The following is a 57,671-nucleotide window of genomic DNA, read 5'->3' on the forward strand; positions in this document are numbered from 1 at the left end:
ATACGTCCTTCCATCGTCGCACGGATTGCGTCTGGCTGTTCCATGATTTCTTTTTCCATATAAAAAGGATACGCTCCCTTTTCGCTGCTGTTTAACTCCCAGTCTGCCACCTGATATTCCGGTTCTACCGTCTCACCTGTCAGTGTAGACAAGCGCACTCCGTCCTGCAGCAGCTCTAAAATATGATATTCCGGTACCACAAAATAACGGTTCGTAAACCGGCAAAGCGCTGTCACATCTGACGCAAGCATAGCACCTGCCTCACTGTATGTTGCGACGATAGGGCTGACATTTCGAATGGAAAAAATTCTTCCCGGCTGATCTGCAAAAAGCATCACAAGTGCAAAGGTTCCTTTCAAAACTCCAACTAATTTTGTAATTGCTTCATCCGGATTTCCCTTGTAAAAATGATTCAATAACGCTGCTGCAACCTCTGTATCCGTCTCCGATACCAGCTCATTTTCCAACTCATATTCTTTGGTAAGCTCTTTGTAATTCTCAATGATTCCGTTGTGCACCAATGTAACTTTTCCAACCTGATGCGGATGTGCATTCAAATCACATACCCCACCGTGTGTTGCCCATCTGGTATGACCAATCCCGTATGTTGCGTCCTGACCGAGCGAACCGCACTTTTTTCTTAAATCTGCCACTCTGCCCGCGCACTTGCAGACAGACACGGTTCCCTCTTTCTCTCCATACGCAATACCGGCACTGTCATATCCTCGATATTCCAACAGTTCCAGTGCGTCTAAAATTACGTCTCTTACCTTTTCTTTTCCTGTATAACCAATAATTCCACACATAACTTTTCCATCTTTCTATTATTATTTTTTATTCTTCATTCTCAAAATTCTGCCTTTTCTGGTTCTTGGTTCCAAAATCTGGCTCTCTTTTTCAATTCTTGATTTTGACTTTTCATCTTCCTTATACCGTATTTGTTTTGCAGTCACCCGCATATTTGCCGGTATATCTCGCAGGGAAGTCCACGGAAGGGCATCCGCCGAATTTTCGATCACCCTTCTCCTCGTCAACCTGTCAACGCAGGTACATGGCGCTAAATGGAAAAGTATGCATTCTGGTTCACATTCCAGACCAAATTGTGTCAAAAAGTATGATTTAGTTTTCAAGGTACGTCACCTACTATACTATTTATGCGTCAAAAACGCAAGTGTGCATTTGTTCCGGCATGCGCGCTTGTTTTCCCTTGCTACTTATACAAACAAAAATAGCGTAGCAACCAGGGGATTCTCTCAGGAAAGAGATTCTCCTAATTGCTGCGCTATTATCTGCTATACTACCATCGCGCGAGAGGTTTTTGAATTGCACACTCTGATTACTGTATTACAAGTACTCAACCTTTCACATTCTGACTTCAATATGTTTTTCTTATTTTACTTCTGTTGTCCAGCCATATTTGTCTTCCAGACGTCCCCACTGGATTCCTGTTAAGGTATCATATAATTTCTGGGTTAATTCACCAATTTCAAAATTATTGATTGTGACAACATCATCTTTGTAACGAAGTTCTCCGACTGGTGAAATAACAGCTGCAGTACCGGTTCCGAATACTTCTTCCAAAGTACCATCATGTCCTGCTTTCATTAAGTCATCGATTGATAATCTTGTCTCATTTACTTTATAACCCCAGTCTCTTAATAAACGAATCATGGAATCACGTGTAACACCAGGAAGAACAGTTCCTTCGATTGGTGCTGTATAAATCTCGCCGGCAATCTTGAACATGATGTTCATGGTACCAACTTCTTCTACATATTTACGATGTTCTCCGTCTAACCAAAGAACCTGTGCATATCCCATCTTTTCAGCTTTTACCTGTCCTAAAATAGAACCTGCGTAGTTACCACCACATTTTGTGAATCCGGTACCACCTTTTACGGCACGAACAAGTTCATCTTCTACTAAAATCTTAACCGGGTTAAGACCTGCTGCATAATATGCTCCTACTGGGCAGCAGATAATCATGAATTTGTAAGCGCTTGCCATGTGAACACCAAGTGCTGCTTCTGTTGCAAACATAAATGGTCTGATGTAAAGAGAAGTATTTGGCTCTGATGGAACCCAGTCCTCTTCTACTTTTACAAGTGCTTTTACAGCTTCCACGAACATATCAACCGGGAATTCCGGCATGCAAAGTCTTGCGTTGGAGTTAATCATTCTCTTTGCATTCATCTCTGGACGGAATAACTGAATCTTACCTTCTGCTGTACGGTAAGCTTTCATTCCCTCGAATGTCTCCTGTGCATAATGTAATGTCACACAGGCTGGATCCATTGTGATTGGTCCTTCTGGAACGATTCTTGCATCCTTCCATCCTTCTTCTTTTGTCCAATCCATAACGAACATATAATCCGTCATGTATTTACCAAATCCTAAATTCTTCTGGTCTGGTTTTTCTTTTAATACATCTCTTTTTACAAATCTGATATCCATAATCGATGCCTCCAAATTTCAATTCTGAGACTCATTATGATACTTTCTTTTTAGGGTGTCAAGATTATTCCAAACGCTTATAAGCATTATGAATTTTAGTTATAGCATTGTACATTTTCCATAATCACAAATTATCAGTCTCGTTTTTTGATGATTTCGTCCGTTTTCGCCCATTTTAAACCATTCGTGAAACATTTTGCTATAATGAACATAGTTTCTATCTTAGGAAACCTTGTCAAAAAATCCAATGATTTCTTTTTGACAGTGAAATCTTATATACGAAAGAAGGAATTATCATGCATACATTTCAACCTTATCCGATCAATTCCGTAGAATTCAATCCATTTGCCCAGATTGGACAATGTTGGGCAATGATTACCGTCGGAAATAAATTACAGGCCAATTGTACCACCGTAAGCTGGGGTGGTGTCGGTGTAATGTGGAGTAAGAATGTCGCCTTTCTTTTTTTACAGGACTCCCGTTATACCAAGGAGCTCATCGATGAAAATGAATTTCTTTCCATCTCTTTTTTGAGCGAGCAATACAAAAATGCCATGAAATACTGCGGTTCTGCCTCAGGACGGGACGAGGATAAATTTAAAAATGCGGGCTTTACGCTCGCATTCCGCCACAGCATCCCTTATATCGATGAGGGAAACTGCGTTCTCCTATGTAAAAAGCTTTCTGCCACACCTATCTCGCATGAGTCCCTGTTAGACCCGTCTTTAAAAGAAAAATGGTATTCCAACGGGGATTATCATACGATGTATATTGTAGAAATTATCGAAGCAATGGCGCGATAATTCTCTATAAATAGCAGGATGATTATGTACAGATAGCACAATCATTATCTGCAGGAGGTGCTGATAGATTCTATCGCAACGGCGCCTCCTCTTACCACTTCGATGTGTTTAAAGGTCGACTTCAACAGCGCTATCAACTCATTATTTCTGCGCTCTGTCATCATACATTCTAACAAGACGCTGTCATTTCCAATATCCGCAACTGTCACATTCGAAATCTGGGTGTTGAACACCTGTGCAATCCGGAACGCCTCCTCTTTTTCAGACGCATTGATTGACAAAATTTTCACAAACAAAATCTCCTTCATGTGAATCGGAACATCCGTCAAATCGATTACCTTAATAACCTCTACCATACGGTTCAACTGTTTTTTAATCTGCTCAAACGTGATATCATCACTTTTTACGCAGATGGTCATTCGCGACATAGTCTCATCTTCTGTCGTACCAACGGTAAGACTCTGTAAATTATAACTTTTTCCGGAAAAAAGATCTGAAACCTTTGCCAGGACACCAACCTGATTTTCTACATACAATGCAATCCATCTATTCTTCATGATCTCTCCTCCTTTTATTTTAAAATCATCTCACTCAGCGGATTTCCGCCTTTTACCATCGGAAGCACAATCTCATCCGTCGAAATCCGAAACTCAATAATCGTCGGTGCATCCTGATAAGTTTGGGCTTCCTCAAGCGCTGCCTTAATATCCGCTTCCTTTTCTACAAGAATGCCATGTGCACCATAACTTTTTGCAATCTGCATAAAGTCCGGTTCATACGGAGGACAGCCTGGATTTGGTCCTTTACAGTTTGCAGGACAGCTTCTTCGTCTCCGCAGGCAGGTCGCCTCATAACGTTTTCCATAGAAAAGCTGCTGCATCTGACGTACCATTCCAAGGTAATAATTATTCAAAAGACAGATGATAACCGGCGTCTCCTGTACGGCTGCCGTCGCCATCTCCTGGATATTCATCTGGAATCCGCCATCCCCTGTAATGCAGACAACCGGTGTGTTGCGGTTGCCAATTTTTGCCCCGATGGCCGCTGGAAAACCGAATCCCATCGTTCCAAGACCACCAGAGGTAATCATCTGGCGCTTTTCATCGATATCAAGATACTGGGTTGCCCACATCTGGTTCTGCCCAACATCCGTTACAAAAATTGCCTCATCGAAGCTTTCATTAATCTGCTCCATAATCATCTGAGGCGTCATTCCTTTATCGCGTCTCATTTCAAGCGGATTGATTTCATCCCACTCTTTAATCTGTTTTCTCCATGCATCGGTATCTTTTTGTTCCGCCCATTCTAGCAAATGCTCTAAGGCAAGCTTTGCATCCGATACTACTGGAACATCTACCACTACATTTCTGGAAATGGACGCAGTATCCACATCAATATGTACGATTTTTGCCTTTGGCGCAAACTCATTCAAATCCCCCGTGATACGGTCATTGAAACGCGTGCCGATAGAAAATAACACATCGCACTCGCTGACTGCCTTGTTAGACGCATATTTTCCATGCATACCACAGTTTCCAATATACAAAGGATGTGTCGTCGGAATCGCGCCTTTTCCCATAATGGTTGTCACAATCGGGACCTGCATCTTCTCCACAAACTGTCTCATCAGGTCATTTGCTTTTGCAATATTGACACCTCCGCCTGCTAAAATCAACGGTTTTTTCGCTGACTTTAACAATTTGTATGCCTTTTTCAGCTGGCCAATATGTACCGTCTCATTTGGCTTATAACCACGAATCTGAACATGCTGCGGGTACTCGGCTGGTCCAGCCTCAACTTGGATATCCTTTGGTAAGTCCACCAGAACCGGTCCCGGCTTTCCTGTACTTGCAATGTGAAATGCCATTTTAATGATTTTTCCAAGGTCTTCCCGATTCTGCACGGTAACCCCATACTTTGTAACGCTTCTGGTCATACCAACGATATCAACCTCCTGGAACGCATCGTTTCCGATGAGATTCCTGGATACCTGACCGGTAAAACATACGAGCGGAATATTGTCATAATGTGCATCGGCAAGACCGGTAATAATATTCGTTGCACCCGGTCCGCTTGTCACAAGACAAACTCCGACTTTTCCAGTTGATTTTGCATAACCCTCTGCCTCATGAATCAGTCCCTGCTCATGTCTAGGTAGGACAACATCAATACCATCCTGCTTATACAATTCATCAAAAAGATCTGTGACCGTTCCGCCCGGATAACCAAAGACGACATCTACATGCTCTTCCTGTAAAGCTTTTACAAATAATTTTCTACCTGTGATATCCATATTGTCCTCCTTTTAATCTGTTTTTCCGTCCGTTTATGAAAAATAATAGCCTATTTTCCTACCTCATGCAAGACTTTTTTACGCTAAATTCCTAAAGAAAAACAGGACCGTTTAAATCAGTCCTGTTGTCTTTAGAATATAAATCCAGCCGGTCAGCGTGAATGCCGCTAAAAGCGTTGTCATAACGATGATGCTGGCGGTCAGTGTTCCATCATTTTTCATACTTTTTGCCATGATAAAGCAGCTCGGTGTCGTCGGTGAGGCAAGCATGATTAAAATTGCAATCATTTTTTCTCCGGTAAAACCTAACATTGCTGCCACCGGCAAAAGAAGAAGTGGCTGAATCACAAGTTTTATCAAGGATGCTGCGATGGTCGGCTTTAATTTTGCAAGAGCCTTTCTTCCCTCGAATCCTGCACCAATCACGACAAGCGCAAGCGGTGTTGCCATCTGTGCCACGGAATTGATTGTCTTCGTAAGAATGGTCGGCAGTTCAAACGACAGCAACGCCATAACAAGTCCAAGAAAAATTCCAATGATAATTGGATTCTTTAAAATATTGATGCAGGCCTGCTTGATTTTATCTGTATTGCGTTCATTTTTCTCGGCATCCGCTTCAAACGTAAGCACAATCACGGAGTAGATATTGTAAAGCGGCACTGCACTTACAATCATAAGCGGTCCCATCGCAGAACTTCCATAAATATTTTGAATAAAAGCAAGTCCCATTACCGCTGCACTGCTTCGGAAGGATGCCTGCACGAATGCACCGCGCATTGATTTTTCTTTTAAAAATAATTTGGTACCGCCCCAAATCAGCCAGAAACACGCCGTACTCGCGAGTGCACAAAAAAGAACATATTTTAGGTCAAACACTTCCCGGATATCAACACTTGAAATATCCCGAAACAGCATGAACGGAAGCGTGACCTTGAAGTTAAAACGGTTCGCCACCGTCACAAAGTCATCGTTTAACATTCCAATCTGCTTTAAACCCCACCCGATTACCATCACAAGAAAAATCGGGATTGTCACATTCACGCTGAAAATAAAATTTTCCATTTCCTACTTTTGCTCCTTTTTTGTGTACTCTCTTGTCAGCCGCCATTTCACTTTTTTTGTAACGGTTATTTTACTTTTTCATAGCGATAAAAATAGTATTCCAGGCTAAAATAGGTCTGTTCGTCGCTCTCTCCTGTCACTTTCCATTCTGGTTTTTCATCCAGATTCGGGAAGTATGCATCTGCTTCAAATTCGTAATCAATTCTGGTAACGTGAGCCACATCGCACTCATCTAAAAGCTGGCGGTAAACGCCCTCTCCGCCGATGACATAGATATCCTCGCTGTTGTATTTTTTTAGCTCCTCGTGAAGTTCGTCCAAAGAATGAACCATAATGGCTCCGTTTACCGCATAATTTTTATCATGGGTTAACACGATGTTGGTGCGGTTTTTTAACGGCAATCCATTTGGAAAGCTCTCCAATGTTTTTCTTCCCATTACCACAACTTTTCCTGTCGTTGTCTCACGGAAAAATTTCATATCTGCCGGAATGCTGACCAACAATTTGTTTTTCAGGCCGATTGCCCAATTTTTATCTACTGCAACAATTAAATTCATTTTTCTATCTCCTATCCGCCGATATGCCGGCTTCTCCCATCTTTCTTTACAGCTATAGCCACCTAACTATATTTGTAATTAGACTGCAATTGGAATATTTTTTACCTGTGGTCCTGTCACGTAATCTTCTATCTTAATGTCGTCCGTTGTAAACTGGTAAAAATCCTTGATTTCCGGATTTAACCAGAATTTTGGTGCCGGGTGCTGCTCTCTTTCAATCAGCTCCTTAATGATTGGAACATGACGGTCGTAAATATGCGCGTCCGCAATCACATGAACCAGTTCGCCGACTTTCATGTCACATACCTGTGCTAACATATGAAGTAACACGGCATACTGACACACATTCCAGTTATTTGCAGCTAACACGTCCTGGGAACGCTGATTTAAGATTGCATTCAACGTCAGTTTGTCGTCGCCTTTTTTCTGGGTCACATTAAATGTCATGCTGTAAGCACATGGGTATAAATTCATTTCATGAAGATCCTGATGGACATAAATATTTGTCATAATACGGCGGCTGAATGGATTATGCTTCAAATCATAAATGACACGATCCACCTGATCCATCATGCCTTCCTTATACTGGTGTTTCACTCCAAGCTGATAACCATACGCTTTTCCGATAGAACCATCTTCGTCTGCCCATTCATCCCAGACAGTACTCTTTAAATCATGGATGTTGTTGGATTTTCTCTGCCAGATCCATAACATTTCCTCGGTACAGGTCTTGATTGCGGTCTTTCGCAATGTGATTGCCGGAAATTCTTTTGACAAATCATAGCGGTTTACCACACCAAATTTCTTGATGGTGTACGCGCTTGTACCATCCTCCCAATGTGGGCGTACCTTCTCTCCTTCGGTACTGCATCCGTTTTCTAAGATGTCGTGGCACATGTCCACAAAAATTTTATCTGCTAAACTCATGTTTTTTATCCTCACCTTTCCTTTATTCCTATGGATTTAAGTGCCAAAAGGTAGTTCACAAATTCGTTGCTGAAAAATTGCACAAAGGCAAGACTTGTTTTGTGACTTTGGAAGAACATTAGAAAATCTTAGTATGCCCATATGTACTACTTGTAAGCTGCCTTTTGACACTCAAATCCATGGGATGATTTGCCCCATAACAGGGATTTTTCTTTTCACATTCTCTAGTGACCTATTGTACCCAATTTAGCGAAGATAAGCAAGTGCAAACTGCTTGCTTTTTCACCTTGAAAGTAGTATATTATTTTTATATGTTTTCACGTTATTTTCACAAATTACGGTTATGATACCGATAAACGAACTATAAGGAGAATGTCATGAGCCAGGAAAAAGTAGACCGTTATAAAAAAGAAAAAGCAAATCGTAAAAAAATCATGGCAAAGGAGAAATTTCAGCACCGTCTTGCCGTACTGTGTAGCTGTCTTGTTCTCGTTGCAATTTTAGGATGGGCCGGTTATTCCGCATACGGAATTTATGAAAAAAACAAACCAACCGTCACTACCTATGCGAATTTAGATTCCCTCAACAATTATTTAAGTACGTTATCATCTGAAAACTAAGTGCTTTTCTTATGTCTCAGATTTTGTGAGCGAACAAAGATTGCATCCTCGCGGAGCCTTTTACATGATAAGAGGGCAATAATAAAAATGACATGCAGACCGGATTATTCCGTATTTGCATGTCATTTTTTTATGTGGTTGGATTGCTCTCGGTCGATTGTACCTCTCCTGTTGTAGGACTGCTCTCGGTCGATTGTACCTCTCCTGTTGTAGGACTACTCTCGGTCGATTGTACCTCTCCTGTTGTCGGACTGCTTTCGGTTGTCTGCTCCTCCTTCAGCGTCTGAATGCCACCTTCCTCGACAACTGCCTTATCAAGAGCCTCTTTCACTGCATTAACTAAAACCGTAGTTGTATATTGATTTTCTGTTGTATATGTAATGTTTTCGAGTGACTGGTTTGCTAAAATCTGATCTCTTACCTGTTCCATTGTCGTCTCCATCAAAGGATACATCGTTGTTACAGTCTCACTCAAATTTACGAGGGAAATGGAATGAATCTGATTTTCTTCCACTACTACCTGCACATCCATGGTCTGATCCTGAAACGTAATCGTAGAAGTATACACTCCCGGCACATATTTTGCCGTTTCCACCGATGATTCTTCTTCTTTTGGAAGGAACATATAAAGCAGTAAAATGATAAGCAAAATGCCAAGTCCCACAAATATTGCTGTATAAATCAGTTCTTTCATATGAAGAACTACAATTTTCGTCTTTGCGCTCAATTCCAGACCTCCGTTTCTTACTTATTATAATCTATGAAACTTTTTTTCTTTTATTCAAAAAAGTAATCTTAAAATCTACTTTTCCGTTTTAAGCAGAAGCAAATTCTTGCCTCATTCAAAAAAGTTCTTTATATTTTAAAAAAGTTGTTGACAAATTGTTTTGGACATAGTATTATATCAAATGTGTCTGACACAACAGACAACAATATGCGCGAGTGGCTCAGTTGGTGGAGCACGACCTTGCCAAGGTCGGGGTCGCGGGTTCGAGTCCCGTCTCGCGCTCTCACAATTCTATATTTGATAAGTCTGATTTCAGACAACATATGCGCGAGTGGCTCAGTTGGTGGAGCACGACCTTGCCAAGGTCGGGGTCGCGGGTTCGAGTCCCGTCTCGCGCTCTTTTTATTTCCCGGTAGATTTAACAGGTGTTGAATGTGCTGGGATTTTTTTTTACTGTATTTGTTGGATTAGACAGAAAACCCCGGAGCTGCCACTCCGGGGTTTTCAAATTGTGCATCGCTTGGATACCATTTCTTTCTTAGCCTTCTATTTCTTCATTCTTTTCCATAACAACTGTTTTTCGACTCATTTTTTTCTTTAAAACGACCGTTATAACCGCAGCCACAATTCCTACACACCCTATTGCAATTATAATTACACTCCACAATGACAGCGGACAAGTCTGCTTTATTTCTTTCGTCTTTAATACTTCTTTACATACAGTGCATTTTTTTACCTTTTCACCTTTGGAAAATGCCTTTGGCTCTTTTGTTACTTCCCATTTTCCTTCCGTATGCCCTGTTGCCGTTATTACTTCTTCATTGGTATCTCCACAACGAGAACATTCGAAAACATTTTTTCCACCCTTTGTACAAGTTGCTGCAACCGTTGCTGACGAAACGTAGTCATGACCTAATGCAGGAATTTCTTCCTCCTTTGTAGCTCCGCTTAATTTATTTGTGTAGACGGTTTTTCCTGCTTCTGTACAAGTTGCTGCAACGGAGTCTGTTTCTTCCCAACCTGCTTCATAATCTTCCTTCGTCACCAAATTCTTCTGACGAATATATCCTTTTCCATCATGATATGTAATTTCATACATTCCGTTGGAATAAAGCCCGGTTACTTCAACCTCTGTTCCAATGTCATAAGTTTCATTTTCCTTTGAAGCTGAATAAGAGTCATACACGGATGTATCCGTATTCACAACCACATAAGTTCCTGTCACAGATTCATCTTTTGTCGGTTCTGATTTTTGTTTTGTGTCAGTTTTTGAATTTGAGTCGGCTGTGTTTTTCTGTCCGGCAGATTCGTTACCAGAAGAAGCCGATGCATCATTTGTGGAAGGCGTATTACTTGGTGCAGGAGCGCTGCCTGCAGGCAAAAAATCTTGTGGAATATAGCCACCCTGTTTTAACAAATCAACGTAGCCAAGCATATATCCATGATTCAATGCATACTCAATCGCTTCCGTTGTAAATCCCTGCATGGTTGTCATTTGGTATAAAGATGCATCTATCTCGGATGGTGAGATTCCAACTGCAACCGTTCCATAAATTGTATCATCAGCGCTTCCAGGAATGAAATCTCCATCATAACCAGAAGAGTAGCATTTTACCTCACATGGATTTGCCACACACATCGAGCTTACTAAAACAGCGACTGCACAACCGAATCTTATTACTTTCTTCCTTTTTAATTTCACGTTAATATGATGTAACTTTTTCTTGATTTTACTGTTCTTTCCCGTTTGGCAGAAACATTCTACCATTTTTTCCTGACAAGTCACCTTATATTTCATACAAATTTTCATTTTATTTTTTCCACTGTTTTTTCACACCAAATACTTCTCTATCAGCTTCTCAACCACTCCCATATTGAGCACATAATCTGCCATCTCATACGTTACAATCAACTTCTCTCCGATATCATATCCAGCCTCTGTATATGCTTCTATTTTCTTCAACGCCTTTTTGCAATACTCCGCCTGTCCCATCATTCCAAAATGCTCCCATCTTATCTCTTTTCTTGTCCGCACATTCAGGCAGGTGAAGTCAGGATAGACTTTTCCCAGCTTAGGCAGTGCAAGCGGACATTCATATTTATAAGGGATTCCGCACAAAAACAGCTTATCCGCAATTATTTTCTCTGATTTGGAACGGACACGCTCACCCTTTTCTGTGTAAATCTCCTGTGTACCCTCCTCGAAATGCTTTCCCACAAAAGGAACCGACATCCATTCTTTTACATATTCCTCCTCCGTCTGTGTCCATGAGCGAACCCATCGCCTACGATATGGTGTAGTTTTTTCATAACATTCTGCAACCTTTTTCGGCTGATAGTCCTCTAAAAACTTATGAATTGCAGCAATTTCCCGTTCCACTTCTGCTAGCACACTTTTGTCATAGTCGCGTTGTGATATTTTTTTTACAATCTCCTGGTCTGCTCTTTTTACATATTTTCCTCTTGGATATTGCACGGCGTTCTCTGGGGTTTTCACATAATATTGTATCTGATTGCGGTTATGGGCTGCCCGCAGTGTTCCCTCCGGTGCATTTTTCAGGCTCCTTTGCACCTGTTTTCTTAATTCCAAAAGTTCTGCCACTCTTCGTTCTAATTCTTCTGTGACGATGTCTTTCGTGTACCCTTGTTTTTCCTTCCTAACGTCTTTCATGTGTTCTTCTCCTTTTCTTGTGATTTTTTTATGTAAAACCTTATTTCTTTTTTGATTGCATGCCTTCATCACTTTTGGCAGATTTGTCTATTATTCCGCTTACATTGTTTTTTATCTGCTTTTGCTGAAAATTGCATGCCTGATTGACTTTTTATCCATTTAGGCACGCGCATCTGACCTCTTCCTTTCCCGTCTGGGCGTGCCTCATAGCTTATTTCTGGTAAAAAGCATGTATTTTTCAGGAGCTCATCGGCATCCTTTCGGTGCCTAAAGACACTTTCTTGGTTGTAGGCATGCATTTTTCTTATTCACTTTGCATGCCTGATGGCTTATTTCTTCTAATAGGCACAGCGGATTCTCTAAACCCTCTTGGCTGCGCACATGCCTTTTATCCTTTTTCTTGCAATTGGCACAGCGGATTCTCCAAACCCTCTTGGCTGCGCACATGCCTTTTATCCTTTTTCTTGCAATTGGCACAGCAGATTCTTCTAATCCTCTTGGCAGCGCACATGCCTTTTATCCTTTTTCTTGCAATTGGCACAGCAGATTCTTCTAATTCTCTTGGCAGCGCGCATGCCTTTTATCCTTTTTCTTGCAATTGGCACAGCAGATTCTTCTAATTCTCTTGGCAGCGCACATGCCTTTTATCTTTTTTCTTGCAATTGGCACAGCAGATTCTTCTAATTCTCTTGGCAGCGCGCATGCCTTTTATCCTTTTTCTTGCAATTGGCACAGCAGGCTTTCTAATTCGCCGGATTAACGCGCGTACCCTTCAGCTCTTTATTGGCACAAAGCACGCATTTCTCCTTAACAAACTTAAAATTGCATTTTCCGGGAGGCGCTTTGCCAGTCTCCCACATAAATAACCATGCACAATTGCTTGTCTTTTACATATTTTTCATGGATTTAAAAATAGAACAATGATTTTTCCTCTAGAAATGATTGATAGAAAAACGTGATACCCGAAGTATAACACAAGTTTTTCATTTTTCCACGAATTTATATATTTTTCAGAAATTCATACACATTTTCATACTGCACAAAAAATCACAACCTCGCTTTTTCTTCCATTTTATGATAAGATATGTCTATCGCCCGCCTGGGCAGCATCTATCATGATGAATGTGTTTTGTGTTTACGCATGCAAAAATTACATAGAAACGGAGATCTTACATTATGAATAAAAAAGAAGTTCTGGAATTGAAACGACGTTTCAAAAAGGACGAATGTACGTTTACAAGAATGTGTGGCTGTTATGTGGATGCCGACCATAATAAAATTGTAAATATTGGAGAAACCTTTTTAAATTTAGAGGAGGAGGAATCCAACAAGTACCTGGAAATTGCAAAAAAAGTGCTTTCCGGAACACTTGGGAACAACCTGTTAGAATTGGAGTTCCCGCTTGCTGAGGAAGCTGCCGGTGGCAGACAGCAGTTTTTGATGGGACTTCGCGACAGCAAATTGAAAAATGAAGAATTGATGGATGCTTTCTATGACCTTGTCATCGATTCTTACGATTTTGTTGGAAATTATCTGATTTTGATTTTCCACGATGCTTACGATGTCATGACGAGAACGTCTGACAATAATAACCTGGATGAATCTGAGGAAGTCTATGAGTATCTGCTTTGCGCCATCTGTCCGGTCGCTTTAAGCAAGCCGGGACTTGGATATCGTGAAGATGAAAACCGCATCGGTTCCCGTATCCGCGACTGGGTTGTCGGAATGCCGGACACCGGTTTCTTATTCCCTGCATTCAATGACAGAAGCACCGATATCCACTCCACTCTCTTCTATACAAAAGATACCAAGAATCCACATTCCGAATTCATGGAAGCGGGACTTGGATGCGGTACAAAACGCACTGCCACTGAGAAAAAAATGACATTCCAGGCAATTGTCGAGCAGGCTGTCGGTGGCGACGAGGAAGAAAATGCCAACGTGTTCTATCAGCTTCAGGAAGGCTTAAGCGAGATTGTAGAGGCACACGATGCGATGGACGACAACGAAGAAAAAGAACCACTTATTCTAACTACAAGTGACGTTTCTTCTATTTTATCCAACAGTAATATTGACGAGGATCAGGCAAAATTCATCGAAAAATCCTATGAGGAAGAATTTCGCGAGCAGCCACCTGTTGCAGATGACCTTCTCGATGCAAAAGCTTTAGAGGCTGGCGCTTCCCGAAAGGAAAAACAGGATTTGATGACACAGGTTCAGGTTTTGACCGAACAGTTAGAGGATTATAAAGCGATAACCAAAGATGTCGACAGCTCCGAGGAAGTGTCCGGTGACGATGTCAAAACCTACGATGTCATTCTCCGTGTGAAGCCGGAAAAAGTAAACCAGATTAAATCTGAAACTATCAATGGTCAGAGATGTCTCGTCATTCCAATGGAGGAAAACGAACATGCTGCCGTAAACGGTGTCAATACAACTGTTTAATTCCAAACATTACTAGCATTATCATTCACTTGTATTACAGTTATAGGAATATAGAAATCCATATCTTACACACACCTAATCAAAATATGCACTGCTATTTTGGCTTAGAACGAAAAGGTGCCAAAAGATATGGATTCTTTTTTACCCCAAAACTGGTATGCTCAATTTTACATGAACTGGCTTTTTCCTTTCAGCCAGGTTGCGGATATTATCTATAAAAAGATGATTTGTATCACATACGAATGAAAAAGAAAGAAGGATTTACGTTATGAAAGCAACCACAGAAACAACAACTCAGACAACCACCTCGATTGGAAATGTTAAGTTTTTAACAATTACAGCACTTTTCATTGCCTTAACCTATGTCTTTACGGCATTTGTCAATATTCGTCTCCCTATCGCTGCAAACGGCGGCCTGATTCACCTTGGAAATGTACCTCTTTTCCTTTGTGCCATCATCTTTGGGAAAAAAAGCGGTGCCATCGCCGGCGGTGTCGGTATGGGTCTTTTTGATCTTCTCTCCGGTTGGACTGCATGGGCTCCATTTACCTTTGTCATCGTAGCTCTGATGGGATTTGCTGTTGGCGCCATCACCGAAAAACACCGCGGTCTTGGATGGGACGCACTCGCAATTGCAGTTGCCTGCATCATTAAAGTTGTCGGTTACTATATTGCAGAAGGTTTTATTTACGGAAACTGGCTTGCACCTGTTACTTCCATTCCTGGAAACCTCGTTCAGATTGGTGTTGCAGCTGTCATCGTATTGCTCGTCGTTGAGAAATTACGCTCCATTGCAAACAAAACCATTTTAGCAGAATCATAAGCCCCTGGAACGCAAATAATTTACATAAGAAAAATGTAGCTATAGAAAGCGAGGTCATTTTACCATGTATAAAGTAATGACACCAGGACCTACCCAGGTCCCAAAGGAAGTGCTTGCAGCGCGCAGTCTTGTATGCACGAACCCTGATATCGATGAAACATTTTGCGAATTTTATAAAGAAACCTGTGAAAAAATCAGTTCTCTCCTTCATACCAAAAATGAGACTCTGATTCTTGGAGGTGAGGGAATTCTTGGTTTGGAGGCAGCCAGTGCAAGCCTTACCGAACCGGGTGACCGTGTGCTCGTCCTTGATAACGGTATTTACGGCCGCGGTTTCGCCGATTTTGTTCAGATGTATGGTGGAATTCCGGAACTATACAGTGATGACGATCTTAGCGCTTTGGATATTTCCAAACTCGATGCCTATCTGAAAGAGCATCATGATTATAAGTACGCTTCCGTCGTTCACTGTGACACTCCAAGTGGTGTATTAAACGACATTTCCAAAATCTGCCCTCTCCTGAAAAAATATGGTATTTTAACGGTGGTTGACTCTGTCTCCGCCATGTTTGGAGAACCGGTTGACGTTGATGCATATCAGATTGACCTTTTGTGTGGCGGCTCCCAGAAGGCAGTTTCCGCTCCTCCGGGACTTACTTTTGTCACCATCAGTGAGGACGCCAAAGAAGCCATGAAAGCTCGGAAAACTCCAGTTGCATCCTTCTATGCCAACCTTTTGACATTCGAGGGATACTATGAGAAAAAATGGTTTCCATACACCATGCCAATCAGCGATATCTACGGACTTCGCGCAGCCTTTGATTTGATTGAAAACGATGTGACACATTTAGAACGTCACGCCAAAATCGGTGCCGCCACAAGAAAAGCAATTACATCCTGCGGCCTAAAGCTTCACTTGAAGAATGGATATTCGAACACGGTAACCGTCTTTGATGTCCCACCACAGACAACGGCTGATGATATTTTGCGCCTGATGCGTGAAGATCACAACATTTTAATTGCAGGCTCCTTTGATACCTTGGCTGGAAAAGTCATCCGAATCGGACATATGGGTGCGAACGCAAACAAAGCGGATATGGTGGAAACCCTACATGCACTGTATCAGGTACTTTGCAAACTGGGCGTTCCGGTAACCTGCGATCCTGCAGAGGTGTTCCTTGCGGAATTGTAAAAAAGCAAAAAAGAAGTTATCACATAGGACAATGTCCTGGTGATAACTTCTTTTTTACAAACTATAATGCCTGGTCAATCACACTGCGAAGTGTTTTCGCAGATTTCTGTAAACGTTCTGTCTCTTCCTCATCCATCTGGATTGGAACCATGGTTTCTACACCACGTGCCCCGATGACAGCCGGCATGGAAAGCATCACGTCATCGATTCCATATTCTCCGTGCATCATGTTCGATACCGGCATAATGGATTTCTCATCACGTACAATCGCCTCGCAGATTCTTCGAACTGCCATTGCGACACCGTAGTAGGTTGCTTTTTTCTTTTCAATGATTTCATATGCACTGTTCTTTACAGCTTCTGAAATCTTGTGTGTATTCTCCTCATGATTATAGTGTCCGCGCAATTCACACATCTTTGAAATCGGAACACCGGATACTGTTGCACTACTGAATACTGCAAGTTCGCTGTCTCCATGCTCTCCTACGATAAAAGCATGTACACTTCGGCTGTCTACCCCAAGGTGTTCTCCAAGTTCATATTTTAATCTTGCGGTATCTAATACGGTTCCGGAACCAAGCACACGGTTCTCCGGAAAACCAGACAGTTTTAAAGCTGTATAAGTTAAAATATCAACCGGGTTAGAGACAACTAACAGAATGCCTGCACATTTTCTTTTTGCTATCTCTGGAATGATTGACTTAAAAATCGAAATGTTTTTGGATACAAGGTCTAATCTTGTCTCCCCCGGTTTCTGTCCTGCACCGGCTGTGATGACAATGATGGATGCATCCGTAATATCGTCGTAAGTTCCTGCATAGATTTTCATTGGTCTTGCAAAAGGAACACCGTGGCTGATATCCATCGCCTCGCCCTTTGCACGTTCCTCATCTGCATCGATTAATACCATCTCGGAAAACAATCCACTCTGCATCAAGGCAAAAGCAGAAGATGAACCAACAAATCCACAACCAATAATTGCTACTTTTCTTAAATCTACTGTTCCTGTCTCATTTATTACCATATCATTCTCCATTCCTGCGCCGCTACTGCGCATCTTAAGTTTCTGCATATCCGCCTTTACACTTGCATCATATCGAACTTTTTGTTCCATTTCAAGCACTTCTACTCTATTCTTTCCAACTTGAGAAAAAATTATGAGTAAACATCGTTTCCTGTTTTAAATAAATTCATTCTATGGCGCCCTTTCCATGAACTTATTTCTATGAATTTCTTGGAAACTACCGTCATTATAAGGAACCTTTTTCCAATTTTCCGTAACATTCGTTACATTTTTAACAATCTGCAAAAATCCAGACTACTATGTGTCATTTTATTTCTACAAAGAACAGGACGTCAAAAGCCAGCCCACAAATTAGTTGTTGCCAAATTCCACAAAGGCGAGGCTATGTGTGAGGTGGTTTTTGACGCCCTGTTCCTACGGATGCATATACTTATAAAAGGAGTTTGTGATTTTCCCCTTATATACATAATAGTTGGCTACTGCATTTACACTCGATGAGGTGCGCTCTATCACATCGCCTTCCCTGGTATAGCTGCCGGCATCCTGTGTCTTATCTTCTCCGCTTCCCGACTCTTCGGTGTAAGTGCCATCAGCCGAAAAGGTAACGGTACTTACCATTCCATCGCTGCTTTCATAGGTGCAGACTGCATCAAATTTCTCATCCTGTGGCACTTCCCCATCATATAAAAAATCTGTTGCAATCAAATACTCTCCTTCTTTTGCATAAGAGTCTGACTCTTTTCCATCGCCCGTTTTCGTTGTCACCATTCCATCCGCATAAGAAAAGCTTCCCGTCTCAAGTGCGATGGCATCTTTATCTCCCCCAAGCAAAACCTGGTAGGTTCCTTCCTTTGCATCAAAGGAAAGGCAAAATGTCGTCGTGGTAATTTCGTCTGACTGGTTCATCCCCATTGCATACAGCCCGTCCACCTGGTCGGCTTTTCCTTTGTTTCCATAAGATACGAGAAGGACTCCCACCGCAATTCCAAGCACTGCTGCAAGGATTCCTCTCGTAAGTAATCCGGTATGTTTTTTCATGAATCTCTTCCTTCCTGTCTGATTCCCTTCGTCAGCAAAAAGTCATGCCAGATGCCATATTTTGAGCCGTACAGGTGCAGATTATCAAACGATAAATCTGCCTGTAAATCTCCATTTTCATCGCAGACCACATCGTTGACATCGATATAGAAAATGGTACGATTATCTGCCAATGCTGCAATTCTTTCATTCCGCTCGTTGATTCCGGTATTGTTAAAAATCGGATCCGAATTCGACTTTTCTCCGGTTACACGCATGATTCCCTGCACAAAAATAATTGCATCCGGCTGTAATTCACGGAACTTTTGAACGGTCTGTTCATAGCACTCCATAAAGCCATCTATCGTTCCGCGCCCCATCTCATTGATTCCAATCTGGAAATAAATTTTTCCAAAATGCTGTGTCGATAATGCAGTTTCCAATGTCACTTTCTGTCCATTTACTTCACAGAATGCATCATCCCACAAATCGTAGATGTTCATTCCGATTGTGGCATAAAATGTCGCATTGTCTATATTTCCATAATCACGCAATCCCACGGTTCTAGAATCCCCGATAAACACAGCATCATCGAAATAACTGTCATCCACCTGTTCGAATTCACGAATCGGTGGCAGGGCAGGTTTTTCCTCTTTTTCTTCCTCCGCTGCAGGCTCTACGCTGTTCTCATTTTCCATTTTTGCAAGGTCTTTTTCCTTTGCTGTTTTCACCCAAAGATTCCATGGGTAAATGTGGTCGTGTGCTCCCTGAAATACCACTGCAAAATAAGGGGTACTCTTCGCATCAATCACGTATTCTTTATAGATGGTATTTCTTCCTGCAAATCCAAAAATGGATAAAATCACCCATCCTGCTATCACAATGATGAAAAGGGAACATTTTTTTATTACCTTCATTTCCTGTTTCCGTCCTTCCATGCCTAAAAGTTGAAATATAAAAATGGATTATTTGCCGAGATTGCAAGATAGTAAATGCTAATCCAGAACAATACTGCGACTGCAAGTGTCTCCATGCGTTTTTTCTGGAAAACACGGTATAAAACAGATGGATACGGTGAGGAAAAAAGAATACCAATTCCAAACAAATACCAATAATCCTTAAAATATTTAAGATAATCCAAACGGTTGATGGTCACACCACTCTTTGTGAAAAATGGGAACATTCTGCCAAGGTAAGTACCAAGTTGTCCCATATCGGTAATTGCAAAAATTACCCAGGTTACCGGAACTAACAGTATCAGATAAATGTGGGAAAGCACCTTACTTTTTTCCAGATAACGGAGCAGGAACAGCTTTTCTAACATCATAAAGGAAACCAGCACAACACCCCAAAGCACAAAATTCCATCCTGCGCCATGCCAGATTGCGGTTAACAGCCACACGACAATCAGGTTGAAAATCATACGTGGCTTTCCCTTCCGGTTACCGCCAAGCGGGATATACACATACTCACGGAACCATCTTCCCAGCGTGATATGCCATCTGCGCCAGAATTCCGTGATGGATTTTGAAATATAAGGATGGTCGAAGTTGACCGGAATCTGAAATCCTAACATTTTTCCAAGACCAATTGCCATCATGGAATACCCGCTGAAATCAAAATAAAGCTGAATGGAATATGCAAATGCTCCCATCCAGGCAAGCGGTGTGGAAATACTTTCAAATCCAATCATCTGAATACTATTCCAGAGTGTTCCGATACGATCCGCAACAATCACCTTCGCTGCTAAACCAATGGTTAATGTCTTTAACCCATTTTCAAAATCTATGGTTGTCACATGACGTTTTTTTAAACAGTGGGAAACTTCCGTGTAATTGATAATTGGTCCGGCAATCAGCTGTGGGAACATCGTTAAATAGGTTCCAAGACAAATCAGCGAATCCTCCGCCTTGATGTTCTTACGGTAAACATCAATCACATAGGCCGCAATCTGGAACGTATAAAAGCTGATTCCAAGCGGCAGCGCCTGCTCCACAACCGGCAGGGCACCGGCATTTCCGGTCAGTTTTCCGATGATAACATTGATATTTTCTGCGACAAATGCGCTATATTTAAAAAAGAAAAGCATCCCAAAGTCAAAACACAATGCAAGTGTTAAAAGAATGGTCTGTTTTCTTCCTTTTTCTTCCTCTCCCCGGTACATGCATCTTCCCAAAATATAGTTTACCAGTACGGATGCAAGTAACAGGATGCTATACATGGCTTCTCCGATGGTGTAAAAAATGATACTACCTGCAAATAAGGTCACATTCCGGTATTTTTGTGGCGTAAGATAATACACAATCAAAAATAGCGGCAAAAAACGAAACAAAAATTCTAAACTACTAAATACCATGACAGAGCTCTTTTCTATCTAAGATTTTACGGATTTTAAGGGGCGTTTCCCCTTAACCTTGCTCATTATAGACGAATTTTTTCTACATTACCATACATCCTGCAAAAATGTATTAAAATTGTCATAATCACTCGAAAATGTAACTTTTTTGTAATGTTTGACCAACATTTTTCGCTTCCAGTTCCCCGATAAAATAAAGGGAACCAAATGCAATTCTCTTATGTGTGTCTGTGTATGCTTCTGTAAAACATGCCTCAATGGAAGCATAATTTTTTGCTGGAATTCCTTCCTTCCTGATACAGTCTGCCAGTGCGTCCGCCTGAAGAGCTCTTGCGCTTTCCGCTGTAATGGTCCGGAAATCCAGCGCAAGCGGCAGCAACTCCTCAATCATTTTTTCATAATCCTTGTCTGCCATAACCGCCATGATAAAATGGAACTTCTCTCCCGGGAAAAGAGTCATCAGGCTTTCCTTTAGTGCCTTTACCCCATGACTGTTGTGTGCTCCATCCACCATGAAAAATGGCTTTTCGCATAAGATTTCCATGCGCCCAATCCAATGTGCTTTCTCGATTCCAGCACAAAAATACGACATATCCATCTTATTTCTCTTTCTAAGGAATGTTTCCGCTGCGAGCATCGCAGCTACCGCATTCTCATATTGATGCACTCCTAGTATATGCATCGAGATATATTTATAATACTGGTAAGAAAAGGTTTGTCCTTTTGTTGTCATCCCTTCCCTTTTTATTTTAGCGGCATCAACCCATTTTACCTCGTCTGCAAGAGAAGCTGCCTGCTTTAAAACTGCCTCCGCCTCCGGTTCCTGGCTTTCAATTACAACCGTAGTTCCTTTCTTGATAATCCCTGCTTTTTCACTTGCAATCTTATCCAGGGTATCGCCAAGCAGGCTTGTGTGGTCATAACCGATTTTGGTAATCACAGCAACTTCCGGCACTCCTAGCGCATTGGTGGAATCTAACCTTCCGCCAAGCCCGGTCTCCATGACCATGACATCACATTTTTGTTCTCTAAAATAAAGCACTGCCATGAGCATACAGTAATCAAACATGGTCGGATAAACGCCAAAGTCCTGCTCCAGTAAAAAATTTCCGATTCTTGCGCAGTCTTCTTTTGGTATCATCTCTCCGTTTACCTGAATCCGCTCTCTGAAATCGACCAGGTGAGGTGACGTAAACATCCCCACTTTCAGTCCGGCCTCCTTTAAAATAGAGCACAAAAAAGCAGAGACGGAGCCTTTTCCATTCGTCCCTGCAATGTGAAAAAATGGAATATCCTTCTGGGGACTGCCAAGTTTATGTAACATTACGCGGCTGATTTCTACCCCGGTCAGATTTCCAAAACGTCTTTTATTTTCAATTGTGTCAATCACTTCTTCGTATGATAATTCCTGCATTTTTTCTGCTGCCTCTGCCGGATGAAAAAGCAAGGAGTCTCGCTTATACCACCATGATAATTCCACCGTCATTGGCATACATGCTGCTGACTCCTGCGGTATTTACCATAATAATATCCTTAAAATGTGCCTGTTTTTCAATGTGTTCTTTCACTTCCAAAGCACGCGCCGGACAATTACAATGTGCAATCGCGACAATCTTTTGCTCCAAATCTTTTGTTTTGGATAGCATCGTCGTAATCATCTTATCCAACGCTTTTTTCATTCCTCTTGCCTGATCGAGCTGACAGATTGAGCCCTCCTTCGTTGAACCCATGACGGGTTTGATGTTTAATGTGTTGGCAATAAATGCTTTTACATTACTTAATCTTCCATTTTTACGGAGTGTCTCTAACGATTCCAGCACAAAATAAGTATTCATCTCCTCGATGTACGCCTCTACCTGCTCAACTACTTCCTCAAACTTCAGTCCGGCCTCTTCACATTCCTTAATCTTCATTCCAATCAGAGTCTCGCCAACGGATGCTGATTTGGAATTAAACACATAAATATTTTTTGCATCACCGTACTCTTCCTCGTACAGATTTTTCGCTAAAACCGCACTGTTGTAGGAGCCGCTTAACTGGTTTGACAGTGTCACAACGTAAAAGTTCTGTGCATCTTCCCGAAAGCACTCTAAATATTTTTCCGGAGAAGGACAGGAAGATTTCGGTCCATTCTCACTCTGCTCTACCATCTTCAAAAAAGAAAGCTGGTCAAAGCTCTCATCATCTACGATTCTTACTCCGTCCACCTCTAATTCCAGCGGTACGGATTTAAAATGATCATCCTTTTTTAATTCGTCCGTCAATTCTCCACAGCTGTCAATTATGATCTTATACATGATATATCCTCCATTCAAACAACACGATCTTTGTCTTATTTTTCGCATTTGTTTATCAAAAACATGATTAATGTTAATTTTTTCTATTTGATGTAGTTTTTAATACTACATGATAGTAACACAAAAACCGTGTTTTGAAAAGAGGTTTTTTCCATCCTTTTTATGCCTGAAAATATGCAGTTACCATATTTTTTAGAGAATCGATATCCTTCGTACCCATCAGCTCCCTTGCAGAATGCATGGCAAGAAGCGGAATTCCAACATCGACGGTCTTAACCGGAAGCAGGGAAGACGCGATGGCTCCTAAGGTTCCGCCGCCAACCATATCCGAACGGTTGACAAATTTCTGGTATGGAATCTGTCCGGCATCGCAAAGCTGCTGTAAAATAGAAACCGATTCACAGTCTGTCGCATAAGACTGGGAGCATGCCTCTTTGATGCAGAAACCTTTTCCAAGAACCGGCTGGTTGGTGACATCCATTTTTCCTGGCTGGTTTGGATGAAGTCCGTGTGCAACGTCCACCGAAAGGAGCATACTCTGATACCAGTCCTGCTCAAAGAGTTCTTCTCTTCCAAGTGCCTTTGCCAGGCGTCTTAACATATCGTGAAGCAAAATAGAGCCTGCTCCCTGCTTGGTCTTACTTCCGATTTCCTCATGGTCAAATAAAGCAATGAGGTTCACGCCGTCGGTACGTTCTGCATCGATAATGGCAGATACAAGTGCCGAGCAGGAGGTTAAGTTGTCTAATCTTGGGCTGGAAATGAAATCATCGCTGACTCCGACGTAAGAAGGTTCTTCTGTACAATAAACGCTCAGTTCAAAATCCAAAATATCTTCTTTTGCAACCGAAAGTTCCTCTGCGAGATAACTTAAGAAGTAATCGTTGGTCTTTTTCTCCTCTGGAATCATCCCAAGAAGCGGAATCAGATCAATCTGTCTGTTGAGTTCTACGCCCTTGTTTACCTCACGGTTCATGTGGATTGCAAGATTTGGAATCGTAAGCACCGGTTTTTTCGACTGGAACAATACCATCTTTGGTGCAAATACATGCTCACTTCGAACCGCCACACGTCCTGCAATTCCAAGCGGACGGTCTAACCAGGTATTTAAGATTGGTCCTCCGTACACTTCCACATTCACCTGTGCGTAAGAATGGTTCGACATATCTGCACTTGGTTTGATGCGAAGGCATGGATAATCGGTGTGTGCTGCTGCAAGGCGAAGAAATGGTGCCTTATCTTCTTTTTCTGCTTCCTTAGGCAGTGTAAATGCAAACAGGGTTGTGCCATGGTGGTTTACATAATATTTTCCACCTTTTTCCAGATTCCATTTTGAATCATACGCAAGTGACGCAAAACCTGCTTCTTTTAATCGTTTTTCACAGCTTTCTACGGTATGAAATGGTGTGATACCATCTTTTAATAATTGAAATAATGCTTGTTGTTCTTTCATATCTTTTTTCAGGATATAACTCCCGATACTCCTTTTTTCATTTTCCCCTCTATTCTACTATAAAATACCTCATATATTAAGGCATTTTTCAAATTTTTTCACGACACGTCATATCCAACCCATCTTTCGTATGCTATAATAGGCTCATCGAAAAAGAAAGGCAAACAAACTATGATTGCATTAAACCTGATTGAAATTGGAACTTTTATGAATAAACTGCTGCGCAGTGAACTGTTTGACCACTTTTTGCTGCAGGAAGCAACCATTCAAAGTGGCGTCAGCTATGTGATAGATGGACATCTTAATATGAATTTTTATGCAAAAGAGGAATTAGAGGAACAAGGGATAACGGAATTTACTTTTGCACCTTTTTCCATGGTCCGCACAAACTGTTATGACCTGATAAAAGGGAAGCGGACACCGTCCCATTTTAAATTTGTTTTTCTGCTGTCACAAAAGCACTTAGAACGGACGCTAACGCAGACAAAAAGCGGTCTTTCAACCTCTGATATCAGTGCCGTTTTTCTGAATTTGAACTACCAGAACCAGAAGCTGATGCTGACCACCGGTGTCTCTTATAAGACCTTTGTATTAGATAAGAGTTTCGAATCCGAATGGGACCTTATGATAAGAAATTTTCTCAAGAAAAATGGGATTTCTTACGAAGAACTTTAATATATTTTCTTTACTTTTGTATAACGTTATGTTATCCTTTACCTATGCTATTATTAGCATACATTATTTTTTGGAGGTACTTTCAATGAACAAGGGTACAGTAAAATGGTTTAACAACCAAAAAGGTTACGGATTCATCTCCGACGAACAGGGAAACGATGTATTCGTACACTACTCAGGTCTTAACATGGAAGGATTCAAATCCTTAGAAGAAGGCGCTGCAGTAGAATTCGACGTTGTTGATGGAGCTAAGGGTCCTCAGGCAACAAACGTAACAGTAGTAAGATAATTACTACGGTCTTTAATCAGAAGTTTCATGTACCTTTTTCTTTTTTAATAGAATTTATTTTTATTGTGGGGAATAAGATATTGTAAACAGGTATTAAAGAAAAAAGAGTGTCCAGTGTGGGCACTCTTTTTTTTTGAGCAAATATAACTACAAAAGTAATTATATGTAACCTTCCTATCACCTGATATTAGCACAGCATGTTTGGATTCTCTTCTTTTTGCAGACACTTTACGATGTTCTGGATGCCGCCACGTGCCATGCTTTCTACGGCTTCTCTGGTATAGAATGCCATGTGCTGTGTCATCGTCACATTCGGGAACTGTCTGATGTATGCCATGTTGCGGTTACTTAAAATATCCGATCTGCGGTCCTGGTGATAAATGCCCTCTTCGTTCTCAATCACATCCAGTCCAAGTGCACCTATTTTTTCGGATTCGATTCCTTTTATGATATCATCCATACACATAAGCTCTCCGCGGGCGCAGTTGATTAAGACGACACCGTCCTTCATTTTTGCGATGGATTCGCGGTTAATCATATATCTTGTCGTGGTTGCAAGCGGAACATGAAGGGAAATCACATCACTTTTTTCATATAATTCCTCCAGGGAACAATACTCAAAACGCAGGCCTTCCTTCTCTCTTTCACTGCGGTTATACGCTAAAATTTTGCAGCCAAAACCCTGCAGCATCTCGATGACTTTCCTGCCAATCTTTCCGGTTCCAACAATTCCAACCGTCAGATTGCGAAGTTCTTTTCCCATCAAGCCCTTTAGAGAGTAATCATTCGCATTCGCTCTAAAGAGTGCCTGCTTGTAATTGCGAAGTGCCATCAAAATTAACATAATCGTATATTCCGCTACACCATCCGGGTCATAATTGCCGTTACAGATATGCACCCCGTTATTTTTTGCAGCATTCAAATCAATGTGGTCATAACCGATGGTTCTTGTCGCAACGACCTTGATTCCTTTTTTTGCAATTAAATCTAAAATATCTCCTTCGATTCTTGTCTTGGTTAAGACGGTAACACCATCCGCGTCGTCCGCTAACTTTAAAGATTCCTCCGTCAGCGCCTCCGGTGTCTGAATTAATTCCACTCCTAAACGGTCTGCTTCCCGTTTCATTTCCTCTCGTTCGTCCTCGCGAACCTCATAGGCAACAATTTTCATCTGTCGTCTCCTTGTGCTGTTTCTCCTCACGATTCGAATTTTCCAATCGTCTTTCAGACGCAAACAGAGACTACGGTTTCCGCCATTGGAAAAGATAGTCTCTGTTCGTTTCTTTTTGTATTTTTACACATCTTTTTCGTTCGTGCAAGCCTGTGCTTTAAACACCTGCTGCTTTAAATCCCTGTCACTTTAAATGCATAAAGATACATTCTTATTCTTTTTCTTTGATTTCCCCTTCCTCTGTGATTTCAACATCATAAGAAAGGCTTTCCATGTATTGATACAAATCCGCTGCCTGTGTTCCTGTCAAAAGATTGGTCGTTCCATTGCTTGCTGCTGCCGGCAATAGCTGGTAGGATGCCGTTCCATCCGCATCAATGGTTACTTTTACAGCTGCCGTCTTATCAATCGTTTTATTAAAAATAAAATTGCCCAGGCTATAAAACACCGGTTTCCCATCAAAATATTGAATTCCCTGCAGGCAGTGGGTGTGTGCTCCGATGACAAGGTCTGCCCCCGCCTCAATGTACTCTTTTCCAAGGGAAGTCTGGTAAGCTTCCGGCGTTGTATTCCGCTCAATTCCCCAATGCACATAGACGGTCAGGAAATCACATTCTTGCTTTGCTGCCTTGATTGCTGCCAAAAGCTTTGTCTCATCGTAGGTGCAAAACATTCCCGGCTGATTGTTTTCGATATTCCAGCTTCCAACCGGAATCACACGGGAGGCTGCAAGATAGCCGAATTTTTTGCCATTTGCCTCGATTATCTGCAGCTGACTCGCACGTTCGAACGTATCCCCGGCTCCTGCATACAAAATTCCGGCATCATCCAGCGTCTTGAAACTGTCTTCTAAAGCTTCTGTTCCGTAATCTAGCGCATGGTTGTTGGCAAGGGAGACAATATCTACCCCCATCTCGGTAAATGCACTGACATACTTTGGATCTACCCGGAAGGTATATTGCTTGTCCGGCGCCTGTGTTCCCCTGGTACTAAACGGAAATTCCTCATTCATCATCAAAATGTCTGCATCCTGTAACTCGGTTAACATCTCCTTTGAGACAACATTTTCAATTCCTCCGGCCAGATAATTTCCCTCAAATGTGTATGCAAAGCAGGCATCCCCTGTAAATACAAGTGTAGTTGGTTCGTTCTCCTGTTCTGTGTCACCATCACTCTTTACCTTTGCTTCATCCTCTGTGGCTGGCTGCGACATCTCCTCGCTGTCCTGCTTAGGTTGCGGCGTCTCGGTCATACTTTCTTCTGTCTGTTTGTCCGCCTTTGCATCTGCCGGTGCCGCATCCTTTTTCCACACCACTTTTGTCAATAATAAAACGACAAGCAGGACAACCGAAAGTGCTGCCACTGTATATAGAATGATTCGATTTCTTTTACTCACGTAAAGCCCTCTCTTTCCAATATAATTCGCTTCACTCACTTGCACTCATTATACCATAACCTTCCTTTTTCGCCTATGGTTGTTCTTCCATTTCATCAAACTGGTATGCTATTTTTTAATAAAACTGGTTATTTCTATAATACCATCTTGTGATATGATACAGATACTTTCGGAAATCCGTTTTCTGTTCTCACGATACGAATCGGACTTCCTAGAACTACAAGAGAGGACTGTTTCTTATGACAAATGAAAATCTTAAAAAATGGGTGATTGCGGCATTGATGGCTGCATTAACCTGTGTTGCAACTATGGTAATTAAGTGTCCAACCCCTACTTTTGGATACATTCATCTTGGAGATGCCTTTGTGCTGCTTTCCGGTATTATTCTTGGACCACTTTATGGTGCTGCGGCTGCCGGTATCGGTTCCATGTTTTCTGATATTTTTTCCGGATATGTTTCCTGGGCTCCTGCCACTCTCATCATTAAGGCTTTGACAGCCTGCCTTGCCGGACTGTTATTCCATCGTCTCCAGCATGTATTCAAATCCAAAGGTGCGCGCTGCTTTGCTGTGATAAGCGGTGGCATTTTGGGTGAGGCACTGATGGTACTTGGTTACTTTTTGTATGAGGCGGTTCTTGCTGCACTTGCAAGCGGTTCCTTTAACCAAGCATCCCTGGCTTCCGGTATTGCATCTTCTGCAACCGGAATTCCTTTTAACATTGTGCAAGGAATCACAGGCATTGTCATCTGTTGTCTGCTGCTTCCAGTTTTTTCCAAAATTCCAGATATCAAAGAATGGGTTGCAAAATAATGCAGCCCATTTCTTTTCTCACATATTTTAAAATATCTCTATTCGTCCTCGCCTGTTTCCAGGGAAACATCTCCAACTCCACAATCCAAAGATACTGTCTTAGCTGCACCCTCGTTTTGAATGGTTTTCTTTCCACCAAGGTTGCTGTATGTGCTGCCATTGATGTCAATTTCACCCAGTCCACACTGTAAATCGTAATTGAAATCAGATTCTTTTCCAGTCAGATAGAAACTTAAGGAACCGACTCCGCAAGAGCCTTTGATGTCACCACGAACCGTTCCGGTCAGACTTGCCTCCCCGACTCCGGCATCTACATGTACATTTTGGAAATCGCCGGATAAAACATCAATGTCACCCGCTCCGGCGTCCATGGTGAAATCTCCTGTCACATGCAGATAATCTGCTGTAAAATCTCCTGCTCCTAAGGAAACCGTCATTTCTTTTGTTACAAAGTCTGCATCTTCTATATCCATATCAGACGCACCAACTTCCGCGTTGAATTTCTCAAACTCCATATTTGCCGGGAAAGTCACCTCAATGGTGGCACTGTCGTTTTGGTGTGCTTTCGTTTTATACTTTACGGTAAGCTCCTTATCCTTGACATAACTTTCAAAACGGTTTGCCTCACCATCAAGCATCCGCACCGTCACCTGAGATGCATCTGCATCTGTTTTTACATCCACATACGCCGCACCTACTTCTAAAGAAACCTTTTGTATTTCAGATGCATCAAATACTTTTATAATATCTGTTCCATTCGCTGCCCTTTCATTTGACCATGTAATACCATTTTCAAATTCCCAGTTTCCAAAATCAAACTCTCCTGACTTTGCCATGTGATAAACCGTTCCAAGTCCTGCCCCCATTGCTGCTGCAATTCCACAGAAAATGATTCCAACAGCAGCAATCACTGCCACAACAATTAGCGACACCTTCGTAAATTTTTTCATATCAATAACCAACCCTTTCCATTGCAATGCATACTCTCAATTTTACGCTAGTCTTTCCTTTTTTCTTTTCTGAAATGGCATCTTGCACAATTTCACGATGCCTTTGCAAATCCACGGTAATGCCACTGCGCATAACCAGACCAGTAAGACAACGGCAAGTAATCCGATTGCAATTAAAATCAATCCGATGCCGATGACTGCAAGCCCTACTGCCGGACTTCCTGAGAAAAGGAGACCGCCTCCAACGCCTAACACTACAAATCCTGCGATGATACATCCGCCAACAACTGCTACAACACTCGCAAGCACAGCCAGCAAACAGGCAGCTACTGCCACTATCAATGCAGCTACAACAGCGAGCAGTGTCAACCAGATTGGGCAGGTTAAAACTGCAACAATAATACCAAGTACAATTGTAGTTGTATTCTTCTTTTTCTTCTCAACACTCTGCAGATTCTGGATAGTCTGATTGACATTGTTAATGTATTCCTGCTGGTTATAAGCGTTGGAATATGCATTCGATGTCTGCTGCCCCTGATTCGGTGCTGACTGTCCGCTGTCCTCAGCCGTTCCTGCCAGATCTGCTTTGATACTCTGTGCGACTTTCTCCGGAGATTCTAATTCCCGGATAATGTCCTCTTCTTTATTTTCTCCTGCGTCCTCGAAATAGCTGCGGTAAAATGCCAACGCTTCCACACGCTCTTCTTCCGAGATATCCTGTAACAAAATTTCCAACCTATTTAAAAATTGTTCTCGATTCATAACATCCTCCCTTTATATTTCTCCGTTAAATAAGGCTGATATTTTGGAAGCGTAGTCTTCCCAAGCCTCTCGATACATGGTCAGCTTTTCCTGGCCTGCATCCGTAATCCGATAGTATCTTCGGTTTCTTCCTCCACATTCCACGTCATATACTTCCAGGCAGGCATCCTTTTGAAGCCGACGTAAAACCGGGTATAACGTTGATTCAGAAACATCAATTGCTTTCCTGACATCCTGGGTTATTTTATAACCGTATGTGCCTTCCTCCTCTTTCGACACAACCGCTAACACAATTGCATCTAAAAGGGCTGCACCCGTATTGTAAACCATGCACTCACTCCTTTTTCTTTGCTTTGATTCCTGTGTGTTCCTCACTCACAAGAACATTTTATAATATTATATTTGTTTATATATTATTTCTTAATTAATACTATATACCATATAGTATTGTTTTGTCAACACTATCTTTCTTAAAAACTTCTTAACATCAATGTGGAACGGTTTTGGCAGGTTCACCGACCGGGTGCATGCCTATGCTCCAAAATTCGTTAATTGGCACGCGCGAAGAACCCCAACTTTTCAGACATGCGCGTGCCTCCTCCCCAAATACAGCATATAGGCATGTAAAATTTTTTCTTTCTTTTTTTCTAAACCTGTGCCTATCCATTAAATTTAGACGAATGGCATGCACAGCCGCCGAAACATATGCATGCCTATCAGCATAAAAATAGTGGAAGGCACTATATTTTTTCCTTTTACATACAAAATATAACATGCCTCCTCGGTAAAAAAGTGGAATTGGCACGCGCGGTTTACATAAAATTCCATAGAATGTGCATGTCAAATGATATAAATTGAGCTTAAGGCACGCAAACTCAATGAAAAATGTGCCCCGCCTTTTTCATTATCTATTAACAAGGAAACAGTAAGCTGATTTTATAAAACAAAAAGCTGTGTGCCGCCGGTATTTCTACCAGCGACACACAGCTTTTTCAACATACAGCCTCAGTTACTATCTTTGATACGAAACTTTTTCTACTTACAGCCTCAGTCACTCTCTTTGATACAAAACTTTTTCTACTTACAGCCTCAGTCACATCTTTGAGACGAAACTTTTTTGGCTTACAGACTCAGTCACTATCTTTGATACGAAGCTTTTTGGGCTTACAGACTCAGTCACTATCTTTGATACGAAGCTTTCTGCTCTGCTTATTTATACAACATCCGCTCTTTTTATAATACCAAATCCAATCGGATATGGTCCTGTATGAACCGCAATTGTTGCTCCAATCTGGAAAATTGGAAGTTCCTCTATTCCAGTTTTTTCTTTCACCATTGGCAATGCCATCTCGCGGAAGCGAAGTGCTTCCTCATAATCATATCCATATCCAATGTTGATGGTATATTCGTCCTTTGTCACATGACGTTCGTCGATATACTGGGAGAGCATCTCGATTACTTTTTTCATGGATTTTTCCCGGTTACGGACAACACCTGAATTGTGAATCTCCCCTTCCTTTAAAGTAATGAGAGGTTTTATCTTTAATGCACTGCCTGCGATACCCATTAATTTTCCGATACGACCACCGTGTTTTAAATAATCGATGCTTCCAATCGTAAAGAAAATACGACTAGATTCGCGAATGGCAAGAAGGCTTTCTACCATCTTTTCGTAACTGTAACCAAGATCGCGGATACGGCATGCTTCTAAGACATACAAACCCTGTAAAACAGTATCTACCGTGGAATCAATAACGGTAATTTTTGCATCTGGATACTCTTCTAATACCATGTCCTTTGCTGTTGTGGCAGACTGCATGGAACCACTGAATTTTGTTGTAATACAAATACATATCATTGGTATCTTTTTCTCTGCTAGTGGGCGGAAAATCTGATAGTAATCATCGACAGACGGCATGGATGTCTTTGGGAACACATCTGGATGGTCTACCATCTCCTGGTAAAATTTACGGACATCAAGCTCCACCATCTCTTTTAAATATGTCTCACTGTCAAAAGACACATAAAATGGCACTACCGTTATATCTTTTTCTTTGGTCAGCTCTCTTGCAAGATCACAAGAACCGTCCGTTATAATCTGAATTTTTTCCTGCATAAAATAATTCTCCCTTATTCTCTAATTCTATACTCCAAGCTCGCCAAGCGCCTTTTCCATACGCTCTAATGCTTCCTTTATTACCCAGGTCGGGCAGGCTAAATTAAGTCGTTCAAATCCTTCGCCCGCTTTTCCAAAAATATATCCTTCATCTAAAAACCACTCTGCTTTTTGCTGCATAAAAGTCTCTAACTCTTTTCCATTCATCCCAAGCGCACGGAAATCAATCCACATCAGATAAGTTCCCTGCAATGGAGAAACTTTAATCTGTGGAAATTTCTGTTCAAAAAACTGTTCTACCAGTTTTTTATTCTGATCAATCACCTGTAACAACTCAGCAAGCCAGTCCTCGCCATAGCGATAGGCAAGCTCGCATGCCTGATATCCTAAAATATTCAAAGCAAAATATCCTCTTGCTCCGGTCATCTTGTTACGGTAGGATGCATTCGGAATTAAAATATTGGAAGTCTGGAATCCGGCAAGGTTAAATGTCTTACTTGGCGCTGTACAGATTGCACAGTTATTCAGGTAATTATCGGAAAGCGTTCCCATCGAAACATGCTCATATCCCGGTAAAACCAAGTCAAAATGAATCTCATCACTGATGATAAACACATGATTTTTCAAACAAATATCGGCAATACGAACCAGCTCGTCTCTTGTCCAGATACGTCCAATCGGATTATGTGGACTGCATAAAATCAATAGTTTTACTTCCTCTCTGGAAGCTTTTTCTTCAAAATCTGCAAAATCAATCGAATATGTGCCATTCTCATTTACAAGTGTAGTTTCAACAAGCATACGATCGTGCTGTCTTACCGCCATCGAAAACGGATAATAAACCGGTGTCATAATAAGGACACCATCCCCAGGCTCTGTAAATGCCTGTACCATCTCGTGCAATGCCGGCACAACACCCGCGGTCTCAACAATCCATTCCTTTTGCGGTGTAAATCCGTGATGGCGCTTCATCCAGTCAATCACACTCTCATAATAGGAATCTGTCGCACAGGTATATCCCATAATATGCGTATCCAGATATTTTTTTAACCCTTCCATAATCTCTGGCGCATTCTTAAACTCCATATCTGCAACCGAAAAAGGTACCACTTCTTTCCCTACTTCCGGGCTCTTTTCATACATCTCGTTCCATTTCTCGGAACCTGTATCTTCTCTTCGAACTAATGTTTCAAAATCGTACTTCATCGGGATATCCTCCACCCATTTTCCTCATGTCTACTAATCTTACCACACAATATTAAAAAGTTTAAGTAAAATTCCTATTTTTTTACCAAAAATTTATGGAATACTTTCTTATATCTGTTTTACCTGTTCCGCAAGGTCCTCAAAGTAATGTCCGCCTATCTGCTTTTTCACGATTTCGCCCTCTTTTTCGTAACAGTATCCCGCTTTTGTGTATTGTTCATCACGAATACACTCTGTCCCATCGCTGGAAACAACCGTCTTCGTGCAGTAACCGTCCTCATAAAAAGCTGAATGGAACCGCTCTCCCATTTTTTCTTTTCCACGCCTTGCACATTCTTTTGTGAGATTTTCTTTCATCAGAATTGGCAGATGGGTGATGTTCATATTTCCATAAGTGAGATTTCTTTCCTGGCTTTCCAGAGTCATTGGTTTGGCAAAATTTTCTTGTTTTCCAAACATCATAGGCTGGGCAAGAGCTTTCTGTTTTTCCTGGCTGGCTGGATGGAACACGTCTTTCTGTTCTTCCTTCATTTTCTCTGCCAGATTTTCCATCTCTTCCTCTAACTTTCTGACATCTTTGACATGAACTGTCTGCTTCCTATCTCCAGATGTCATTTCGATATCTGCGCTGCTTTTTGTCTCTGTATTTTTTTGAATTGAAGCTTCTTTATTAATTACAATTGTAGTTGTAATTTCTTTTTTTACTGTTACTTTTGTGTAAAACCCTTCTGGAAACTGATACATGATTTTCTCCTGTCTGTCATCTTACTCTTTCTTTTTCATTATATCAGATTTTATCAAGAAAAACAGGTGCGAGACACTTCTTGCATTGCCACTTGTGGACTAAACCGGTGATTTGGATTACCCTAACAGTTTTAGAATTATCTTGGCAGCTTAAAATTACCTTGGCAACTCGAAATTGTCCTAGTAGCTTTAAAGTTACCTTGGCAGCTTGATGTTACACTAGCAACTTAGAATTTCCCTGACAACTTTAAAATTGCCTTGGCAGCTTTGGAATTGCCCTGGTAGTTTGATGTTTCCTCGGCAACTTTAAAATTGCCTTGGCAGCTTGAAGTTCCACCACAACTTATAATTGCTGAAATGATACTTTACAATATAGCATCATTCTTTCTAAAATTATCCAATTACAAGTCATATTTTGTTATTATGTAAACTGTTTTTTGTTCGATTATACAAGGGAAAAAGAAATTTTTAAATTTATCCAATAATCACACGTTTTTCTTTTTATTTTAGACAATAAATTTGAAGCCTTTTGTATTTATCCAAATTGCCTATTTATGAGTTTACATAACTTATTTTTCAGACAGTTTTTGGATAATTTTTGCAGAGCATTTTACTATATAATTCCGGGTGCCAAAAAGTAGAAGATAAATTACTTGCTGGCAAATTGTACAAAGGCAGACTAATTTTGTGACTTTTGGGAATTCTTTTCATTTCCCCACTCGCGTGAACCTAAAATACCGCCAGTCTCTGCGACTGACGGTATTTTATCACGTACCCCAAACACGATGTGTGTTTGATAACGGCTTCTCTTCTATTGGAATCGTATTTTCTACTCTTCTTCTTCGACTTCTAATGTTTTGATATTTAATTCCTCTAACTGTTTCTCATCCACGATACCAGGTGCTTTTGTCATGAGACAGGAAGCATCTTTTACCTTAGGGAAAGCAATGACGTCACGGATGGATTCAGCGTGAACCATATGCATGACAAGACGGTCTAAGCCGTATGCAAGTCCTGCGTGTGGTGGTACACCATACTTGAAGGCATCTAACAGGAAACCAAACTGTTCATGTGCTCTTTCTTTGGTAAAGCCAAGAACCTCAAACATTTTTTCCTGAATATCGTCCTGATGGATACGGACAGAACCACCACCAAGCTCCGTACCATTTAACACGATATCGTATGCTTTTGCACGAACTGCTCCTGGATCTGTGTCAATCTTATCCCAGTCCTCTTCCATTGGCATGGTAAATGGATGATGCATTGCCATGAAACGGTTTTCTTCATCTGACCACTCAAGTAATGGGAACTCTGTTACCCATAAGAAGTTGTACTGGTTTGGATCTAACAAATCTAATTCTTTTGCAAGCTCTAAACGGAGTGCTCCAAGAACATTCCATACAATCTTGTTCTTATCTGCTGCAAAGAGTAATAAATCTCCTGGCTGTCCGTCCATTGCTGCAACTAAAGCTTTCAGTTCTTCTTCTGTCATGAATTTTGCAAAAGAGGACTTGTAAGTGCCATCTTCATTTACTGCTAAATAAGCAAGACCTTTTGCACCGTAACCTTTTGCAAATTCTACTAATTTATCAATCTTTTTACGTGGCATAGTTGCCTGGCCTTTTGCATTGATACCACGAACAGAACCACCATTTTCAAGTGCACTGGTAAAGACGGAGAATCCACATCCTTTGACGACATCGGATACATCCTGTAATTCCATGCCAAAACGGGTATCTGGCTTATCAGAACCGAAGCGGTCCATTGCTTCCTGCCACGGCATTCTTGGTAATGGAAGCTGTACATCTACGCCGATTGCTTCTTTGAAAATGTATTTTAATAATCTTTCATTGACTTCTAAGACATCTTCTACGTCTACGAAAGATAATTCCATATCAGCCTGTGTAAATTCCGGCTGTCTGTCTGCACGAAGATCCTCGTCACGGAAACATCTTGCAATCTGGAAGTAACGATCATATCCAGAGCACATCAAAAGCTGTTTGTAAAGCTGTGGAGACTGTGGAAGTGCATAAAAATGTCCCGGATGAACACGGCTTGGTACTAAGTAGTCTCTTGCTCCTTCTGGAGTCGATTTACAAAGCATTGGTGTCTCGATTTCCAAGAAACCTTCGTTCATCATAAACTGTCTCATTAAGTTTGCTACCTTGCTTCTTAACATCAGGTTCTTCTGGATGTCAGGTCTTCTTAAATCAAGGTAACGATATTTCAAACGGATGTCATCCTTTGTCTGGCTGTTCTCTTCAATCTGGAAAGGTGGTGTCTCAGATTCGGAAAGAATACGGATATCAGATGCAATGACCTCGATATCTCCGGTTGCAAGATTTTCATTTACAGCTGCGGAACGTTTCTCCACTTTACCGGTAACAGCGATTACAAATTCGCTTCTTAAACGCTCTGCTTTTTCATATCCTTCTTTTCCAACTGTGTCTTCGTTGAACACAAGCTGTAAGATTCCGGAACGATCTCTAAGATCGATAAAAATCAAACTTCCTAAATTTCTTCTTTTCTGTACCCAGCCCATAACGGTTACAGTTTCTCCAATGTTTTTATTGGAAACTTCGGTACATCTGTGACTTCTGTGAAGTCCGCGCATTGACTCTGCCATAACAATTTCCTCTCTATTTCTACTAAAAATTTATCATTCACACATTTTCCTTTGAAAAATGTGATATCTGTCCATTCACACCTTAAAAATGATGACTAATCATTGTCGTGATTGAAAAATTCGATAATGTCTTTGTAGCCTTCTGCTGCAAGTTTTTCTTTCTGGAACTTCTTGTTCTTATTCATACGGACAACCAAAACCTGTTTTCCGGCTGTTCTTTCTTCCTGCGCTTTTGCAATGACTGCATTTAATTTTTCTGTCGGATAATTTTTTTCAATCAGATATGCAACCTTTGGACGCTGCATTGGAACTTCAAATCCACTTTCCATTAACAATAAGACAATTCTTTCAAATCCGATGGAAAATCCACAGGCCGGAATGTCCTGTCCGGTAAATTTGCCAACCATCTTATCGTAACGTCCGCCGCCACCGCAGGCAGCACCAAGTTCTGGCATTGCGATTTCAAAAATAGTTCCGGTATAATAGCTCATTCCACGAACCAGGGTAGGATCAAAGACCAGTTTAAAGTCCGCTGTCTTTGCACCATCTACGGTTGTGATGATTTCCTGTAAGTTCTGTCTAACTTCCGGGTCTAAGTAATCTTTCAAAGTAGAAGCAAGGTAAGAAAGACCATCTTTTGCCTGTTCCACTCCCTTAAATAACTCTAAGTATTTCTCAATGGATTCTTTTGCATAACCTTCTTTTGCAAGTTCTTCTGCAACACCATCAAGACCAATCTTATCCATCTTATCTAAAATGATAAACACGGTATCGAATTCTTCTTCCGGGAATCCGCTGTAAGACGCCATTGCTTTTAAGATTCTTCTCTCGTTGATTCGAATCTCAAAGTTCTTGAATCCAAGTCTTCCAATTGTTGTAGTTGTAGCAAGAATTAACTCAATTTCAGCAAGGTTGCTTGGCTCACCGATGATATCGATATCACACTGCATGAACTGTCTGTAACGGCCTCGCTGTGGTCTGTCTGCTCTCCATACGCTTCCCATCTGAAGAGATTTGAATGGGGATGGCAAATCATTGGAATTATTCGCATAATAACGGACAAGTGGTACGGTCAAATCGTAACGCATACCAAAGTCTGTAATATCTGCTTCTGTTTTGGCCTCGTCTAATTTGAGTTTTTCGCCACGTTTCATTACCTTGAAAATAAGTTTTTCATTTTCTCCACCCTGCTTGTTGCTAAGGTTGGCAATGTTTTCCATACATGGTGTTTCAATCGGGGTAAAACCAAAACTTCTATATGTCTCTTTGATTACCTGCTGCACATAATCACGAATCTGCATTTCCTGAGGTAAAATATCTTTCATTCCGTTGACCGGTTTTTTACTTAATGCCATGAGATTTCCTCCATTTTTCTGATTTTTCGTTCTATCATTTCATCTACACGATTCAAATACTCTTCCACATTTTTCACGTTCTCGACACGTTCCATGCGGTAGCCTTGTTGCTTTTCGTCCTCAAAAACAAACTTTGTGGTAGAACCGGCACCAAGTGCCATTATAGTCTGTTTTTCTTCCATAATCAAGACATTATAGATACCTGCTTTGCCTTTTGACGCATAACCGACATTTTCCAGGTTGCCAGCCATACTTTTCTGGCGGTATAAATAATACGGCTCTAAGCCAAGTTCTTTTGCATATTGCTCCGCAAGTTCCATATGTTCCTGGGTATTGACGATTTCATATTCCTGGTACTGGTCCTTGAACATATTCAGTCTTGCCGCACGTTTTAGGGCAAGTGAATGGACGGTCAGGTTGTCCGGTTTTAATTCCTTGATACACTCCATAGTGTGTCTGACATCCTCAAGGTTCTCACCCGGAAGACCCATAATCAAATCCATATTGATATCATCAAATCCAATCTCCCTTGCCATCTGAAAGCTCTCTATCGTCTGCTCTACTGTGTGATGTCTGCCAATCAGTTTTAGCGTTTCCTGCTTCATGGTCTGTGGATTGATGGAAATTCTTGTAATATGATGTTGATAAAGAACTTCTAGCTTTTCTCTTGTAATACTGTCCGGTCTTCCCGCTTCCACCGTAAATTCCAGGCAGTCTGATAAATCAAAACTACATTTAATTTTTCGAATCAGGCGGTCTAACTGATACGCCTCTAACGTGGTCGGTGTTCCTCCTCCAATATAGATGGAATTGAGATGTTTTTTTGCAAATTTTACAGCTACAAAATCAATCTCTTTTTCCAGCGCATCCAGATAAGCATCCATGCGGTTTCGCCAGGACGCAAGCGGATAAGAGGTAAACGAGCAGTAAAGACAGGTCGTCGGGCAGAACGGAATTCCAATGTAAAGACTGTATCCGTCCTTATAATCAATCCTCCTTAGCATCGCAAGTTCGCGCTTTGCAATGTCAATAGAAAGATTGATTTTTTCATCGGAGGCAAGATATGTCTCTTTCATGTGCGCGCGGATTGCGTCCTCGCTCTCGCCCTCTTCTAACAACTTCATCGGAATCTTCGTCGGACGGATGCCGGTTAAGGTTCCCCACGGCAATTTCTTGTTACAATACTCAGACAGCATCTCGTAGAGCGCCTGTTTTAATTGATTCTTCGTCTCGGTTCTATCCGAAAAATCAACTACAATTGTCTTTTCTTTTAAAATTTCCTCTGTTTTAGCCTGGGAAAAAATCTCATCCAGCGAACGTTTCTTGATTCTTGAATGACTATCCTGGAACATATCCACAGGTACATCCCCGTAGGAATAACTTTTCCACAAAAAATGAATGTTTTCCTGTGCATAAGTAATCTCCCAGTACATCGTCACAATCTCTTCGAACTTCTTTTCCTCATTCGAAACACTTACGTTTTCTTTCGGGAAAAAGGCTTTCATCAAAGAATGAATATCATATTCAAATTCAGGTTTACTTACTTTTACAACTATCATCTTTTACTCCATTACATGGGTTTCTTCTATAAATATGGGTTATACATCCGCTCAGTTCCGATGGAAGTCAACTCATTATGTCCGGTATAGACCATTGTCTCATCCGGCAGCGGCATCAGTTTTTCCTTGATGGAACGCACAATTGCAGACGCACTTCCTTTTGGGAAATCGGTTCTGCCAACCGATGTGCAAAAAAGGGTGTCCCCACTAAACACTGCATTCTGATAAGGGAAATAATAGCAGCAGCCTCCCACCGTATGACCCGGTGTGTGAAGCACACGGATGTGAAATCCTGCCAAATCAAGTTCCTGCTCATCTTTTAAATAATGATCCGCATGAAAAACGCGCTGTGTGCCTTCCCAGCCACTTAAATTCAGTTCTGGATTCTCTAACGTTTCCTTCTCTGCTTCCTGTGCATAAATCTCTACCTGCAAAAGTTTTGCTAACTCCTCTGCCCCTGTCGCATGATCAAAATGACCATGGGTTAACAGAATTGCAACCGGTTTTAACTGCTCTTCCTGCACTTTTTTTGCAAGCTCTTTTGCACTCGCACCCGGATCAATGACTATCACTTCCTTGGTGTCATCGTTTATCGCAAAATAACAGTTTGTCTGTACCATTCCAACTACATATTGTTCTACTCTAAGTGGTGCCATCTTAACATCCTCATCTTTCTATCCAAACTGTGGACTTTCCTCTGCTTCTCTTATTCAGAAAAGAAACCACCGTACTGTTAGCCGGTGGTTCTTTCAATATCAATAATACTGTCAATCTGACGCAATTTGTCAATTACGCTGGTTAATTCTGCTTTTCCTTTTGTACTGAAAGATAAATCAATTGTTGCGATTCCCTGCTTGCTTGTCTTTGAATGAATCGCATTGATATCGATTTCCCGCTCTGTGAATACACGTGTGATATCCACAAGTAAGCCAGTTCTGTTATTTCCGAATATCTTAATCTCGGCACGGTATAATCCATTGCTGCCGGATTCTTCATCGTGCTGCCATTCCGCATCAATCAGGCGCTCCTTTTCCATATCGGATAGATTGATAATGTTGATACAATCAGTTCGATGAATGGAAACACCTCGGCCTCTTGTGACAAATCCGACAATCTCATCGCCAGGAACCGGGCTGCAGCATTTTGAAAAATGAACTGCAACGTCATAAAGACCTTTTACAATAATGCCGCTCTTTGACTTCTTAAGCGGTGTTTTATCCTTATTCTCGGAAATCGTCTCAAGGACTTCTTCATCTGTGATGTGTGCAATATGGTCTTTCTTGTATTCCTCATACATACGGTTGACAATCTGACCTTCTTTTAAGCCGCCATGTCCTACCGTTGCAAGGCAGGAATTCCAATCGTGGAAACCATATTTTCGCAAAATTTTATTCTGGTACTCCGGTTTATTGATATCGGATAGATTGATTCCTTTTGCCTTACAGCAGGAGGCAATCAATTCTTTTCCTTTTACAATATTTTCTTCCTTTAAACTGCTCCTAAACCACTGGTTAATCTTATTTTTTGCCTGTGTACTCTTAACCAGATTCAGCCAGTCACGGCTTGGTCCTTTCGAGTTCTGTGAGGTAATAATCTCAATCCGGTCACCATTTTGAATCACATAGTCAATTGGTACAAGCTTGCCATTTACCTTCGCACCAATCATCTTATTACCCACAGCAGAATGAATACTGTATGCAAAATCAATCGGGTTCGAGCCGTTTGGAAGGTTTTTGACATCTCCGGATGGTGTAAAGCAAAAGACGGTGTCAGAGAACAAATCCAAGTCGCTCTTTAGCAGACTCATAAACTCCTTGTTGTCGGACATGTCTCTCTGCCATTCCAGAATCTGCCGCAGCCAGCTTAACTTCTCTTCCTCGGAAACGGTCATTGGCACGACTGCCCCGCCGTTGTTGCTTGCCTCTTTGTATTTCCAGTGAGCTGCGATACCATACTCTGCGGTACGGTGCATCTCAAACGTACGAATCTGAATCTCAAACGGCTGACCGGTTGGTCCAATCAGGGTGGTATGCAAGGACTGATACATATTTGGCTTTGGCATCGCAATGTAATCCTTAAAACGACCCGGAATCGGCTTATACATCTCATGGATGACACCGAGTGCCGCATAACAGTCCTTCACGGAATCTACAATAATACGAATCGCAAACAAGTCATAAATCTGGTCTAATGTCTTATCCTGGTTCACCATTTTCTTGTAGATACTGAAAAAGTGTTTGGCACGTCCGTCAATCTGCGCCGGAATTCCTGCCGCTTTAATATGGGCACGTACTTCCTCCACAAGCTTTTGCACATACTCATCACGGACACTTTTTCTTTGTGCAACCTGTTTAACCAAATCATAGTATGCTTCCGGTTCCAGGTATTTTAAGGACAAGTCATCCAATTCAATCTTGATTTTTGAAATACCAAGACGCTGTGCAATCGGAGCGTAAATATCCATAGTCTCCCTTGCTTTTTCCTTCTGCTTCTCCGGTGTCATGTACTTTAATGTACGCATATTGTGGAGACGGTCGGCAAGTTTAATCAAAATGACACGGATATCCTTTGCCATCGCAAGGAACATTTTTCGTAAATTTTCGGCCTGAACCTCAACCTTGTCTGCATCGTAGGACAACTGGCCTAACTTGGTAACACCATCTACAAGCAGCGCAACCTCCGCTCCAAACTCCTCGGAAATCTCCTCATCCGTCATCACCGTATCTTCCACGACATCATGAAGAAGTCCTGCCACAATCGTCTCTTTATCAAGTTCTAACTCTGCTAAAATAATCGCAACACATAATGGATGAATGATATAAGGTTCTCCAGATTTACGCACCTGTCCCTTGTGTGCCTCATCCGCAATGTGATATGCCTTCTCAATCAGCGAAATATCCGCAGACGGGTGGTATTTATGCACGCTGGCAATCAATTCTTCATATAGTTTTTCGGGGCTCTCAAACTCTTTCATTTGTTTGATGCTGTCCTCTTCTTCTCTTACCTTTTTTTCTAATTCTTCTGATGAAATATCTGCCATGTACATCACCTACTTTATCCGTCATTTTTTGTATTTAACTATTATATTTTATTTTTTTGTAAAATGCAACGTCTGTTTGTCATATCAAGGACATAACGACGCATTTTTTTGCCCTCCCGATGTACCTCCTCTAAAAATTGAAATCCCAGCTTTTGGGCGACATGGATTGACGCTATGTTTTCCGGTTCAATCAGACAATTCACGCGTTCAAACCCTAACTCTTCTTTTTCAATGAAAGACAGAATTCCTTCACAAACTTCTGTCGCATAACCCCTTCCCCAAAAAGGTGTCCCGATTGCGTATCCTAGTTCCACCTCTCCATCAAAGTCATCCCTTTGCTCAAAACCGGCACGTCCGACAAGTTTCCCGCTTTCTTTTTCAAAGACTAACCACATTCCAAACCCATAATACCGGTACATGCAATCGATATAGGCTTTTTGATATTTTTTCTCTTCTTCGTACGGATAAAGTCCTTCCATATAATCTGTCATTCCGTCATACTGATACAGTTCAAACAAATCATCCAAATCGTTCATTTCAAACTCGCGTACCAGAAGTCTTGCGGTCGTAAAAATTGTCCATGGAATTCCATGCTGCCGTTCAAATCTTTTTTCAAAAAAATCTGGTTCAAGGTCGCTTAGGTTCTCGACAACCGTATCGGTTCCTGCTAAAAATTCATCCGTCCCCGGCGGCAGATAGCCGACCCGCGCCATTCCAAGCCCCCTTGCCTGCAGCAGGTGTTCTTCCTGATTTGACAGCAACAGGGCATCCGACGCATTTATCTTTTTTCCCTGTAAAAAAGTGGTCAGATCTCCGACGCCACTCCATTGTTCGATGCGGTAAGTCGACGCTAACTTCGTATAGAAAAATCGGATGGGTGAGATGCCACTTTCCTCTGTTTCACATGACTGGATGGGTGAGGCGCCACTTTCTTCTGTTTCACTTGACTGGATGGGTAAAGCGCCACTTTCTTCTATTTCACTTGACTGGATGGGTCTTGTCCCGCCTTCTGTTTTTGCAATCTCATCAGGTGCTGTTTTTATATTGATTACAATTGTAGTTAATTTTTCTCTCATCACTCACCATCCCAAAACAGCTCGTCTAATGTCTTATCAAGTGCATGACATATCGCAAGGCAAAGTTTAATGGATGGGTTATAGTCCCCTTTTTCAATCGCATTGATTGTCTGCCTTGATACCCCCACCACGTCTGCCAAAAGCTGCTGGGACATATCTTTTGCGGCTCTGGCTGCTTTTAATTTCAAATTTTTCATGGCTGTTTCCTACCTATTCCATTTCACTCTTCTTATTTTTCCATGCAAGTACTACACATAATCCAAGGAACATAATTCCAATGAAAAGGTTCAAGATACAGTTGTTGATTTTTCCATCCTGTATGGCTTCTCCTTCTATAATGTGCTGCATGCCAAGAACCGTATTCATAAGCCCTACCGCTCCGAATAAAATATAAAATTTCTTTGGCTGGTCATTCATAGACATATATGCATCTTTCATAATGCAATAAGCTGCAAACACAAAAATTCCCAAACAGATTCCAAGAAGCATTCCGACTAATGTCTCACACCACACAATTCCTGTCATTGATTCCAAAGCTCCATACAATAAAAAGTAGATTATCATTGTAAAAAATCCTGCTTTAAATCCTTTTCCCCGCTCAATCTCCTGTCTCTCATCATACTGACAATTTGACAATTCTCCGTCTGCTACTTTCTTCGCAATCAATGATAAAATAAAAACAATAACGGCAATTCCAATAAATGCAAAAATATAATTTCCCATGTTTCTCCTCCTGTATATCAGCAAACATCTTTATCGCCTGCTGCTTCACTTTTTGCTTCCATCGTGTAATAACTGCAACCCGACTTCCGTTATCTTGATTCTAAATGTCAGACGATATTTTGTCAAGTATATTTTACATTTCATAATATACTTATATATCTTAATTTTGAAGTTAGTAATGAAACAGTCATCCATGGAGCATCTAGGAGATCATTTGTATTCTGTGTGCACCGGGCTTGACCGCGACACGGTGGAATTAATGAGCATCTACGCAGGTCATTGGTATTCTGCGCGCGCCCTGTCCCTATCTATATTGGGCTATCAGACATGGCGCTTTTACTTTTTCACGTCCGTGCATGCCTTGACCGTGAAAGAAGCCAAAAGGCACGCGCAGTATCCTGATAATTTTGAGAATTAGCGGTGCCTTTTGTTAAAAATAGGGCTTCCGGCATGCAAATTGAACCGATAAAAGGCGTGCCTCATGGTTCATTTTTGCAATTAGGCATGTTAATTTCTGAACATATTCCCCATGATGTACATGCCTTTTTGCTTCAAATGCCTTGTAGGCACGCCCTCCGCGCAAAATTTTCCATGTAACGCACATGCCTAATGTCCATTTTTATCCATAAGGCATGTAATTTTCCAAATAAAATGAATCCACAGCATTGACGCAAAAAAGGTTGTATACATTCTCTGTGGCTAAGTTATTTAGCCCAAACTATGGACGTAAAATCGTCACTCTATATTATTTTGAGCTTTATAAATATGCACATTCGTGCGTGATATAATAAAGAACGACCCTGTACCAAGCTGTCGCTTCAATACATGGTCGTTCTATTTCATACACCTATACTACTTTTCCCATATTCTACTTCGCATATATATATTATTTTATATTCTGTTTGCATATCAATCCACTTCGTATACATACTACTTCATATTCTGCTTTGCATATCAATCTACTTCGCATATATTCTGCTTCATATTCTGCTTTGCATCCCAATCCACTTCATATATCTGTCCTAATTCACAGACAACTACTACACAATAAACTCAATCTATTTGTTATTGGTGCTGATATATCCTTTTTCGGCATCTACCGTTACATATGCGCCGGATTTTAAAATACCCAAAGCATTTTCAGCTCTAATGATAACAGGGATGTCAAGGCTTAATCCGGCAATTGCAGCGTGGCAGGTTTCATTGTCTGCCTCCACAACAAGTGCGGATGCCTGGCGAATCTGCTCCATCATCTCATTGCAGGTATCGCTTGCGACAATAATGTCACCTGGTCTGAAGTTCTTGCGTAATTCTTCCACGGAAGTAGCTACGCAAAGATTTCCAGATGCAACCTTATCATTCATTCCGCATCCATTTACAAGAATATGACCTGCTACCTGAACCTTTACAATGTTGGTTGTTCCGGAAACCCCAAGCGGAACACCTGCTGTTAAGATAACAACATCGCCTTTTGAAATGACACCGGCTTCAACAGAAGCATCCACTGCATGGTCAAATAATACCGTTGTATCATCTTTTTCTTCCAGTAATAATGGAGTAACGCCCCAGCAAAGGTTTAACTGACGGTATACTTTCTTTGTCAGGCAACCACCGACAATCTCACAGGATGGTCTGTATTTTGAAACCATCTGCGCAGTACGTCCTGATTTTGTAACGGTGATGATGGCAGTTGCATTCATATCAACGGACATCGTACAGGTTGCATGGGAAATTGCATTTGTCGTGTCTGGATTCATCATCAATCGAAGCTGTCTTAAACGTGCAGCGTAATCGATTTCGCTCTCTGTTCGAACTGCAATACGTGCCATCGTTTTTACTGCTTCCACAGGATATGCACCTGCTGCCGTCTCACCGGACAACATGATTGCACTTGTACCATCAAAAATTGCATTTGCAACGTCTGTTGCTTCCGCTCTTGTCGGTCTTGGATTCTTAATCATGGAATCTAACATCTGAGTTGCTGTGATAACCTGTTTTCCGGCATTGCATACCTTCTTGATAATCATTTTCTGAATCAAAGGTACTTCTTCAATCGGAATCTCAACGCCCATATCACCACGGGCAACCATGATTCCGTCGGACACTCTGATAATCTCATCAATATTCTGCACACCCTGCATATTTTCAATTTTAGAAATAATCTTGATGTCACTTCCGCCATGCTCTCTTAAAATTTTACGAATCTGCATAACATCGTCTGCGCAACGTACAAAGGAAGCAGCGATAAAATCATAATCCTGCTCTACTGCAAACACGATATCACTGTAATCTTTTTCACTGATATAAGGCATTGTTAAGTTAACATCCGGTACATTGACACCTTTGCGGTTTGAGATTGTACCACCGTTTAAAACACGACACACAATATCATATTCCTGCTCTGCTTTACCTTCAAACGCATTTACAGCGGTAACTTCTAACTCAACAAGACCATCATCAATCAAGATACGATTGCCCGGTTTTACGTCATCTGCAAGACCTCTATAAGTAATCGTAACACGTGTCTCATCACCCTTGATATCTTCCGTTGTCAAAGTAAAGGTCTGGTCTTTCACTAGCTCTACTTTTCCATTTGCAAATTCCTTTAATCGAATCTCAGGTCCCTTTGTATCCAATAACGCTGCCACCGGGCGATGTAATTCTTCCCGGAGTTTTCGCAATTTTTCAAGACGCACTAACTGTTCCTCATGGGTTCCATGGGAAAAGTTAAATCGGGCAATATCCATTCCCTCTTCGATTATAGTTCTTAAAACTCCATCTTTATCTGTTGATGGGCCTAATGTACAAATGATTTTTGTTTTTCTAGTAGTCATACCATTCACCTCATTTATTCTTTCTTAACTTAGGATATCCTAAATTACTGACTAACCTGTTGTTCCAATACAAAAACTCTATTTCAAATTAAAATACTTGTTATTGCTGTACCAAAACCTTATTTCTTAGTCAAGGTATCTGTTATTGCTGTATAAAACTCTATTTCTTAATCAAGGTACCTGCTCCCGGATGAACGGATGCATCATCCTTGTGCAGATTTGTAATTAAAACGGACTTGATTGCGGAATCCCCAATGAAATTAATTGCTGCCTCAATCTTTGGCTTCATTGTTCCTTCTTCAAACTGTCCCTGCTCTAAATATTCGCGAGCCTGAGCAACCGTTAATGTATTCAGTGGCTGCTCCTGATCGGTACCGTAATTCAGGCTGACATGATCTACACTTGTTAAAATAACTAACATGTCCGCATCTAAAAGCTCTGCCAGCTTTCCTGCTGCAAGATCCTTCTCGATAACCGCACTTGCTCCTTTTAAATGGTTATCCTGTGCCAATACCGGGATTCCACCGCCTCCGCAGGCAATGACAACCTGATCTGCATCGCTTAACGCACGGATTGCGTCAATCTCTACGATATCCATTGGCTTTGGTGCTGCAACAATACGGCGGTAACCATTTTCTACCTTCACTACATGGTTGCCTTTCTTCTCCTCAGCCTCTGCTTCCTCTTCATTCATCACACGCCCAATAATCTTACTTGGCTGGTAAAATGCCTCATCATAAGGATCTACCACAACCTGTGTCAATACGGTTGATACTGTCTTATAAATTCCTTTTCCTAAAAGTTCTGAATGAATTGCATTCTGTAAATCATATCCGATATATCCCTGACTCATCGCAGAACAAACAGACATTGGTGTTGCCGTATATTCTGGATAAATTCTGCAAAATTCTGACATTGCGGTATGAATCATTCCAACCTGAGGACCATTACTGTGTGTGATTACAACCTGATAATCATCACGAATAAACTCTGCAACCGCTTTTGCTGTATGCTTTGTAGCCTCCTGCTGCTCTGGCAGTGTTGTTCCTAATGCTTCATGTCCAAGCGCAATTACGATTTTTTTCTTCTTCATGTTCCATTCCTCCGTCTTTTGACAGAACAGAATATTGCAGTTTCATCTCTTAGCGTGTACGCATTTTCTCATTCTATTCTGTATTTCTGTCATTTTTATAAAAAGAAAATTTCACTTTTTATATGCTTATTTAATACTGTAATCTTACCATATTTTACATCTGTCTGGCAATGAAATTTGTACCAAAAAACCTTCGGAAAAATCTTACTTTTTCCGAAGGTTTTCACACATCTTTTTCTGTTTTTTGCTACCGTTCCCTATTATCTTGCCATCTTCTTTTTGGATACTGCAAAAATCAATGCTGCACCAGCAAAAAGAAGTGCCATCGATGCGAATGGAATTGCTTCATCCCCTGTATCCGGAGCTGCAGGTGTCATGTTTTCTTCACTGATTACAATGACATAGTCAGATGCATGTGAGAACTCTAAGCTGACCGTTCCATCATCTGAAATCTTTCCTGCATTCATGAATACTAATTTTCCGTTTGAATCATAATAAAACAGATTTCCGTATTTTCCCTTATACTCATTTCCGATATTGAAGCTTAAGCTTGCCTTGAAACCAAAGTCCCCATTGTATGCCAGTGAAATCTGTTTGGTCGGATTAGAGCCTGCAACAGCAGATACCACAGAATCCGGCACTACCTTTGTATCAAAGTTTACTTTCAAATCAATATCTTTTAAGTTTCCTGCTTTAATATCTTTTCCGTTGATAGTCCAGGAATAACCACCCATATCTAATACAATATCGATATCTTTTCCTTTTGCAGCCTCTAAAATTGCGGTTGGAACGACAGTTGCACCATCCATTGCGATTTTAACCGTCTTCACACCCGATTTAACTGCACTTGTAATTGTATTTACCTCAGATGAAATCTTTTCTGCTGGCATTGTAACCGGAACATAAGCAGAGGATGTCTCTCCTGTGGAACCGCCTGTCGTGGTACCCCCTGTTGAACCACTTGCTGTTCCACCATTTGTTGAGCCGCCTGATGATGAACCATTTACATATACACCTATTCCGTGGAAATACATTAATTTTACTGCAGTGAAAGTCTCACTGCCATCAATCTTTTTGTATGTATCTTTTCCACTTCCAATCCAGCTTCCCATCTCATCCCAGACAATGTCCTTATAATCTGCCATTTCACTTGGAAGTGTAAAGGTTGCTCCCTCGTCAAATCCCATATAGCAGCTTTCCCACGTACTATCGGATTCAATTTCAAACTGGGCAACGCAATTTTCAAAATCAGCTACATATCTGATGTAACTCCAGCTGCCACGTTCTACCCCGTCATTCTCCCAGCTTTTTACTTTTACAGCACCATTTAAGTCAACACCCTGATATGGATTGTTTTTTGGATTCTTGTACTGTTCCACTAGCTGTTCATCGCTTAATCCTTTATCTACCAAATATACTTCGTCGTAAATATCCGTATCTAAGGTACCTCTGTCATACTCTACATCCACGACTTCTTTTCCAGCATAGCATGCTCTTACATATACATCTGCATGGTTAAACTCTAACTGTCTATTGATATCATCTGCAGTTGTATCTGTCTCCCATTTTTCAAAGGCCACACCCGCTTCTGCCTGTCCTTCTCTTGTGAGATAACTACGAATTGTATCATCTGTAATTGCTTCATCCTGCGCGTAGGTGTAATCTACATCTTCTCTACAAAGATATCCATCTTTCACAGAGTCATAATGAACTGTCACTGTCTTCTTGTCATAAACCGGGCTGACACGCAGTCCGTACTGATTTGGCATTACCTTATAATCTGCTAAAGAACCCAAATCCTTTGTAACGTTTGTTGTTCCGTTCCACTCACTTGCATAGACATGCCAGTCTACAATGTTCATGCCGCCAACAGAAGCAGGAGCATTTCCAAGTTTTAACTGTTCTGGTGTAATATGTGAGAACAGCATAACGTCTTTCAAATCAACGTTGTACGAATTTCGTCCAATATATCCATTATCCGAACCCTGAAGGAAGCTGACATAGAAGCTGACATTCGTTGTCGGAATCACAACAGTTCCGCCCTCTCCCTGCTGTACGGTAAAGTAATAGCCATTAATACTTCCATGCGTTGTGTTCTGGCTATCCCACCGCATTCCATAAAGTCTCCATACAGTTGGATAAGTATCATTCGTAATTTCAAATTGTCCTGTATAAACATTAGAGTCTGCAGATACTCTGTTCAAATCAATCCAGGCATTAGAACTATTATCCTCTAACACAGTTTCAAACCATGCCTTCATTTTGTCCTCATAAGCCTTATCTGACTGAATTGTAACAGTCACATCTATCACAGTACCCGGATATAGCATTTTCTCCGGTGTGACTTCTTCTCCGTTCACCTTTAAGCTGATAGATTCATAAGCAGGAGACTCATCTGCGTAATCTGCTTTCTGATAGCTAAACCATTCATTTGAAAAACTAACGCCATCTGCCGGTGTTACTTCCACAATCGAGCCATCTGTCATTTTTGCAAAAATATGAGACAAACGGAATGTTTCCAGGCTCAACCCGTTTTTAAGCTTATAAGAGGAGACATAACCATTTCCATTATATCCCTCTGATACTTTGTAAAAGTTCACATCATCGATAACAGTTCCATTATCACCATCAAATCTGGCATAGAACTGCTCCACATTTGTATCATCGGACACTGTCATCTTTGTATAGAAGTTAACCGATGTTCCTGTTAAGGTCTGTCCCTCTATTGCCTCAGAAGCGGCCCAGTCCTTATAAAGGCCAACCGATGTTGTCTTAATTTCGGTTGTTCCCATTGTGCCCAGGGTGAAGCTTACTTTATTTTTAAAATTAGCTAAAGTCTCTCCCCGGCTGGCATCTACATAAATGAATGCACTGTCATCTGCTGAATTCTCCCTTGCATCCCTTACATAAAGCTTTCTCAAGCATAAGGTTCCCGCATTCCGGTAATTCAGAAGTGAGACTGTTCCCTCGTAAGTCTTATCTCCCGTCTTATCCAGGCTCACATACTGGGAATCTGATGCAAGATTTCCGGCTTCATCCGCATAGGTTACATTCGCTCCAACACTCGTAACCCCTGTCTGTGCATCGTAAGCCGTTACCCTGATTGTCACAGAATCATTGGTTGTCGGTGATTCTACCGACGGAATGAGTTCCACGCTTTCAATCACTGGTGGATTCACATCAAAAGTTCCATCTTCCGCGAAAACAGTTGCTGTATTGAAGTTAGAACAAGCAAATACAGCTGCTAACGCAATTGCGATTCCTCTTCGGAATCTGTCTCTTATCGATTTCCTTTTCATTCACTCTTCTCCTTTGTTTTTTCTGCACGAAGCAGTTACTTCTATTATAGTAGATGTAAAATTTTTCTACTTTCCCGTTTTTGCGGTATTTCATCCCGTTTTCGCCATTCGTCGTAATAACGTGTTAAAGTAAAGAGACCGATACGCAAAATCCGCGCATCGGTCTCTTATATCGATTTTATTTTATTTTTAAAATCAAATCACGATTATTCAGCAACCTGAACTTTTACAAGGTTCGTTGTACCGGAAACACCAAGTGGAACACCTGCTGTTACAACTACAACATCATCTTTTTCTACTGCTCCAGCTTTTACTGCTGCTTCTACAGCGTAATCGAATAATTCATGAGCGTCTTCTTTCTCCTCTAAGAGAAGTGGAACAACACCCCATCCGATATTTAACTGACGATAAACTTTTTCTGTTAAGCATCCGCCAATGATTGGGCATGTAGGTCTGAATTTAGAAATCATGTGTGCTGTACGGCCAGATTTTGTAACTGCCATGATTGCAGATGCATTTAAATCTACTGCCATTGTACAAGCTGCATGAGAAATAGCGTTTGTGATATCTGTGTCAGCAACTGTCTGACGGGATTTCAAACGAGAAGCGTAGTTGATATCTTCTTCTGTACGAACTGCGATACGAACCATTGTCTTTAATGCTTCTACTGGGTAATCACCGTTTGCTGTTTCACCAGATAACATGATAGCACTTGTTCCATCATAGATAGCGTTTGCTACGTCAGTAGCCTCAGCTCTTGTAGGTCTTGGGTGTTTCATCATGGAATCTAACATCTGTGTAGCAGTGATAACCTGTTTACCAGCGTTGTTACATTTCTTGATGATCATTTTCTGAATTGCAGGTACGTTTTCGATTGGGATTTCAACACCCATATCACCACGTGCAACCATGATTCCGTCAGCTACTTCGATGATAGAATCGATGTTGTTTACACCCTGCATGTTCTCGATTTTAGCGATAATCTTAACGTTGTTATCACCCTTGTCAGCATTGTCAGCTAAAACTTTTCTGATCTCTAATACGTCATCTGCTGTACGTACGAAAGATGCAGCGATGAAATCATAATCCTGCTCTACTGCGAATACGATATCACTGTAATCTTTTTCGCTGATGAAAGGAATTGCAAGGTCAACGTTTGGTACGTTTACACCTTTCTTATTAGAAATACCACCACCGTTTAATACACGGCAAACGATATCTTTTGCGTCGGATTCTTTATTTGCAACTGGATTGATTGCAGTTACTTCTAAGTCTACCAAACCATCATCGATTAAGATGTGATCGCCTGGTTTAACATCATCTGGAAGACCTGCGTAGCTGATTGCAACACGTGTCTCATCACCCATAATGTCTTCTGTTGTTAAAGTAAATGTCTGTCCTTCTTTTAATTCTACTTTACCTGTTGCAAACTCTTTTAAACGGATTTCTGGTCCTTTTGTATCCAAAAGTGCTGCAACTGGACGTCCATATTCTTTACGAAGTTCTCTTAATTTTGTTAATCTTCCTAACTGTTCTTCGTGGTCACCGTGGGAGAAGTTAAATCTAGCAACATCCATTCCCTCTTCAACCAGATGTCTCATTACATCGTTCTTTTCTACAGCAGGTCCCATAGTACAAATAATTTTTGTTCTTCTGATGTTCTTCATATACTACCTCTTATTTTTTAATAGTGTTCCTTTTCCATGCTCGATTGCGCCGGTGGTAAACCATCTTTCGTCTTGAGCCTGGTAATCAGAACGGATTTCATACCTTACGATACGACCATTTCATATATTAACACAAAGCGAATACACCTTACAATAACTATTTTAATAAAAATGAAATTTTTTATAAAATGTATATTCTTTTTTTCTAGTATGGAAGAAAATTGTAACTTCTATCCACATCCTGGTAACTTTTTTTCGAAAAAAAGTGAAGCGTTTCCAATTTTAACGGAATCCGCTCCACTTTTTCAAGTATCCTTTTAAATTCGTTTTTACTTTTCCAAACAGATTTTGGAGTTAGTTTTTGCTGCCTAACGTTACGGAAATCGTCTGTTCTTCATACTGACCTCCGTTTGCTCGTTGTATTGTCACATCAACCTGTGTGCCTGCTGCATAGTACTGGAGTGTCTGGGACAATCCTTCCATCGTCTGAATGTCTTTTCCATCAAATTTTGTGATGATATCACCCTGCTGGATACCAGCCTGTGCTGCTGCTGAATTAGCAACTACCTGTGCGACATAGACACCACTTGGCATGTTGTATGTCTTTGCAACATCACTGGATACATCAACACCTTTGATTCCAAGGTAAGCGCTGTTTGCCTCGTCCACTTTTTCCATGGTGATAAGCTGGTTAATAATTGGTGCTGCAGTGTTGATTGGGATTGCATAACCAATTCCTTCTACTTCTGTGGAGGAATATTTTACCGAGTTGATACCGATTACTTCACCGTTTGCATTTAAAAGTGCTCCACCACTGTTACCTGGGTTGATAGCGGCATCTGTCTGAATCAATTCGCTTGTGTAGCTTGCACCTGATGTCTCGTCTGATACACTGACTTCACGGTTTAAGGCACTGATGACACCTGTTGTTACAGACTGTCCATAACCTAATGCATTACCAATTGCGATGCAGGAACTTCCGACAGAAAGCTGATCGGAGTCACTAAGTGTTGCAACTTTGATGGCGGATAAGGTATCTGCATCAATATCGCTAAGTGCTACCTGAACGACTGCAAGGTCTGTCGTGGCATCCTGTCCTTTTATTGTTGCACTTACTGTTGTATCATTGGAAAACTGTACGGTAAGGCTGTTGGCTCCATCTACTACGTGGTTGTTGGTAGCAATATAAAGATAATTGTCATCCTGTTTTACGATAATACCAGATCCACAGCTTGTGCTCTCATAAGTACCGGACTGTCCGAAGAAGCTCTGATACTGTGTTTCACTTACATTTGTAATTGCAACAATGGAGGGCATTACGTTGGAAACAACATCCGAAACATCTGTTGTTGTGGTTCCGGATGATGTGGAAGTCGACTGTACCTTTCCACCCTGGTTGGAATCGTTGATTGCCTGTGCCTCTGCTGCTCCATCCGTATTTGAACTTTCTGTCTTGGTGTTAGTTCCAAGTGCATGACCTGTCAGATAATTTGCTCCTGCAAAAGTAGGTCCTGCCACGAGTCCAAATACCAATGCGATTGCTGCACATCTTGCAAGCTTTCTTCCAAATCCTGCCGGTTTCTTTTCTTTTTTTGCTTTCTTTGGTTTCTTGCCATTCTGTGGCTGCTGATTCATGGTGTTCTGGTAAAAATTCTGATATGGATTTCCATTCATTCCATCACTTTGATTTGTGTACGCACCATTCTGACCGTTTGCGTTATAAGCATTTCCATTCTGGCCTGTCTGCTGCTGATTTGGCGTACTGCCCTGATTATAGGAATAAAAAGAATCTGTTGACTGATTATTGTTATTATAATTGTTGTGATCCATAATAAGTTCCTCTTTTCTTTTGATATCATATTGTAAGGAATGTTCCTTTTCCTTAACTTCTGATATAGAGTTTATCGGGAAAGTGTGATGGAATTGTGACTAATTTATCAAGAAAATATGATTTTTATGAAAAAGCAGGATTTGGTCTCATTTAATCAAGTCCATTTAATTCTCTATACAAATTTCTAGCATATGTATCTGTCATTCCGCTGATATAATCTGTTACCATCAAAAATCTTAAATAAAGATTTTCATATTCATCATTTGTTTTTGCATGCTGATAGTCTTCTTTATAATTGGCAGAAATAATATTAATTAACTTCTTATCTGCTGTCGATGGTTTATAATTTTCATCCTTTAAATCATAGTATAACACCGCATTTATAAAATCATCTAACAGCGACGTTATGATTTTTTTTGCAGCAAGTTCTAATTTCAAAATTTCTTTATCATCATATACAAACTCTTTCATGGCAGCCTTCAAAATCTCAATCGTGGCTTCATGATTAGTATCCTTAAACATATCATATGTATATTTTCCACCCATAATATCATTGTAATTTTTTGAAAAACAATATGCTACTACATACATAAGCCATTTTCTTACATATTCCATCCATTTTTGAAACGATATTAAATCATTTTCGGGATTTCGTTTCTCTGGGTTTATTCTATCCTTAAGATTATTTAATAATTCTTCTGACCGTTTATTGTGATAGGAATTCTTTATTTTTGTTACCTCTCCCTCAAAATAAGAAACAAACTGGTCTAATGTAAACAATCTTTTTTTCATTGCATCTTCTAAATCCGCCGTTGCATAAGCTATATCATCTGCCGCTTCCATCAAATAAACTAACGGATGCCTGGAATATCCTTCTCCATCATCTCTGTATGTGCCTGTTGCCTTACATATTTTTTCCATAATATTTCTTTCAGCATAATAATACCCTAGTTTATGTTTTTGTGTGTCGTCCGATTTCGGATTAAACTCCAATGAATTGGTCGGGTATTTTATTAATGTATTTAAAACCCCATATGATAAATTAATATCATATCCTTCTGCATGATTTCTTGCTTTAGAAAGGATACGGAGCGCCTGTGCATTTCCTTCAAAGTTCATTAAGTCCTGTTTCATCTGTTTTGTCAATATATCAGCTATTTTCTTTCCCTTGTAAGTAAACTTGTCACTTTTCAGATTTTTTTCAAACCATTCTCCAATGACAACTTCCCCAAAATGTCCAAATGGTGGATTTCCTATATCATGCAATAACCCTGCACAAGATAACGCAATCGGAATATCATTTGTCAATTCTATATCGTTGCTAAATTCTTTTGGTAAATAATCTGTTTTATTTTGAGTAACCATGATGCCCAATTGTCGGGCAATTGTTGAAACTTCTATAGAATGTGTTAAACGTGTTCTAACAAAATCACTTTTATCTAGCGGAAAAACCTGCGTTTTGTCCTGCAATCTCCGAAATGCTGAACTTGATATAATTGCCTGGTAATCCTTCTCTAAATCACTAATTGGATATTTTTCGAAGTCTTTAGGCTCCTGCTCCTTTTCTACCTGACATTCTAATGATAATAATTTGTTCCACTCCATTTTTTACCCTCCTGATTTAATAATAAATGTATGAACAATTTTTATTTTACCGAGTCACCAGATAAAAGCCCATGCTATATGATGCAATTTTTTGTCTAATTTAAATTAAAGGAACACTAGA

The 57,671-nt window shown here is 40.9% G+C and carries 47 protein-coding genes, 2 tRNA genes and 1 pseudogene (1 of these 50 cut by a window edge); 10 read left to right on the forward strand and 40 right to left on the reverse strand.

From position 1 onward, the window contains the following. The 3 genes from glmS to BIV16_RS08890 form a co-directional block, all read right to left on the reverse strand. Window positions 1–806, reverse strand: the 5' end (the start) of a protein-coding gene (gene glmS / locus BIV16_RS08880; protein ID WP_075681829.1) for a glutamine--fructose-6-phosphate transaminase (isomerizing). The gene continues 1,012 nt to the left of window position 1, outside the view; only the first 806 of its 1,818 coding nucleotides appear in the window; the start codon lies at window positions 804–806; its stop codon lies off the left edge, out of view. 21 nt (window positions 807–827) lie between these two features. Next, window positions 828–1,019 (reverse strand): hypothetical protein, encoded by a 192-nt coding sequence (locus BIV16_RS08885; protein ID WP_075681831.1) that lies wholly within the window; start codon window positions 1,017–1,019, stop codon window positions 828–830. Between the two features lie 370 nt (window positions 1,020–1,389). Then, window positions 1,390–2,454, reverse strand: coding sequence for a branched-chain amino acid aminotransferase (locus tag BIV16_RS08890; protein WP_075681833.1), 1,065 nt, complete (start codon window positions 2,452–2,454; stop codon window positions 1,390–1,392). A 296-nt stretch (window positions 2,455–2,750) separates the two neighbouring features. Here BIV16_RS08890 and BIV16_RS08895 point away from each other — a divergent pair, with 296 nt between their 5' ends. Continuing rightward, window positions 2,751–3,257, forward strand: a complete 507-nt coding sequence (locus BIV16_RS08895; RefSeq protein WP_075681835.1) for a flavin reductase family protein — start codon at window positions 2,751–2,753, stop codon at window positions 3,255–3,257. A gap of 44 nt (window positions 3,258–3,301) precedes the next feature. On the opposite strand, the gene ilvN is transcribed toward BIV16_RS08895, so the two are convergent. The 5 genes from ilvN to thyA form a co-directional block, all read right to left on the reverse strand. After that, window positions 3,302–3,814, reverse strand: a complete 513-nt coding sequence (ilvN, locus tag BIV16_RS08900; protein WP_075681837.1) for an acetolactate synthase small subunit — start codon at window positions 3,812–3,814, stop codon at window positions 3,302–3,304. 14 nt (window positions 3,815–3,828) lie between these two features. Beyond that, entirely contained in the window at window positions 3,829–5,550 is a 1,722-nt protein-coding gene (ilvB, locus tag BIV16_RS08905; RefSeq protein ID WP_075681839.1) for a biosynthetic-type acetolactate synthase large subunit, read from the reverse strand. A gap of 111 nt (window positions 5,551–5,661) precedes the next feature. Beyond that, window positions 5,662–6,612: an AEC family transporter gene (locus BIV16_RS08910; RefSeq protein ID WP_075681841.1), complete on the reverse strand. Its 951-nt coding sequence runs from the start codon at window positions 6,610–6,612 to the stop codon at window positions 5,662–5,664. 65 nt (window positions 6,613–6,677) lie between these two features. After that, window positions 6,678–7,169, reverse strand: coding sequence for a dihydrofolate reductase (locus BIV16_RS08915; RefSeq protein WP_075681843.1), 492 nt, complete (start codon window positions 7,167–7,169; stop codon window positions 6,678–6,680). Window positions 7,170–7,247: 78 nt separating this feature from the next. Next, entirely contained in the window at window positions 7,248–8,096 is an 849-nt protein-coding gene (thyA, locus tag BIV16_RS08920) for a thymidylate synthase (RefSeq protein WP_075681845.1), read from the reverse strand. A gap of 377 nt (window positions 8,097–8,473) precedes the next feature. Between thyA and BIV16_RS08925 the strand changes: the two genes are divergently transcribed. Beyond that, window positions 8,474–8,716, forward strand: a complete 243-nt coding sequence (locus BIV16_RS08925; protein WP_075681847.1) for a hypothetical protein — start codon at window positions 8,474–8,476, stop codon at window positions 8,714–8,716. A gap of 130 nt (window positions 8,717–8,846) precedes the next feature. Here the strand turns inward: BIV16_RS08925 and BIV16_RS08930 are convergent, their stop codons facing one another. After that, a complete protein-coding gene (locus BIV16_RS08930) occupies window positions 8,847–9,443 on the reverse strand; it encodes a hypothetical protein (protein ID WP_075681849.1) in 597 nt (198 codons plus the stop codon). A 209-nt stretch (window positions 9,444–9,652) separates the two neighbouring features. Here BIV16_RS08930 and BIV16_RS08935 point away from each other — a divergent pair. Then, a tRNA-Gly gene (locus BIV16_RS08935) sits at window positions 9,653–9,725 on the forward strand. 43 nt (window positions 9,726–9,768) lie between these two features. Next, a tRNA-Gly gene (locus BIV16_RS08940) sits at window positions 9,769–9,841 on the forward strand. Window positions 9,842–9,981: 140 nt separating this feature from the next. On the opposite strand, the gene BIV16_RS08945 is transcribed toward BIV16_RS08940, so the two are convergent. Both BIV16_RS08945 and BIV16_RS08950 read right to left on the reverse strand, forming a co-directional pair. Further along, window positions 9,982–11,253: a hypothetical protein gene (locus BIV16_RS08945; protein WP_075681851.1), complete on the reverse strand. Its 1,272-nt coding sequence runs from the start codon at window positions 11,251–11,253 to the stop codon at window positions 9,982–9,984. Window positions 11,254–11,274: 21 nt separating this feature from the next. Then, the gene (locus BIV16_RS08950) at window positions 11,275–12,114 is read right to left on the reverse strand and encodes a hypothetical protein (RefSeq protein WP_075681881.1); all 840 of its coding nucleotides are present in this window, start codon (window positions 12,112–12,114) and stop codon (window positions 11,275–11,277) included. 1,176 nt (window positions 12,115–13,290) lie between these two features. Between BIV16_RS08950 and BIV16_RS08955 the strand changes: the two genes are divergently transcribed. The 3 genes from BIV16_RS08955 to BIV16_RS08965 all read left to right on the forward strand — a co-directional run bounded on the left by BIV16_RS08955 (window position 13,291) and on the right by BIV16_RS08965 (window position 16,574). Further along, window positions 13,291–14,559: a DUF4317 domain-containing protein gene (locus BIV16_RS08955; protein ID WP_075681855.1), complete on the forward strand. Its 1,269-nt coding sequence runs from the start codon at window positions 13,291–13,293 to the stop codon at window positions 14,557–14,559. Window positions 14,560–14,827: 268 nt separating this feature from the next. Then, complete coding sequence (locus BIV16_RS08960; RefSeq protein WP_075681857.1) at window positions 14,828–15,382, forward strand: ECF transporter S component; 555 nt, start codon at window positions 14,828–14,830, stop codon at window positions 15,380–15,382. A 64-nt stretch (window positions 15,383–15,446) separates the two neighbouring features. Beyond that, window positions 15,447–16,574 carry a pyridoxal-phosphate-dependent aminotransferase family protein gene (locus BIV16_RS08965; protein WP_075681859.1) on the forward strand — a complete coding sequence of 376 codons (1,128 nt, stop codon included), beginning with the start codon at window positions 15,447–15,449 and terminating at the stop codon, window positions 16,572–16,574. Window positions 16,575–16,635: 61 nt separating this feature from the next. On the opposite strand, the gene BIV16_RS08970 is transcribed toward BIV16_RS08965, so the two are convergent. The 7 genes from BIV16_RS08970 to BIV16_RS09000 all read right to left on the reverse strand — a co-directional run bounded on the left by BIV16_RS08970 (window position 16,636) and on the right by BIV16_RS09000 (window position 24,721). Beyond that, window positions 16,636–17,598 (reverse strand): L-lactate dehydrogenase, encoded by a 963-nt coding sequence (locus BIV16_RS08970; RefSeq protein ID WP_075681883.1) that lies wholly within the window; start codon window positions 17,596–17,598, stop codon window positions 16,636–16,638. Window positions 17,599–18,012: 414 nt separating this feature from the next. Further along, window positions 18,013–18,636 (reverse strand): hypothetical protein, encoded by a 624-nt coding sequence (locus BIV16_RS08975; protein WP_075681861.1) that lies wholly within the window; start codon window positions 18,634–18,636, stop codon window positions 18,013–18,015. Beyond that, window positions 18,633–19,532 carry a GDSL-type esterase/lipase family protein gene (locus BIV16_RS08980; protein ID WP_075681863.1) on the reverse strand — a complete coding sequence of 300 codons (900 nt, stop codon included), beginning with the start codon at window positions 19,530–19,532 and terminating at the stop codon, window positions 18,633–18,635. The genes BIV16_RS08975 and BIV16_RS08980 overlap by 4 nt, the downstream gene beginning before the upstream one ends. 23 nt (window positions 19,533–19,555) lie before the next feature. Then, the gene (locus tag BIV16_RS08985) at window positions 19,556–20,971 is read right to left on the reverse strand and encodes an MBOAT family O-acyltransferase (protein ID WP_075681865.1); all 1,416 of its coding nucleotides are present in this window, start codon (window positions 20,969–20,971) and stop codon (window positions 19,556–19,558) included. Between the two features lie 127 nt (window positions 20,972–21,098). Then, window positions 21,099–22,463: a bifunctional folylpolyglutamate synthase/dihydrofolate synthase gene (locus tag BIV16_RS08990; protein ID WP_330546273.1), complete on the reverse strand. Its 1,365-nt coding sequence runs from the start codon at window positions 22,461–22,463 to the stop codon at window positions 21,099–21,101. After that, window positions 22,429–23,268, reverse strand: coding sequence for a DegV family protein (locus BIV16_RS08995; protein ID WP_075681886.1), 840 nt, complete (start codon window positions 23,266–23,268; stop codon window positions 22,429–22,431). The genes BIV16_RS08990 and BIV16_RS08995 overlap by 35 nt, the downstream gene beginning before the upstream one ends. Window positions 23,269–23,428: 160 nt before the next feature. Next, the gene (locus BIV16_RS09000) at window positions 23,429–24,721 is read right to left on the reverse strand and encodes a M18 family aminopeptidase (protein WP_075681888.1); all 1,293 of its coding nucleotides are present in this window, start codon (window positions 24,719–24,721) and stop codon (window positions 23,429–23,431) included. Between the two features lie 171 nt (window positions 24,722–24,892). Between BIV16_RS09000 and BIV16_RS09005 the strand changes: the two genes are divergently transcribed. Together BIV16_RS09005 and BIV16_RS09010 are read left to right on the forward strand one after the other, a co-directional pair. Further along, the gene (locus tag BIV16_RS09005) at window positions 24,893–25,396 is read left to right on the forward strand and encodes a DUF5721 family protein (protein ID WP_075681890.1); all 504 of its coding nucleotides are present in this window, start codon (window positions 24,893–24,895) and stop codon (window positions 25,394–25,396) included. Between the two features lie 85 nt (window positions 25,397–25,481). Beyond that, entirely contained in the window at window positions 25,482–25,685 is a 204-nt protein-coding gene (locus BIV16_RS09010) for a cold-shock protein (RefSeq protein ID WP_075681892.1), read from the forward strand. Between the two features lie 187 nt (window positions 25,686–25,872). Here BIV16_RS09010 and BIV16_RS09015 read toward each other — a convergent pair whose 3' ends face one another. Together BIV16_RS09015 and BIV16_RS09020 are read right to left on the reverse strand one after the other, a co-directional pair. Continuing rightward, a complete protein-coding gene (locus BIV16_RS09015; protein ID WP_075681894.1) occupies window positions 25,873–26,856 on the reverse strand; it encodes a D-isomer specific 2-hydroxyacid dehydrogenase family protein in 984 nt (327 codons plus the stop codon). A 211-nt stretch (window positions 26,857–27,067) separates the two neighbouring features. Beyond that, window positions 27,068–28,252: a CapA family protein gene (locus tag BIV16_RS09020; protein WP_075681976.1), complete on the reverse strand. Its 1,185-nt coding sequence runs from the start codon at window positions 28,250–28,252 to the stop codon at window positions 27,068–27,070. 239 nt (window positions 28,253–28,491) lie between these two features. On the opposite strand from BIV16_RS09020, the gene BIV16_RS09025 reads away from it, so the two are divergent. Then, window positions 28,492–29,064, forward strand: a complete 573-nt coding sequence (locus BIV16_RS09025; protein ID WP_075681896.1) for an ECF transporter S component — start codon at window positions 28,492–28,494, stop codon at window positions 29,062–29,064. A 38-nt stretch (window positions 29,065–29,102) separates the two neighbouring features. Here BIV16_RS09025 and BIV16_RS09030 read toward each other — a convergent pair whose 3' ends face one another. From BIV16_RS09030 to BIV16_RS09125, 20 genes and pseudogenes are all read right to left on the reverse strand, one after another. Continuing rightward, window positions 29,103–30,014, reverse strand: coding sequence for a DUF4097 family beta strand repeat-containing protein (locus tag BIV16_RS09030; RefSeq protein WP_075681898.1), 912 nt, complete (start codon window positions 30,012–30,014; stop codon window positions 29,103–29,105). 42 nt (window positions 30,015–30,056) lie between these two features. Beyond that, window positions 30,057–30,776 carry a DUF1700 domain-containing protein gene (locus BIV16_RS09035; RefSeq protein WP_075681900.1) on the reverse strand — a complete coding sequence of 240 codons (720 nt, stop codon included), beginning with the start codon at window positions 30,774–30,776 and terminating at the stop codon, window positions 30,057–30,059. Between the two features lie 12 nt (window positions 30,777–30,788). After that, window positions 30,789–31,106 carry a PadR family transcriptional regulator gene (locus BIV16_RS09040; RefSeq protein ID WP_075681902.1) on the reverse strand — a complete coding sequence of 106 codons (318 nt, stop codon included), beginning with the start codon at window positions 31,104–31,106 and terminating at the stop codon, window positions 30,789–30,791. 883 nt (window positions 31,107–31,989) lie between these two features. Continuing rightward, window positions 31,990–32,892, reverse strand: a complete 903-nt coding sequence (locus tag BIV16_RS09045) for a DegV family protein (RefSeq protein WP_075681906.1) — start codon at window positions 32,890–32,892, stop codon at window positions 31,990–31,992. Between the two features lie 27 nt (window positions 32,893–32,919). Beyond that, window positions 32,920–34,098, reverse strand: coding sequence for a MalY/PatB family protein (locus BIV16_RS09050; protein ID WP_075681908.1), 1,179 nt, complete (start codon window positions 34,096–34,098; stop codon window positions 32,920–32,922). Window positions 34,099–34,206: 108 nt separating this feature from the next. Further along, complete coding sequence (locus BIV16_RS09055; RefSeq protein WP_075681910.1) at window positions 34,207–34,842, reverse strand: hypothetical protein; 636 nt, start codon at window positions 34,840–34,842, stop codon at window positions 34,207–34,209. Window positions 34,843–35,671: 829 nt separating this feature from the next. Then, a complete protein-coding gene (aspS, locus tag BIV16_RS09060; protein ID WP_075681912.1) occupies window positions 35,672–37,468 on the reverse strand; it encodes an aspartate--tRNA ligase in 1,797 nt (598 codons plus the stop codon). Window positions 37,469–37,563: 95 nt separating this feature from the next. Continuing rightward, a complete protein-coding gene (gene hisS, locus BIV16_RS09065; protein WP_075681914.1) occupies window positions 37,564–38,823 on the reverse strand; it encodes a histidine--tRNA ligase in 1,260 nt (419 codons plus the stop codon). Beyond that, window positions 38,814–40,382, reverse strand: a complete 1,569-nt coding sequence (gene hemZ / locus BIV16_RS09070; protein ID WP_075681918.1) for a coproporphyrinogen dehydrogenase HemZ — start codon at window positions 40,380–40,382, stop codon at window positions 38,814–38,816. The genes hisS and hemZ overlap by 10 nt, the downstream gene beginning before the upstream one ends. 26 nt (window positions 40,383–40,408) lie before the next feature. Beyond that, window positions 40,409–41,038 carry an MBL fold metallo-hydrolase gene (locus BIV16_RS09075; RefSeq protein ID WP_075681920.1) on the reverse strand — a complete coding sequence of 210 codons (630 nt, stop codon included), beginning with the start codon at window positions 41,036–41,038 and terminating at the stop codon, window positions 40,409–40,411. Window positions 41,039–41,115: 77 nt separating this feature from the next. After that, entirely contained in the window at window positions 41,116–43,422 is a 2,307-nt protein-coding gene (locus BIV16_RS09080; RefSeq protein ID WP_075681922.1) for a RelA/SpoT family protein, read from the reverse strand. Between the two features lie 41 nt (window positions 43,423–43,463). Beyond that, window positions 43,464–44,498 carry a GNAT family N-acetyltransferase gene (locus tag BIV16_RS09085; protein ID WP_075681924.1) on the reverse strand — a complete coding sequence of 345 codons (1,035 nt, stop codon included), beginning with the start codon at window positions 44,496–44,498 and terminating at the stop codon, window positions 43,464–43,466. Then, a complete protein-coding gene (locus BIV16_RS09090) occupies window positions 44,498–44,695 on the reverse strand; it encodes a helix-turn-helix transcriptional regulator (protein WP_075681926.1) in 198 nt (65 codons plus the stop codon). The genes BIV16_RS09085 and BIV16_RS09090 overlap by 1 nt, the downstream gene beginning before the upstream one ends. 13 nt (window positions 44,696–44,708) lie before the next feature. Then, a complete protein-coding gene (locus tag BIV16_RS09095; RefSeq protein WP_075681928.1) occupies window positions 44,709–45,221 on the reverse strand; it encodes a hypothetical protein in 513 nt (170 codons plus the stop codon). A gap of 1,058 nt (window positions 45,222–46,279) precedes the next feature. Continuing rightward, window positions 46,280–48,055: a pyruvate kinase gene (gene pyk, locus BIV16_RS09100; protein ID WP_075681930.1), complete on the reverse strand. Its 1,776-nt coding sequence runs from the start codon at window positions 48,053–48,055 to the stop codon at window positions 46,280–46,282. Between the two features lie 160 nt (window positions 48,056–48,215). Next, window positions 48,216–49,148 (reverse strand): carbamate kinase, encoded by a 933-nt coding sequence (gene arcC / locus BIV16_RS09105; RefSeq protein ID WP_075681932.1) that lies wholly within the window; start codon window positions 49,146–49,148, stop codon window positions 48,216–48,218. Between the two features lie 260 nt (window positions 49,149–49,408). Then, the gene (locus tag BIV16_RS09110) at window positions 49,409–52,447 is read right to left on the reverse strand and encodes a hypothetical protein (protein ID WP_075681934.1); all 3,039 of its coding nucleotides are present in this window, start codon (window positions 52,445–52,447) and stop codon (window positions 49,409–49,411) included. A 212-nt stretch (window positions 52,448–52,659) separates the two neighbouring features. After that, a pseudogene (gene pyk / locus BIV16_RS09115) lies at window positions 52,660–54,114 on the reverse strand (pyruvate kinase); the annotation flags it as partial. Window positions 54,115–54,468: 354 nt separating this feature from the next. Further along, window positions 54,469–55,944: a S1C family serine protease gene (locus BIV16_RS09120; RefSeq protein ID WP_075681938.1), complete on the reverse strand. Its 1,476-nt coding sequence runs from the start codon at window positions 55,942–55,944 to the stop codon at window positions 54,469–54,471. Window positions 55,945–56,095: 151 nt separating this feature from the next. Beyond that, complete coding sequence (locus BIV16_RS09125; RefSeq protein WP_075681940.1) at window positions 56,096–57,550, reverse strand: deoxyguanosinetriphosphate triphosphohydrolase; 1,455 nt, start codon at window positions 57,548–57,550, stop codon at window positions 56,096–56,098. Window positions 57,551–57,671 lie beyond the last annotated feature (121 nt).

The organism is Roseburia sp. 831b (genome assembly GCF_001940165.2).
GTDB lineage: Bacteria > Bacillota > Clostridia > Lachnospirales > Lachnospiraceae > Roseburia.

Coding starts and splice junctions, on each gene's coding strand:
- ilvB (WP_075681839.1), bottom strand. CDS start 5,550: ATGGATATCACAGGTAGAAAATTATTTGTAAAAGCTTTACAGGAAGAG.
- aspS (WP_075681912.1), bottom strand. CDS start 37,468: ATGGCAGAGTCAATGCGCGGACTTCACAGAAGTCACAGATGTACCGAA.
- BIV16_RS09045 (WP_075681906.1), bottom strand. CDS start 32,892: ATGCAGGAAAAAATTCAGATTATAACGGACGGTTCTTGTGATCTTGCA.
- BIV16_RS08960 (WP_075681857.1), top strand. CDS start 14,828: ATGAAAGCAACCACAGAAACAACAACTCAGACAACCACCTCGATTGGA.
- BIV16_RS09090 (WP_075681926.1), bottom strand. CDS start 44,695: ATGAAAAATTTGAAATTAAAAGCAGCCAGAGCCGCAAAAGATATGTCC.
- BIV16_RS09050 (WP_075681908.1), bottom strand. CDS start 34,098: ATGAAGTACGATTTTGAAACATTAGTTCGAAGAGAAGATACAGGTTCC.
- BIV16_RS09040 (WP_075681902.1), bottom strand. CDS start 31,106: ATGGTTTACAATACGGGTGCAGCCCTTTTAGATGCAATTGTGTTAGCG.
- BIV16_RS08995 (WP_075681886.1), bottom strand. CDS start 23,268: ATGTATAAGATCATAATTGACAGCTGTGGAGAATTGACGGACGAATTA.
- BIV16_RS09085 (WP_075681924.1), bottom strand. CDS start 44,498: ATGAGAGAAAAATTAACTACAATTGTAATCAATATAAAAACAGCACCT.
- BIV16_RS08975 (WP_075681861.1), bottom strand. CDS start 18,636: ATGAAAAAACATACCGGATTACTTACGAGAGGAATCCTTGCAGCAGTG.
- BIV16_RS09075 (WP_075681920.1), bottom strand. CDS start 41,038: ATGGCACCACTTAGAGTAGAACAATATGTAGTTGGAATGGTACAGACA.
- BIV16_RS08990 (WP_330546273.1), bottom strand. CDS start 22,463: ATGCCAATGACGGTGGAATTATCATGGTGGTATAAGCGAGACTCCTTG.
- BIV16_RS09005 (WP_075681890.1), top strand. CDS start 24,893: ATGATTGCATTAAACCTGATTGAAATTGGAACTTTTATGAATAAACTG.
- BIV16_RS09110 (WP_075681934.1), bottom strand. CDS start 52,447: ATGAAAAGGAAATCGATAAGAGACAGATTCCGAAGAGGAATCGCAATT.
- ilvN (WP_075681837.1), bottom strand. CDS start 3,814: ATGAAGAATAGATGGATTGCATTGTATGTAGAAAATCAGGTTGGTGTC.
- BIV16_RS09125 (WP_075681940.1), bottom strand. CDS start 57,550: ATGGAGTGGAACAAATTATTATCATTAGAATGTCAGGTAGAAAAGGAG.
- BIV16_RS08945 (WP_075681851.1), bottom strand. CDS start 11,253: ATGAAAATTTGTATGAAATATAAGGTGACTTGTCAGGAAAAAATGGTA.
- BIV16_RS08925 (WP_075681847.1), top strand. CDS start 8,474: ATGAGCCAGGAAAAAGTAGACCGTTATAAAAAAGAAAAAGCAAATCGT.
- arcC (WP_075681932.1), bottom strand. CDS start 49,148: ATGAAGAAGAAAAAAATCGTAATTGCGCTTGGACATGAAGCATTAGGA.
- BIV16_RS08950 (WP_075681881.1), bottom strand. CDS start 12,114: ATGAAAGACGTTAGGAAGGAAAAACAAGGGTACACGAAAGACATCGTC.
- BIV16_RS09015 (WP_075681894.1), bottom strand. CDS start 26,856: ATGAAAATTGTTGCCTATGAGGTTCGCGAGGACGAACGAGAGGAAATG.
- thyA (WP_075681845.1), bottom strand. CDS start 8,096: ATGAGTTTAGCAGATAAAATTTTTGTGGACATGTGCCACGACATCTTA.
- BIV16_RS09080 (WP_075681922.1), bottom strand. CDS start 43,422: ATGGCAGATATTTCATCAGAAGAATTAGAAAAAAAGGTAAGAGAAGAA.
- BIV16_RS08970 (WP_075681883.1), bottom strand. CDS start 17,598: ATGGTAATAAATGAGACAGGAACAGTAGATTTAAGAAAAGTAGCAATT.
- BIV16_RS09055 (WP_075681910.1), bottom strand. CDS start 34,842: ATGTATCAGTTTCCAGAAGGGTTTTACACAAAAGTAACAGTAAAAAAA.
- BIV16_RS08955 (WP_075681855.1), top strand. CDS start 13,291: ATGAATAAAAAAGAAGTTCTGGAATTGAAACGACGTTTCAAAAAGGAC.
- BIV16_RS08985 (WP_075681865.1), bottom strand. CDS start 20,971: ATGGTATTTAGTAGTTTAGAATTTTTGTTTCGTTTTTTGCCGCTATTT.
- hemZ (WP_075681918.1), bottom strand. CDS start 40,382: ATGATAGTTGTAAAAGTAAGTAAACCTGAATTTGAATATGATATTCAT.
- BIV16_RS08890 (WP_075681833.1), bottom strand. CDS start 2,454: ATGGATATCAGATTTGTAAAAAGAGATGTATTAAAAGAAAAACCAGAC.
- BIV16_RS09120 (WP_075681938.1), bottom strand. CDS start 55,944: ATGGATCACAACAATTATAATAACAATAATCAGTCAACAGATTCTTTT.
- BIV16_RS08895 (WP_075681835.1), top strand. CDS start 2,751: ATGCATACATTTCAACCTTATCCGATCAATTCCGTAGAATTCAATCCA.
- BIV16_RS08915 (WP_075681843.1), bottom strand. CDS start 7,169: ATGAATTTAATTGTTGCAGTAGATAAAAATTGGGCAATCGGCCTGAAA.
- BIV16_RS08980 (WP_075681863.1), bottom strand. CDS start 19,532: ATGAAGGTAATAAAAAAATGTTCCCTTTTCATCATTGTGATAGCAGGA.
- hisS (WP_075681914.1), bottom strand. CDS start 38,823: ATGGCATTAAGTAAAAAACCGGTCAACGGAATGAAAGATATTTTACCT.
- BIV16_RS09010 (WP_075681892.1), top strand. CDS start 25,482: ATGAACAAGGGTACAGTAAAATGGTTTAACAACCAAAAAGGTTACGGA.
- BIV16_RS09095 (WP_075681928.1), bottom strand. CDS start 45,221: ATGGGAAATTATATTTTTGCATTTATTGGAATTGCCGTTATTGTTTTT.
- BIV16_RS09025 (WP_075681896.1), top strand. CDS start 28,492: ATGACAAATGAAAATCTTAAAAAATGGGTGATTGCGGCATTGATGGCT.
- pyk (WP_075681930.1), bottom strand. CDS start 48,055: ATGACTACTAGAAAAACAAAAATCATTTGTACATTAGGCCCATCAACA.
- BIV16_RS08965 (WP_075681859.1), top strand. CDS start 15,447: ATGTATAAAGTAATGACACCAGGACCTACCCAGGTCCCAAAGGAAGTG.
- BIV16_RS09030 (WP_075681898.1), bottom strand. CDS start 30,014: ATGAAAAAATTTACGAAGGTGTCGCTAATTGTTGTGGCAGTGATTGCT.
- BIV16_RS08910 (WP_075681841.1), bottom strand. CDS start 6,612: ATGGAAAATTTTATTTTCAGCGTGAATGTGACAATCCCGATTTTTCTT.
- BIV16_RS09035 (WP_075681900.1), bottom strand. CDS start 30,776: ATGAATCGAGAACAATTTTTAAATAGGTTGGAAATTTTGTTACAGGAT.
- BIV16_RS09000 (WP_075681888.1), bottom strand. CDS start 24,721: ATGAAAGAACAACAAGCATTATTTCAATTATTAAAAGATGGTATCACA.